General features: G+C 36.5%; 44 protein-coding genes, 1 tRNA gene and 2 rRNA genes. 28 read left to right on the top strand and 19 right to left on the bottom strand.

Annotated elements, in window-relative coordinates:
- From VIO64_RS06205 to VIO64_RS06255, 11 genes are all read left to right on the top strand, one after another.
- Positions 1-123 (top strand): 23S ribosomal RNA (locus VIO64_RS06205); the annotation flags it as partial.
- A 244-nt stretch (positions 124-367) separates the two neighbouring features.
- A 5S ribosomal RNA gene (gene rrf / locus VIO64_RS06210) occupies positions 368-484 on the top strand.
- Between the two features lie 6 nt (positions 485-490).
- Positions 491-563, top strand: a tRNA-Asn gene (locus VIO64_RS06215).
- 288 nt (positions 564-851) lie between these two features.
- Positions 852-2,108, top strand: coding sequence for a putative glycoside hydrolase (locus tag VIO64_RS06220; protein WP_331916256.1), 1,257 nt, complete (start codon positions 852-854; stop codon positions 2,106-2,108).
- Between the two features lie 295 nt (positions 2,109-2,403).
- Positions 2,404-3,609, top strand: coding sequence for an amidohydrolase (locus VIO64_RS06225; protein WP_331916258.1), 1,206 nt, complete (start codon positions 2,404-2,406; stop codon positions 3,607-3,609).
- A complete protein-coding gene (tsaE, locus tag VIO64_RS06230) occupies positions 3,596-4,051 on the top strand; it encodes a tRNA (adenosine(37)-N6)-threonylcarbamoyltransferase complex ATPase subunit type 1 TsaE (protein WP_331916260.1) in 456 nt (151 codons plus the stop codon). The genes VIO64_RS06225 and tsaE overlap by 14 nt, the downstream gene beginning before the upstream one ends.
- Before the next feature lie 61 nt (positions 4,052-4,112).
- Entirely contained in the window at positions 4,113-4,826 is a 714-nt protein-coding gene (gene tsaB / locus VIO64_RS06235; protein WP_331916262.1) for a tRNA (adenosine(37)-N6)-threonylcarbamoyltransferase complex dimerization subunit type 1 TsaB, read from the top strand.
- Complete coding sequence (rimI, locus tag VIO64_RS06240; RefSeq protein WP_331916264.1) at positions 4,819-5,283, top strand: ribosomal protein S18-alanine N-acetyltransferase; 465 nt, start codon at positions 4,819-4,821, stop codon at positions 5,281-5,283. The genes tsaB and rimI overlap by 8 nt, the downstream gene beginning before the upstream one ends.
- A gap of 186 nt (positions 5,284-5,469) precedes the next feature.
- Positions 5,470-7,935 (top strand): ATP-binding protein, encoded by a 2,466-nt coding sequence (locus VIO64_RS06245; RefSeq protein ID WP_331916266.1) that lies wholly within the window; start codon positions 5,470-5,472, stop codon positions 7,933-7,935.
- Positions 7,936-8,244: 309 nt separating this feature from the next.
- On the top strand, positions 8,245-9,078 hold the full coding sequence (locus tag VIO64_RS06250; protein ID WP_331916268.1) for a diguanylate cyclase: 834 nt from the start codon (positions 8,245-8,247) through the stop codon (positions 9,076-9,078).
- Between the two features lie 167 nt (positions 9,079-9,245).
- The gene (locus tag VIO64_RS06255) at positions 9,246-10,430 is read left to right on the top strand and encodes a flavodoxin domain-containing protein (RefSeq protein ID WP_331916270.1); all 1,185 of its coding nucleotides are present in this window, start codon (positions 9,246-9,248) and stop codon (positions 10,428-10,430) included.
- 156 nt (positions 10,431-10,586) lie between these two features.
- Here VIO64_RS06255 and VIO64_RS06260 read toward each other — a convergent pair whose 3' ends face one another.
- On the bottom strand, positions 10,587-10,976 hold the full coding sequence (locus VIO64_RS06260) for a hypothetical protein (RefSeq protein ID WP_331916272.1): 390 nt from the start codon (positions 10,974-10,976) through the stop codon (positions 10,587-10,589).
- Between the two features lie 127 nt (positions 10,977-11,103).
- Here VIO64_RS06260 and VIO64_RS06265 point away from each other — a divergent pair, with 127 nt between their 5' ends.
- The 4 genes from VIO64_RS06265 to proB all read left to right on the top strand — a co-directional run bounded on the left by VIO64_RS06265 (position 11,104) and on the right by proB (position 15,051).
- Positions 11,104-11,679 carry a TIGR00730 family Rossman fold protein gene (locus tag VIO64_RS06265; protein WP_331916274.1) on the top strand — a complete coding sequence of 192 codons (576 nt, stop codon included), beginning with the start codon at positions 11,104-11,106 and terminating at the stop codon, positions 11,677-11,679.
- A 110-nt stretch (positions 11,680-11,789) separates the two neighbouring features.
- Entirely contained in the window at positions 11,790-13,205 is a 1,416-nt protein-coding gene (locus VIO64_RS06270) for an MFS transporter (protein WP_331916276.1), read from the top strand.
- Between the two features lie 97 nt (positions 13,206-13,302).
- Positions 13,303-13,986, top strand: a complete 684-nt coding sequence (locus VIO64_RS06275) for a phosphatase PAP2 family protein (RefSeq protein WP_331916278.1) — start codon at positions 13,303-13,305, stop codon at positions 13,984-13,986.
- A gap of 240 nt (positions 13,987-14,226) precedes the next feature.
- Positions 14,227-15,051: a glutamate 5-kinase gene (gene proB / locus VIO64_RS06280; RefSeq protein WP_331916280.1), complete on the top strand. Its 825-nt coding sequence runs from the start codon at positions 14,227-14,229 to the stop codon at positions 15,049-15,051.
- Between the two features lie 126 nt (positions 15,052-15,177).
- On the opposite strand, the gene VIO64_RS06285 is transcribed toward proB, so the two are convergent.
- From VIO64_RS06285 to VIO64_RS06295, 3 genes are all read right to left on the bottom strand, one after another.
- Positions 15,178-17,655 (bottom strand): PBP1A family penicillin-binding protein, encoded by a 2,478-nt coding sequence (locus tag VIO64_RS06285; protein WP_331916282.1) that lies wholly within the window; start codon positions 17,653-17,655, stop codon positions 15,178-15,180.
- Positions 17,656-17,991: 336 nt separating this feature from the next.
- The gene (locus VIO64_RS06290) at positions 17,992-18,387 is read right to left on the bottom strand and encodes a DUF1573 domain-containing protein (RefSeq protein WP_331916284.1); all 396 of its coding nucleotides are present in this window, start codon (positions 18,385-18,387) and stop codon (positions 17,992-17,994) included.
- Positions 18,388-18,534: 147 nt separating this feature from the next.
- Positions 18,535-19,431, bottom strand: coding sequence for a radical SAM protein (locus VIO64_RS06295; RefSeq protein ID WP_331916286.1), 897 nt, complete (start codon positions 19,429-19,431; stop codon positions 18,535-18,537).
- Between the two features lie 203 nt (positions 19,432-19,634).
- Here VIO64_RS06295 and VIO64_RS06300 point away from each other — a divergent pair, with 203 nt between their 5' ends.
- Together VIO64_RS06300 and VIO64_RS06305 are read left to right on the top strand one after the other, a co-directional pair.
- Positions 19,635-20,591, top strand: coding sequence for an alpha/beta hydrolase (locus VIO64_RS06300; protein ID WP_331916288.1), 957 nt, complete (start codon positions 19,635-19,637; stop codon positions 20,589-20,591).
- Positions 20,578-21,174 (top strand): YdcF family protein, encoded by a 597-nt coding sequence (locus VIO64_RS06305; protein ID WP_331916290.1) that lies wholly within the window; start codon positions 20,578-20,580, stop codon positions 21,172-21,174. The genes VIO64_RS06300 and VIO64_RS06305 overlap by 14 nt, the downstream gene beginning before the upstream one ends.
- Here the strand turns inward: VIO64_RS06305 and VIO64_RS06310 are convergent, their stop codons facing one another.
- The 4 genes from VIO64_RS06310 to galE form a co-directional block, all read right to left on the bottom strand.
- Positions 21,175-22,560 carry a bifunctional diguanylate cyclase/phosphohydrolase gene (locus VIO64_RS06310; RefSeq protein WP_331916292.1) on the bottom strand — a complete coding sequence of 462 codons (1,386 nt, stop codon included), beginning with the start codon at positions 22,558-22,560 and terminating at the stop codon, positions 21,175-21,177.
- 229 nt (positions 22,561-22,789) lie between these two features.
- The gene (locus VIO64_RS06315; RefSeq protein WP_331916295.1) at positions 22,790-23,386 is read right to left on the bottom strand and encodes an XTP/dITP diphosphatase; all 597 of its coding nucleotides are present in this window, start codon (positions 23,384-23,386) and stop codon (positions 22,790-22,792) included.
- Positions 23,355-24,131 (bottom strand): ribonuclease PH, encoded by a 777-nt coding sequence (gene rph, locus VIO64_RS06320; protein ID WP_331916343.1) that lies wholly within the window; start codon positions 24,129-24,131, stop codon positions 23,355-23,357. The genes VIO64_RS06315 and rph overlap by 32 nt, the downstream gene beginning before the upstream one ends.
- A 50-nt stretch (positions 24,132-24,181) precedes the next feature.
- Positions 24,182-25,168, bottom strand: a complete 987-nt coding sequence (galE, locus tag VIO64_RS06325; RefSeq protein WP_331916297.1) for a UDP-glucose 4-epimerase GalE — start codon at positions 25,166-25,168, stop codon at positions 24,182-24,184.
- Positions 25,169-25,511: 343 nt separating this feature from the next.
- On the opposite strand from galE, the gene VIO64_RS06330 reads away from it, so the two are divergent.
- From VIO64_RS06330 to VIO64_RS06340, 3 genes are all read left to right on the top strand, one after another.
- A complete protein-coding gene (locus VIO64_RS06330) occupies positions 25,512-27,665 on the top strand; it encodes a Tex family protein (protein WP_331916299.1) in 2,154 nt (717 codons plus the stop codon).
- A 495-nt stretch (positions 27,666-28,160) separates the two neighbouring features.
- On the top strand, positions 28,161-29,516 hold the full coding sequence (locus VIO64_RS06335) for an LTA synthase family protein (protein WP_331916301.1): 1,356 nt from the start codon (positions 28,161-28,163) through the stop codon (positions 29,514-29,516).
- 96 nt (positions 29,517-29,612) lie between these two features.
- The gene (locus VIO64_RS06340; protein WP_331916303.1) at positions 29,613-30,506 is read left to right on the top strand and encodes a hypothetical protein; all 894 of its coding nucleotides are present in this window, start codon (positions 29,613-29,615) and stop codon (positions 30,504-30,506) included.
- Between the two features lie 93 nt (positions 30,507-30,599).
- Here the strand turns inward: VIO64_RS06340 and VIO64_RS06345 are convergent, their stop codons facing one another.
- From VIO64_RS06345 to VIO64_RS06360, 4 genes are all read right to left on the bottom strand, one after another.
- Positions 30,600-30,935, bottom strand: coding sequence for a hypothetical protein (locus tag VIO64_RS06345; protein ID WP_331916305.1), 336 nt, complete (start codon positions 30,933-30,935; stop codon positions 30,600-30,602).
- Positions 30,936-30,952: 17 nt separating this feature from the next.
- Entirely contained in the window at positions 30,953-31,345 is a 393-nt protein-coding gene (locus VIO64_RS06350; protein WP_331916307.1) for a hypothetical protein, read from the bottom strand.
- Positions 31,346-31,382: 37 nt separating this feature from the next.
- Positions 31,383-31,709 carry a membrane trafficking protein gene (locus VIO64_RS06355; protein WP_331916309.1) on the bottom strand — a complete coding sequence of 109 codons (327 nt, stop codon included), beginning with the start codon at positions 31,707-31,709 and terminating at the stop codon, positions 31,383-31,385.
- Between the two features lie 121 nt (positions 31,710-31,830).
- Positions 31,831-32,013, bottom strand: coding sequence for a hypothetical protein (locus tag VIO64_RS06360; RefSeq protein WP_331916311.1), 183 nt, complete (start codon positions 32,011-32,013; stop codon positions 31,831-31,833).
- A 233-nt stretch (positions 32,014-32,246) separates the two neighbouring features.
- On the opposite strand from VIO64_RS06360, the gene VIO64_RS06365 reads away from it, so the two are divergent.
- The 4 genes from VIO64_RS06365 (at position 32,247) to VIO64_RS06380 (ending at position 35,269) form a co-directional block, all read left to right on the top strand.
- Entirely contained in the window at positions 32,247-33,131 is an 885-nt protein-coding gene (locus VIO64_RS06365; protein ID WP_331916313.1) for an NAD(P)/FAD-dependent oxidoreductase, read from the top strand.
- Positions 33,132-33,261: 130 nt separating this feature from the next.
- Positions 33,262-33,555, top strand: coding sequence for a metalloregulator ArsR/SmtB family transcription factor (locus VIO64_RS06370; RefSeq protein WP_331916315.1), 294 nt, complete (start codon positions 33,262-33,264; stop codon positions 33,553-33,555).
- 42 nt (positions 33,556-33,597) lie between these two features.
- Positions 33,598-34,281 carry a deoxyribose-phosphate aldolase gene (deoC, locus tag VIO64_RS06375; protein ID WP_331916317.1) on the top strand — a complete coding sequence of 228 codons (684 nt, stop codon included), beginning with the start codon at positions 33,598-33,600 and terminating at the stop codon, positions 34,279-34,281.
- A 100-nt stretch (positions 34,282-34,381) separates the two neighbouring features.
- A complete protein-coding gene (locus VIO64_RS06380; protein WP_331916319.1) occupies positions 34,382-35,269 on the top strand; it encodes a GerMN domain-containing protein in 888 nt (295 codons plus the stop codon).
- Between the two features lie 85 nt (positions 35,270-35,354).
- Here the strand turns inward: VIO64_RS06380 and aat are convergent, their stop codons facing one another.
- The 6 genes from aat to dapF all read right to left on the bottom strand — a co-directional run bounded on the left by aat (position 35,355) and on the right by dapF (position 41,969).
- On the bottom strand, positions 35,355-36,026 hold the full coding sequence (gene aat, locus VIO64_RS06385) for a leucyl/phenylalanyl-tRNA--protein transferase (RefSeq protein WP_331916321.1): 672 nt from the start codon (positions 36,024-36,026) through the stop codon (positions 35,355-35,357).
- A gap of 11 nt (positions 36,027-36,037) precedes the next feature.
- Positions 36,038-38,296, bottom strand: coding sequence for an ATP-dependent Clp protease ATP-binding subunit ClpA (gene clpA, locus VIO64_RS06390; protein WP_331916323.1), 2,259 nt, complete (start codon positions 38,294-38,296; stop codon positions 36,038-36,040).
- Positions 38,297-38,332: 36 nt separating this feature from the next.
- Positions 38,333-38,632: an ATP-dependent Clp protease adaptor ClpS gene (locus VIO64_RS06395; protein ID WP_331916325.1), complete on the bottom strand. Its 300-nt coding sequence runs from the start codon at positions 38,630-38,632 to the stop codon at positions 38,333-38,335.
- Between the two features lie 64 nt (positions 38,633-38,696).
- The gene (locus VIO64_RS06400) at positions 38,697-39,638 is read right to left on the bottom strand and encodes a metal-dependent hydrolase (protein ID WP_331916327.1); all 942 of its coding nucleotides are present in this window, start codon (positions 39,636-39,638) and stop codon (positions 38,697-38,699) included.
- 201 nt (positions 39,639-39,839) lie between these two features.
- Positions 39,840-41,075 carry an LL-diaminopimelate aminotransferase gene (locus VIO64_RS06405; protein ID WP_331916329.1) on the bottom strand — a complete coding sequence of 412 codons (1,236 nt, stop codon included), beginning with the start codon at positions 41,073-41,075 and terminating at the stop codon, positions 39,840-39,842.
- Between the two features lie 60 nt (positions 41,076-41,135).
- Positions 41,136-41,969: a diaminopimelate epimerase gene (gene dapF, locus VIO64_RS06410; RefSeq protein WP_331916331.1), complete on the bottom strand. Its 834-nt coding sequence runs from the start codon at positions 41,967-41,969 to the stop codon at positions 41,136-41,138.
- A 253-nt stretch (positions 41,970-42,222) separates the two neighbouring features.
- Here dapF and corA point away from each other — a divergent pair, with 253 nt between their 5' ends.
- The 3 genes from corA to lon all read left to right on the top strand — a co-directional run bounded on the left by corA (position 42,223) and on the right by lon (position 46,696).
- The gene (gene corA, locus VIO64_RS06415) at positions 42,223-43,287 is read left to right on the top strand and encodes a magnesium/cobalt transporter CorA (RefSeq protein WP_331916333.1); all 1,065 of its coding nucleotides are present in this window, start codon (positions 42,223-42,225) and stop codon (positions 43,285-43,287) included.
- Positions 43,288-43,300: 13 nt separating this feature from the next.
- Positions 43,301-43,936 (top strand): class II aldolase/adducin family protein, encoded by a 636-nt coding sequence (locus VIO64_RS06420; protein ID WP_331916335.1) that lies wholly within the window; start codon positions 43,301-43,303, stop codon positions 43,934-43,936.
- A gap of 312 nt (positions 43,937-44,248) precedes the next feature.
- Complete coding sequence (lon, locus tag VIO64_RS06425) at positions 44,249-46,696, top strand: endopeptidase La (protein WP_331916337.1); 2,448 nt, start codon at positions 44,249-44,251, stop codon at positions 46,694-46,696.
- 86 nt (positions 46,697-46,782) lie between these two features.
- Here the strand turns inward: lon and VIO64_RS06430 are convergent, their stop codons facing one another.
- Positions 46,783-47,313, bottom strand: a complete 531-nt coding sequence (locus tag VIO64_RS06430) for a DUF6648 family protein (RefSeq protein ID WP_331916339.1) — start codon at positions 47,311-47,313, stop codon at positions 46,783-46,785.
- Between the two features lie 428 nt (positions 47,314-47,741).
- On the opposite strand from VIO64_RS06430, the gene VIO64_RS06435 reads away from it, so the two are divergent.
- Positions 47,742-48,643 (top strand): hypothetical protein (locus VIO64_RS06435; protein WP_331916341.1); only part of this gene is annotated, 902 nt, incomplete at its 3' end.

Consider the following 48,643-nt stretch of genomic DNA (forward strand, 5'->3'; position numbering starts at 1 on the left):
CTAAGATGAGATATCCCACCGTAAGGGTAAGACCCCATGTAGACTACATGGTTGATAGGTCAGGAGTGTAAGTGCAGTAATGTATTAAGCTGACTGATACTAATAGGTCGAGGGCTTGACCAATTAAAACAGGTATTTATAAAGAGAGTCTTTATCATAGTTAAATCATCAAATTCTTGTCAGTATTACTTCATTATATAGTTTTGAGGGTATATATGAAATCACTTAGACGCTACTTCCGGTTCAAGCGAGTGTTGACGAAATTAAGTCAACTTAGAGAGCGAGATTAACGGAAGTTAGGATAAGAGATTTCACCCGATAATTAAATAGTCAAAAGTTGATAGGCTAAGCCTTATCAATTAAATTTTCTGGTGATGATTACGAGAAGGTCACACCCGTTCCCATCCCGAACACGGCAGTTAAGCTTCTTAGTGCCGACGATACTTAGACGGTTGCGTCTTGGTAAAATAGGTAGTCGCCAGATCTATATTCCTCAATAGCTCAGTCGGTAGAGCATGCGGCTGTTAACCGCAGGGTCGTAGGTTCGAGTCCTACTTGAGGAGCTAAAACAAGAGAACCTATTAAAAGGTTCTCTTGTTTTTTAATGTTTAGGAAATTATAGTGTATTTTATGCCATACCACAACTTATTTTATTCAGGAAGTTTATGAATTTTTAGTGAAGAAACTGTTTTCCTGCAGCAATAAGTTATATAATTATATAAAAAGTGGTTATAGTAAGAATAAACGTAACTTATAATAGAAAATAATTATATTATAATGTTTTTTCTGGTATAATATTGAAGATGCATAAAATAAACACTGAAAAACTAAGAATGGAGCGGCTAAACGATATGTCAAAACTGATAAAATCTACATTGGTAATGTTAAGTGTTTCATTAATTATTTCTTTTATGAGTGGCTGTAGCTCATCTGGTACTGATAAAAACGGCGATACAGGAAAACAGACACAATATACAGGTGAACCTGTTGCCACTGGGGGTAAGACGGGACAGACTCCTGTGCAAAGCCCTACTCCAACACAAAATCCAACCCCTGTGAATTATTCCAAGAACATACCAAAACCGGACAAGCTTAGGGCGGTTTATTTCTCAGGTTGGACTGCTGGAAGTCCTGATAGAATCAAACAAGTTGTCGAGCTTGCAAAAACTACAGAATTAAATGCTGTAGTAATAGATGTAAAGGATGATAACGGAACAATCAGCTATAAATCAAATATAAAAGAGGTTGTCGACAACGGGGCAATTGAAGTTAAATATGACGTTAAGAAGGTAATCGAACAACTGCATGAGGGCAATGTCTTCGTTATAGCAAGACTTGTGTGCTTCAAGGATCCCATATTGCCTAAAAAGCATCCTGAGCTGGCATACAAGAAAAAGGATGGAAGCCTGTGGAGAGATAATAATGGTAAAGCATGGGTAAATCCTTTTAATAAGTCTGCCTGGGATTATAACATAAAAATTGCACTTGAGGCGATAGATAATGGATTTGATGCGATACAGTATGATTACGTCAGGTTTTGTAATGATGGTGATATAAAAAGCATATATTTTGGAGAAAATTTCGATCCCAACACCAAATCAGATGCAATAGCTGAATTTTTAAAGCAGTCATATGAGGAAATTCATACAAAAAGGGGCATAGAGTTATCCGCTGATGTTTTTGGAATATCTGCGGTTGCTACTGCCGACGATAAAATAATCGGTCAAAATTGGGAAAAGCTGGCTCAACATGTAGATTACCTTTCACCGATGGTTTATCCATCCCATTACGCAACAATACAGCAAAACGGAGTAGGACAGGAAATAAACGGTGTAAAATTTACAAAGCCGGACTTGGAGCCATATAATGTTATATACCAAACGCTTTTATCAGGTGAAAAGAGATTAAATCAAGCCAATATAAAAGTTAATGTCAGGCCATATTTGCAAGCCTTTACTGCACCATGGATCGGGAAAGGATATTATCAGAAATATGGAACCGAACAGATTAGAGCACAGATAAAGGCTGTATATGATGCGGGGTATACTGAATGGATATTATGGGATCCGGCAAATAAATATCCACTGGATGCATTTCAAAAGAAGTAGATATGTTGCGAAAAACAATTTTATTAGCAAAAGCAGTTGAAGCGACTTCATTTACATTATAGAAAATAAATAAATAATGACTGATAGAAAAGCAGACAGAAAATACAAACAGAAAACATATATTGATGACAAGGCTTGCTTCGATAAGGAGCAGGCCTTGTCATCAATATATAGTCATAATAAAGTTTTCGTTGTAATAACCATTTCTATATATTAAAATATTAGAGAAAAAACAGGATTATGTGTTTATATATAGAAATCACTAATTAATATTTATCATATTTTGGAGGTAAAAATGTTACTGATTAAAAATGCCAGAATTATAAGCATGGAAAGTACAGATTATGATAATGGCTATATCTTAGCTGATAAAGGAAAAATAGTAGATATCGGATCAATGGAGAGGTTTAGTGAAACACAGATTGAAAAGAAATATTCAATTAAAACTGTTATAGATGCAAATAATAATTATGTGTTACCCGGCTTTATAGATGCACACTGCCATGTAGGAATGTGGGAAGATTCTGTGGGATTTGAGGGTGATGACGGAAATGAGATGACCGATCCTGTAATGCCTCATTTGAGAGCAATCGACGGCGTATACCATATGGACAGAGCTTTTGTAGAAGCAAGGGAAGCAGGTGTAACGACAGTAGTTACAGGTCCGGGAAGTGCAAATGTTCTGGGAGGTCAGTTTGCAGCATTAAAGACATATGGAAGAAGCGTTGATGAGATGGTTTTAAAGGAGCCTGTAGCACTTAAGGCGGCTTTTGGAGAAAACCCAAAAACCGTTTACAATGAGAAAAGGCAGACTCCAATGACTAGAATGGCTACTGCGGCCCTGCTGCGTGAAAATTTAGCAAAAGCACAAGAATATAAAAAGATGCTGGATGATTATAATAATGATCCGGAGGAAAATGACAAACCTGAGTATGACATTAAAATGGATGCGTTACTTAAAATTATAAATAAAGAGGTTCCGTTAAAAGCTCATGCTCATAGAGCTGATGATATTTTGACAGCTCTAAGGATTGCTAAGGAATTTGATATTAAAGTTACTATAGAGCATTGTACAGAAGGATACATGATTAAGGACCTTCTGTTGGAGGAAGGTGTAGAGGCTTGTTTAGGTCCTTTGCTTACCGACAGATCAAAGATTGAACTTAGAAACCAAAGCATTAAATCTCCAGGGATTTTGTCAAATGCGGGAGTAAATGTGGCAATAACAACCGACCACCCATGTGTTCCTATTCAGCACTTAAGCCTGTCTGCTGCTATGGCAGTAAAAGAAGGCATGGATGAAAGGAAAGCACTCCAGTCGATAACTATAAATGCTGCAAAAATTACAGGTATTGACGACAGGGTTGGAAGTCTGGCTGTGGGTAAGGATGCTGATATTGTCATTTTTGATGGGAATCCATTAGAGTTAAAGACAAATGTGCAGAACACTATAATAAACGGCATTTTGGTTTATGAAAGGGAAAAGAATGAAAAGCTTTAAAACTGTTTCGCAGGATGAAACTGCGGCACTTGGAAGAAAACTTGGTGAACTGCTTAAAGCAGGGGATGTTGTTTGTCTTATAGGTGATCTTGGTACCGGTAAAACAGCTTTTACAAAAGGAATAGCTGAGGCTCTTGGGGTACAAGGTTATATAACAAGCCCCACTTTTACTTTTGTCAATGAGTATCAGGGAAGGATTCCAATGTTTCATTTCGATGTTTATAGAATAGGTGATCCGGAGGATTTGTTTGAAATAGGTTTTGAGGAATACCTTGAGAGAGACGGTATTGTTGTTATAGAATGGGCAAACATGATAAAGGAAATACTTCCTTCTGATTATATCTGGGTTGAAATCAGGAAGGATATTAATGCTGATTTTAATATGAGAATAATAGAGATAGAGTTTGTGGGGAACAATTATTGCAGTATTAAAGATATGTAATAATTCCCCCATGCCTCTTAGATATATTTTACTTATGCTGGTTTTGAAAGGAAGATACGATTTGAAAGTATTAGCTGTAGATACATCATCAACCATAGCAGCAGTAGCGATAATTGAAAATGAAGTGCTTTTAGGCGAATATTTTGTAAATAATAAAAAGACTCACTCTCAAAAGCTTATGCCAATGATTAAAGAGCTTACCGAAAGCTTGGGACTTAATCCTGCAGAAATTGATATTTTTGCGGCATCAGTAGGGCCAGGCTCTTTTACCGGTCTAAGGATTGGAGTTACCAGCATAAAGGCTATGGCTTATGCACTGGAAAAGCCTGTTGTAAGTATTCCTACATTGGATGCATTGGCATACAATTATCCAGCATCTAATGCAATAATATGTCCAATAATGGATGCAAGGAATAACCAGGTATATACTGCTTTCTACAGGTTTAAGGATCAGCCTCTCCGCGAGTCAGAATACATGGCGTTGCCCATTGCGAGCTTGATGCAGATTCTTATTGAGACCGAAGAAAATATATGTTTTGTGGGAGACGGTGTAGAAAGACACCGGGATTATTTATTAAATGAGCTTGGTCAAAAATGCAGTTTTGCACCGCACAACCTTATTTTAAATAGGGCATCTTCTGTTGCACAATTAGCTTTGGCAAGAGCTATCGATGGTAAAGTTGAAAGCCCTGTTGACATGATCCCGTTTTATTTGAGAAAATCTCAGGCAGAGCAGGAGTATGACAAGAGAAACGGAGAAAAGTCAAATGAGTGATTTTAAAGTTGTTCCAATGAATTTAGAGCATGTTAATGACATTATGATTGTTGAAAGTTTAAGTTTTTCTATTCCATGGTCAAAAAATGCTTTCATTGAGGAAATAACTAAAAATTCATTTGCATATTATTATGCGGGTATCTATAAGGGCAAGGCTGTGGGTTATGGCGGTATGTGGCAGGTCTTTGACGAGGGTCATGTTACAAACATTGCGGTACACCCCGAATTTAGAAAAATTGGTATAGCGAGCAGAATTTTAGAGTTTATGATTGGAGAATCAATTAATAAGGGTATACAAAGAATGACCCTTGAGGTCAGAAAAAGTAATGTATCTGCGATAAATTTATATCAAAAGTATGGCTTTATTAATGAAGGAATCAGGAAATCGTATTATGCTGACAATGGTGAAGACGCAGTAATTATGTGGAAGCATAAAATGGACATTAATGCTTCCTAATTTATATATCTATAAAACATCTATAAAACATCTATAAGCATATCCTAAAACCTAGCAAACAGGTGCCTTTTAGGTTTTCATTAAAAATCATTAAAAAAAAGGGTTTTTGTCTTAAGTAGTTGAATATATAGAATATTATAATAAATAGGCTTTTTGTGATAATACATTCGCAAAGGGGGCAATTAAATGTCAGGCTTTGAGAGGTTGTCTTATGATAAACTCAGAAATGAGTGCAATCCGAGACAGTTTGATTTTAATAGCACTGCAGAGCTTCAAACACTAGACGGTATAATAGGCCAGGAAAGAGCTGTTAAATCAATGGAATTCGGGCTCAACATCAGATTAAGAGGCTACAATATTTATATGTCAGGCCTGACCGGTACCGGTAAAACGAGCTTTGCATTGAATCAAATAAAAAAGATAGCACTTAAGGAAAAGGTACCTGATGACTGGTGTTATGTATATAACTTTAATAAATCCAACCAGCCGACGGCATTAAACTTACCAGCAGGTCTCGGCAAAGTGTTTCGCAAGGACATGGACGAGTTTATAAAAGCAATGAAAATAGAGATTGCAAAAACCTTTGAGAGCGATGATTATGAGAAAGAAAAAAATGATATTGTAAAAGATTATCAGGAACAAAGGGATTTACTGCTGGAAAAACTAAATAAGGATGCTGAAGCACAGGGGTTCAAGGTAAAGACAACCAATGCAGGTATATACTTTTTACCTATAGTTGAGGGAAAAACCATAAGCGAGCAGGAGTATGGGGATCTTGAAGAGGATGTAAAACATGAAATAAACGAAAAATCAAATGTTCTGCAAATAGAAACAATGGAGATAATCCGTAAGATAAAATTCATAGAAAAGGAAGCCGAAGAAAAAGTAAGTGAATGGGAGAACAAAATCGCCCTATTTGCAGTAGGAATGCATATTAATGATTTAAAGGATAAATATAGGGATTATAGCAAGATCAGTGCTTATTTGGATGAGGTGCAGGAGGATATATTAAAAAATTTGAATGACTTCAGGGAGGATGAGGTGCCTGAAGATCAGCAGCAGGTTCTTTTTCCATGGCCTAAAAGTATAGGGGCTTCCATAGATAAGTATAAAGTAAATCTGTTGGTTGATAACAGTGAACTAAGCGGTGCTCCTGTAATTAGTGAATTTAATCCTACCTACTATAATCTTTTGGGAAGAATTGAATACGAGAATGAATTTGGGACTATGACAACAGATTTTACCCTGATCAAGCCAGGTGTACTTCATCAGGCAAACGGCGGGTACTTGATTTTGCAGGCAAAGGATGTATTAAACAATGTTCAGTCATGGGAAGCCTTAAAAAGGGTTTTAAAAGAGAAAAAGATAACAATAGAGAATCTAAAGGAGCAGATGGGGTTGGTTGCCGTATCTGCTATTAAGCCTGAGGCCATTCCGTTGAATGTTAAAATCATACTGGTGGGAAGTGAACACCTTTATCAGGCTCTGTATGACTATGATGAGGATTTTAAAAAGCTTTTCAAGGTAAAAGTGGATTTTGATGATGTAATGGACAGAAATACGGAAAATATAACTAAGCTGGCCCAGTTTATTGCAGGATTTTGCGAAAGGGAAAATTCACTGCATTTTGACCCTACCGGGGTGGCAAAAGTAGTTGAGTATTGCTCCATGTTGGTGGAAGATCAAGTGAAGCTTACCACCAGGCTAAACGACATAATAGAGATTTTATGTGAGTCCTCCACCTGGGCTGCATTAGAAGGAAGCGAGTATGTGACATCAAAGCATGTTAAAAAGGCTTTTGAGGAAAAGGTATACAGGTCCAACAGGTACGATAAACGGCTTCTGGAAATGGTTAAAGACGGTACCATACTCATTGATACGAGCGGTGAGGTGGTAGGCCAGATTAACGGTCTGTCTATAATAGACGTTGGTGATTATTACTTTGGAAAGCCTTCCAGAATAACTGCCAATACATATATAGGTGAAAGAGGTATTGTTAATATTGAGCGTGAAGTGGAGATGAGCGGTACTTCCCATTCGAAGGGTGTTCTGATATTGGGTGCATATATAGGAGAAAAGTATGCACAGGAAATGCCCCTTTCTCTGACTGCAAGCTTGTGCTTTGAACAGCTTTACAGCGGTGTTGACGGTGATAGTGCATCGAGTGCTGAGCTTTATGCCATATTGTCAAGCCTGGCGGAAGTGCCTATAAACCAAGGAATAGCTGTTACAGGCTCTGTAAATCAAAAGGGCGAGATACAACCTATCGGTGGAGCTACGAGCAAAATTGAGGGCTTTTTTGAGATTTGCAAGGCACGAGGATTGTCAGGAAAGCAGGGAGTTATTATTCCTCATCAGAATGTAAGGAACCTGGTATTGAACGACGAGATAATTGAAGCGGTTAAAAACAATAAATTTCATATATATCCGGTAAAGTATATTGATGAGGGCATAGAAATTCTGACGGGCATAGGTGCAGGGAAAAAGAATAGCAGGGGTGAATACCCCAAGGGAACAATAAATTATCTTGTTTACAAAAAGCTGAAGCGGTATGCATTAAAGTCAAGTAACTTTGGAAAAGAGGACATTAAAAAAGCAAGTACATCAAAGAGATCAAAGGAAAAAGGCAGTCCACAATCCATAACATCCTAGACATGTACAAGATTGTTTTCAATTTTGCAGCCTTAAAGCAACCCCTTTGCTTGATTAAATTGAGCGGGGGTTTTTTTATGGCTTGAATATGCAGGTTAAGCAATAAATGGTTTGTAATTTATACATGATCGTGCTTGGTTAATTATTTGCAGCAATAAAAAGTGTAAAAAGCTAAAAAAAGATTAAGTTATGCAGCAATTTTGAATATTTATGTGTTAAAATATAGCTGAATCTTCTATGTAATGCTATAATAATTCCAAAGAGTTTTACCAGTAAGTGCAATTATAATTAATAATCGGAGTTTTCATTATGAGTATCAGAAAGATAACTGAAAATAAATTATTCCTTGGCATTGTTAACTTTATTCTTATTGCCGTAGTTGGATTATTTGATTTTATTACCGGGAATGAGGCTAATGTGACAATACTTTATCTTATACCTATATGCATTGTTACGTGGTATATTGGAGAAATATCGGGAATTGTAGCAGCGGATTTGAGTGCAGGTGCGTATCTGGCATCAGACCTTGTAAATAAAAAAGCTGGAACTTATGGCATAGTAGATATTTGGAATGCAGTAATGTTTTTAGCATTTTTTACTGTGGTAGTAATAATTTTGTCAAGGCTGAAGAAGACCCTTATTAGAGAAAAAAATATGGCAAGGATTGATTTTCTTACGGATATATATAATCTTAAGGGATTTTATGATTTTGGTGCAAGGGAAATAGATAAGTGCAGAAGATACCTAAGACCAATATCTGTTGCATATATTGATTGTGACAATTTTAAATACATTAATGACACCTACGGCCATCAGACAGGAGATGAACTTCTTAAGATGATTGCAGCCACTATTGTAGATAATGTAAGAGTAACAGACCTGGCTGCAAGACTGGGTGGAGATGAATTTGCCATAATGATATCGGAAACTGGACAAGAGGCTGTTAAGAATGTAATTGAAAGGGTAAGGAAAAGCCTCCAAACTATGGTTCAGACAAAGAACTGGCCCGTTACATTCAGTGTAGGGGTTGTGATTTTCAATAATGCACCTGAGACACTGGATGAGGCTGTAAAAAAGGCTGATGAGCTTATGTACAAGGTTAAGAAAAACGGTAAGAACAAAGTTATTTTTGATATTATATGAGGTTCATTTTGTTAGATTGTTTAATTGAATATGAAAATTGAATGTAATTGTTTATTTTTTAACGTGTTGGGTATAAAATATAAAAATAGATCAAAAATCAAGGTTGCAAAATCTAAAGCGATTTTGTTTAATTAAATAATATTGATGTTTATGGGAGGAGAATATACATGCAGGAGATTAAGAAGAATATATACTGGCTCGGTATAAAGGATTGGGAGCTTAGAGAATTCCATGGGCATGAGCTGTCTACTCATAGAGGTTCAACATATAACTCATATTTTATTAAGGATAAGAAAAATGTTCTGATAGATACGGTTTGGTATCCCCATAAGGAACAATTCGAAGAGATTCTGGAGAAAGAAGTGGGCGGCATAGAAAATATTGACATGATAGTTATAAACCATTCGGAACCTGATCATGCAGGCTGCCTTGGATATATCATGGCAAAGAAACCTGATATACCCATCTACTGTACCAAGCATGGTGTGGATATATTGAAGAAGCATTTTCACAAGGACTGGAACTTTAATATAGTTAAAACAGGTGATACTGTCAATATAGGAGAGTATGATCTTGTATTTGTTGAAATGAGAATGATCCATTGGCCTGACAGCATGATGACTTATGTTAAGGGAGCAAACCTTGTGTTCTCCAATGATGCATTTGGTCAGCATTATTCTGCAGCAGGACTTTTTAATGATGAAGTGGATACATGCGAGCTCTATCAAGAAGCCATCAAGTATTATGCAAATATACTTACACCAATGAGCGGACTTATTAGGAACAAGGTTGAGGAGGTTAAGGCATTAAACCTTCCTATCGATATAATTGCTCCAAGTCATGGGGTTTTATGGAGAGATAATCCTGTACAGATAATAGATAAGTACTATGAGTGGTCAAAGGAATACCATGAGAACTCAGTTGTGATAATATACGATACTATGTACGATGCGACAAAGAAGTTGGCAGAGGCTATAGGAGAAGGTCTTGGCAAAAACAACATAAAATACAAATTGTTCAATTCTGCTGTTTCGGACAGCAGTGATCTTATTACGGAAATATTTAAGGCAAAGGGTGTTATTGTGGGAAGTTGTACTGTAAACAACACTGTACTATCTTCCATCGCAGCAATGCTTGAAGAAATAAAGGCCCACAAATATAAAGGTAAAATAGGAGCAGGTTTCGGAAGCTATGGATGGAGCGGAGAATCACCTAAAATAATTACAAAGGCATTGGAAGATGCCGGGTTAAAGGTTGTGTTGGAGCCTATAAAGGTTGAATATCAACCAACATATGAGGATATACAAAAGGCAATTGAATTTGGAGAAAATTTTGTAAGTCACATGAAATAAGAAAAATATCAAAAGAATAAAAATATCAAAAGAATAAACATATCAAAAGAATAAACATATAAAAATAAATATTAAGGGATACAATAAGGAAGTTCAGCCTGCGTTATAAGAACGGCTTAAGATGAGAAGAGTGAACTTCCTTATTGATTTGAGATTTTATGAATAGATGATTTTGTATATTTGTTGGATTTTTTCTATCATCATTCTTTGATTGGTTGGGAGAATAGGTTTAACTATTTCCAACGTTTTTAATATTTCTCCGGTTTCGGGTGTCTTGTTTCTGTTGCTGTTTGCATGCTGCTTAAGTTTTCTATATGTACTTCTGTAGTTATTGCTAATTGCAATGGATCTATTTAGTACCCGTCTATATTTAGGAGGTGAGTAACTGGCAACTGTGTCTAGCATTTGATAAATGGTGTCAATTTGGTTGGGTTTTACTCTAGAGTTTAAATCTACATGCAAAGAAGCATTCTTTAGATCAAGTATCTTTTTTGCAGCATTCAAACCGTTAGATAAATTTTCTAATGATTTTCTTTTCCTATCCATAATTTATACCTCAAGTCAATAGAATAGCAAACAAGCATTGCCGTTTTACAATTCTAGATTCTACAGTGTTATTTTATGTTAAATAGTTATTTAATGTGATAAATGTGATACATTTTTGGAGGCAATAATGGGAAAAGTCATATGTGTATATAGTTCTTCAAGCGATTCCATAGATAGGGCATATTTTGATTGTGCTAAAATGTTGGGATACGCACTGGCAAAAAGAGGATGTACAATGATTTTCGGTGGAGGAATGACGGGTCTTATGGGGGAATGTGCAAGAACAGTTCATCAATACAATGGAAAAGTTGTAGGTATAATCCCCAAGTCATTGAATGTGACGGGCATTGTATATGAAAAGTGCGATGAGCTTATTGTTACTCAGGGTATGAGGGAGAGAAAAGGGTTGATGGATGAAAAGTCCGATGCATTTATAGCATTACCCGGCGGTTTTGGCACCCTGGAAGAGATTCTTGAAATAATAACATTAAAACAGCTTCAATATCATAACAAACCTATTGTAATATTAAATGCGTGCGGATTTTATGACAATCTGAAAAGCCAGTTCCAAACAATCATAGACAGGAAATTTGCAAAAGAGGAATGCAATGATTTATTTTATGTTACGGATTCTGTAGATGATGCATTGGAATATATAGCCAACTATGTACCCCATGTTTTTGGCTGCAGGTGGCTCACTTAAGGTTAAGATGTGTTAATATTCAAGGGAGAATGAAGATGAAGACTAATTTTGGGTTTATCGGGCAAAATAGGAATGAAGTATCAAATTGGATTTAAAAGGAAGTATGATTAATGAAGCTTACAAGATTAAGAAAATGGTTGATTTTAATTAATATATCAATATCAATATTTATGGCTACGTTGGATGGAAGCATAGTAAATATTGCCCTACCTACTATGGCCGAAAAGTTTTCAAGCAATATCAGTTCAATTCAATGGGTAGTAAATGCTTACCTGTTGGCTATATCTGTATTACTTCTGGTTTGGGGCAAGATGGCAGATATTTATGGTAAAAAGAGAATATTTATGATTGGTTTTATCATATTCACAGTTGGTTCAGGGCTTTGCGGAGTTTCAAACAGCTTGTTGATGTTGGTTATTTTCCGAGTGATTCAGGCTATTGGGGCTTCATCCATGATGGCACTCAGTCAAGGCATTGTTACATCAATTTTTGCTCCCGGAGAAAGGGGAAAAGCATTTGGAATTACCGGTTCATCTGTAGCTATCGGTAGTCTTGCTGGTCCTACATTGGGAGGTATACTGGTTGATTCGTTGGGGTGGCATTCAATTTTTCTTGTAAACATACCTATAGGGATAATTGGAATATTATGTACATATTTTATCATACCGGAGATCAAAGAAGAACCGGATAATAAGAGCTTTGATATTTTAGGGGCGTTGCTCTTTGCCGGATCGATACTGCTTCTGTTTATGGGGTTTTTATTTTTGCAGGATCAGAAGATATCAAACGTAGGCTTTGGACTTATGATTGTTGCATCATTGGTTTTAATGGCAAGTTTTATAATACACGAAAAAAGGATAAGCTATCCTTTGCTTGATTTCAGCCTATTTAAAATAAAGCTTTTTTTACTTGGTATAAGCACAGGTTTTCTATCATTCATTTCATTAAATGCGACGATATATTTTATACCGTTCTATTTTGAGTATGTTATGAAATTTAGCACATTGAAAGCGGGTATTCTTATGTCTGCATATCCTTTAATGACTTTCATAATATCGCCCATAAGCGGATGGCTGTCTGACAAAATAAGCTATAGGCCCCTCACTATTATAGGTCTTTCCATTAATGTAGCAGTTTTATTTACTATATCAACATTTGGCACTACCACATCAACATTTGTGATTGTTTTGCTTTTGGCTCTTTTAGGAACAGGTTCGGCTATATTCCAATCACCCAACAACAGCAGTGTTATGGGGAGCGTACCTAAGCATCAGCTTGGAACAGCAGGAGGAATAAATGCACTGTTCAGAAATCTGGGAATGGTGTCGGGAACTACAATTTCAGTGATTTTATTTTCATTTACTACACACGTTAACATAAATAAATTAACTGGAGAAAAAGCCGATTTTCAACCGGAGGTGTTTTTAAAGGGATTTAGCGTTGTTTTTGTTTTTTCGGCTTGTGCCTGCATTGCGGCACTTCTGTTAAGTGTAGTGAGAATTTCATTAAAGAGGAAAAAAGCATGAGAAAAACTTTAGTAATAATAATTTAAAATAGTTACACTTTTAAATTATTTGTAGTATAATGTTTATGTTTATACAATAAACTTTTATAGGTGATAAAATGATAAATAGTAGAATAGGCCCCATTTTTGTCAGGATATTATTTTTAGTTACCCTGCCGCTAATAAACATAATTCATACCGCATTGAACAACTACAGAGGCAACGTCAATATTTTAAGAACTTATATAGATAATATTATTCCATTTGAGAAAATCTTTATAGTACCCTATCTTTTATGGTTTTTTTACTTTGTATCTATATTGGTTTATTTCGCCATCGTGGATAAAAAGTACTACTTCAGGCTATTATTCAGCATTTTAGTGGGAAACCTTCTGTGCTTTGTAGTATACTATTTTTACCCTACAACAGTGCCCAGGCCCGATGTGATTGGAAATGATATACTTTCGTATTTAGTCAAGCTTACCTATAAGAGCGATAATCCTTTTAACTGTTTCCCAAGCGTACATGTTCTGAATGCTTTGCTTGCATCAATGTACCTGTTTAATTATAATAAGAAAATTGCAGTAAGGTCCTTTTCAGTTATTGCATTTGTTCTTATAACCCTATCCACACTATTTGTAAAGCAGCATTATATACTTGATGCAGTGGCATCATCAATAATAGGGGTCTCCATGTATGTGGTGTTTACATCCGACTATATATGGAGTACATTGTATATGAAAAGGATGCTTTACTTCTTTATACCGGGGTTGGCAAAAAAGGATTATGCAAAGGTTGATTAATTAAAATGTAATAAAATTGAATAATATTCATATTTTTGTACAAAATCTTACATAGAAACAAATTCATTCTAGGTGAGGTTTTTGTATGGGTAAATTATTATCTGTCAAGTGGCTGCTGCTATATACTTATGTTTTTTTAGCCGGTTTTGCGTTAGGTTACTGCTTTGTTGTTTTTGGTATATTTTGACTATAAAAATTCGGTTTTAATATATTACTTATATAGAAAAAGAAGGGGATAAAATGGAAGGAATACGTGAGAGTCTTAAACTTGCCAAGAGAGTTGTTGTCAAAGTTGGAACTTCAACTTTAACATACGATAATGGAAAAGTTAATTTTTCCAGGATAGACAAGCTGGTAAGAGTGATTTCTGACCTTATGAACCAGGAAAAAGAAATAATTCTGGTTACTTCGGGTGCAATTGGTGTTGGCGTTGGAAAACTAAAGCTTTCAGGTAAGCCCAAATCAATAAGGGAAAAACAGGCTGTTGCGGCAGTAGGGCAGAGTGAACTGATGCAGATTTACAGCCGTTTTTTTGCAGACTACAGCCACATTGCCGGGCAAATACTGCTTACTCGCGATGTTGTAGAAAATGAAGCTGGAAGAAAGAATGTTATCAATACCTTTGAGACATTGATTGAGATGGGAATAATACCTATTGTTAATGAAAATGATTCAGTTGCTATAGACGAAATAGAATCAGGAAAGCACAGGGTGTTTGGTGATAATGACACGCTGTCGGCCATTGTAGCAAAGCTCGTCAATGCTGACCTACTAATTATATTGTCTGATATAGATGGGTTTTACGACTCGGACCCTAAAAGGAATCCTAATTCAAAATTGATTTCGGTTATCGAGGAAATTAATGATGAAGTGGAAAAATGTGCAGGCGGAGCGGGGACAAGCAGAGGAACCGGAGGCATGGTTACAAAGCTTCAAGCTGCTAAAATTACTATGAATGCAGGTATAGATCTGATCATTATTAATGGACAGCATCCAGAGCTTATCATGGATGTTTTGGAAGGCACTGATGTAGGAACACTTTTTAAAGCTCCACACGCAATATAGATAATTATTGCAGCCTTAATTGTTGCCATGAGGAACTATAATGTAGAATAACTATAGTTTGCAGGAAATAAAAATACGCCCCGGAACTGGTTCAGTTTCCGGGGCTTTATAATGCCCGCTTGACATTTATTGCAGTGTTTGATCTTGAGTCCCTGTATCAGTGCCTAAATTATTGGTATCGATGTTGGTATCTGTGCTGTTATTTGTGGTATTTTCATTAGGATTTATTTCGGCATTAGTAATTTCAGTTGTATTATTGTTGGATGGAGGTCCTCCGTGTATCGTGCAGTAGCTTGAAGGAGCTTCATACTTCCAGTCACTAGGATACGGATCAGCAGCTTTTACTTTGTTGTAAGGAATTTTTCTCTTAACAAAAACACTTTCAATTAGAGAGGTTGCTGGACATCCAGGTCCAAATAAATTGTTCCTGCCATAACCGTCCTTATTGTCCTTACAAACCTGCACTGAAACATGAACGTCACAAATATCGCTGCTGCCTGGCTCTGTTCCGGGAAGGAAATACTCTTCGATGATCGCATTTCCTCTTGGATCTCTTGCACAAAGGTCAGATGGAGTTTTTCCTGAGTATTTGCATACCGTCTTCTTTATAACGCCTGCAGACTGATTAAATTCTTTCGGTTTAAGATTTGCATGAGCTTTTTCCATTACCTCATGCCAGATTATAAGAGCCTGATTGTATTCTTCCGGGGACAGCTTTGAATTTTTATCGTAGCCGTACCAGGTTGCACCCACATAATAAGGCGTATAGCCCACAAACCATTTATCTCTGTTGTCGCTTGTAGTTCCGGTCTTACCTGCGGTTGGCATTTTTCCTTTCTGTATAAGGCCCAACCCGCGGGTTGATGCAGTTCCAATTCTACATACATCCTGCATAATCTTAGTCATAATAAAAGCCGTACCTTCGTTATCAAAAACTACTGTGCTTTTGGACTTCTTCTCAAGAAGGATGTTTCCGTCCTTATCTAATACTTTGGTGTAGGTTATAGGTTCCTTGTACATGCCGTCATTAACAAACGGTACATATGAAGCTGCCATACTAAGAGGACTTACCCCATCATGCAATCCTCCCATTGCAATGGATAAGTTACCGTCGTTTTCAGGTTTTAAGTTTATGCCATTCCTTTTAAGATATTTTAGGGACAAGGATGGACCAAGTTTTAACCATGCCTTAGCGGCAACTACGTTTATGGACTGGTAAAGTGCTGTATGGATGTTCGTAAGCCCGGTATAGTACCCCTTTGTATAGTTTGTAGGATAGAGATTTTTACTTGCAGGGTTCAGGTAAGAAGGTGCATCGTCAAAAACCGAAGCCCCTGTTATTAATTTCATATCTATCGCTGGTGCATAGGCAGCAATAGGTTTGAATGTGGAGCCAGGCTGTCTTTGTATTTGTGTTGCCCTGTTTAATATAAGATCACCTGTCTTTTGACCATATCCGCCGTATAAGGCCTTTACCTGACCTGTGGCAGGATCTATTATAACCATGGCAGCTTGAGGATGCTGCAGGTTTCTTTTTATGATTGGGAAGTATTTGTCATTTGTAAACACCTCATCCATGCCCTTTTGGATATCAGGATCCATGGTTGAGTATATTTTGATACCGTTATTGTAAATGGTTTTGTCTGCCATCTGTGAGGACATGCCTGAAGCTATAAGGTCCTTCTTGACATCCATTATTACCTGATCGACAAAAAAGCTTTGGGTTTTTACTATTTTAGTTTTGTTTTTGTTTTTATCCAAGGCCACAAATCCCAAGTCTTCCTTTATTGCTTGCTGATACTGCTGCTCGGTTATATAACCGGATTTTTTCATTTCCAGCAGTATAGTCTGCTGACGCTCTATGTTGTTTTTAATATTTTTTTCAGAAACAGGTGCATAGATTCCGGGCAGATTTGTTATACCTGCAAGACTTGCACACTGTGCAAGGGTAAGGTCCTTGACGCTTTTTCCGAAGTATACCTTTGATGCAGTTTCCACACCGTAATAATTACCGCCCATATATATTAAATTCATATAAAGGTCAAGTATTTTATCCTTGGAAATGTGTTTTTCCAGTTGGATCGCCATGTATTGTTCCTGTACTTTTCGTTTTAAGGTTCTTCTGGTATCGCCTGTAATATTTCTTACAAGCTGCTGTGTGATTGTACTTCCGCCATGTATATTTCCACCTGGCCTCAAGAAGTTGAAAACTGCACTGGAGATTCGTACAAGGTCTATTCCCTTGTGCTCGTAGAAGCGTTTGTCCTCAATAGAAACAAAAGCGTGTCTCAAGTAATCAGGTATGTAATCATGTTCAACCTCTATTCTATTCTGCTCGCTTTTTAACTGTGTAATCTCGTTACCTTTTGAGTCGTATACGAAAGATGTACTATTTGTGGTCACAAGTTGTTCCGGTTTTATAGGAGTAGTGGTTTTAATATAACCATATACCAAACCTCCTACTATTCCGGCTGCTGCAAAGGATACCAGTAAAAAAGAAACCAATAGAATTTTTATTACTGTGATAATAAATATAAATAACTGGCTATGCCGTTTTTTAGTTCTTGTAGAAGAACTTGAAACGGCTTTTGTTTTCGGATTCATGTTACCCTCCTAAGTATTTTAAAACTAAAAATAATTTACGTGATAAATATTAAATGATCAAAAACATTTTAGTGTTTTTGATCCTAAATTATTATAACACAAAAAAAATACATTTGCTAAGGAATTAATGTACTGGTAAGATACATATATATTTTTACCAATTACTTCATAGTTTATTATATGTCTTGCAATAACATTTTCTTTTATTTTATTTTTATACATGTGGAAAAAACTTCAGCATCAGCCCATGCTAAACCTGCAGATTGAGATATGTCGTATAGAGCGGGAAACAATTCAGATGATATAAATACTGTCATGTTTACTGATTCAAGTTGATTATCTTAAATTATAGTTACCAAGGATTTTCAGCCTCTCAAGCTCTTTAATCATGACATCGTACAAATTCAGATCCAGGGTATTGCATATTGATGTCAGATAAAAAAGGTTTCTGCCAATTTCTTTTTCTATAAGGTCCCTGCAGTTATCGCACAATTTCCCTTCAGTATGGGATTTCATGAGTTTTTTTAGCTCTTCAATATCTCCTTCGGTTTTATGATTCTGTTTCTTGGCATGAATTTTAATACAACCGCATTGAGTAACAGACTTAACTATAGACCTGTTAATGCGTGCATTTGAGTCCTGGAATTTTGTTATTTGATCGATAATGCTTTTATTTCTAACAAGAAGATCTGAAACAGTATATTGAAACTGGTCAATTAACATGTCTTTCAATATATATCACTCCTTTGATAAGAATAGAGTTATGTTTTGTGGAATGTTTTGAATCTTAAAACAGGAAAATGCGATTACTTAAATTATAATTCTTATGTTAGGTCTTTGTCAATGAAAATGATAAGTGCGACAGAAGGCATGTAAGTGTTATATGCCTTCTAAATCAAAGTCAGGAACGTATTTGGAATCTGCTGAGTCTCTTTCTTGGAAGTAGCCATTTGCAAAGTCTAATTTCAGAAAATAGTTTAACACCTTTTCGTATTCCTTTCTAATTATTCTTCTGTCGATTTCTGGATATAAATAGGAATGGTAAAAGGGGGTATACTGGCTCATAATGCTTACAACAATATCATCAGAGGGAAGATTTGACTTAATAAATTCCAGTATTTTTATAGACTCCCCTGTCATTCCCGGAAGCACCAGATGCCTTATTATTAGACCCTTTTGCATAATCCCTTCTTCGTTAAATTGTGCCCTGCCGGTTTGGCGGTACATCTCCAGCACAGCAGCTGATGCAGTGTTAAAATAATCCTTTGCATCGGAATATTTAAGAGATGATTCGTTTTTAAAATATTTTATATCGGGTAGGTAAACGTTCACAAGGCCGTCAAGAAGCTTTAAACCTGATAGACTATCATAGCCGTTTGAATTGTAGACTACTGGAATCCTGAGGCTGCTGCCCAAATCCTTTAAGCATTCCATAATTGACATTGTGTAATGTGATGGACTTACAAAGTTTATGTTATGGGCACCCTTTTGTTGAAGATTTAGAATTATTTGTTGAAGCTCTTCATGGGATAGCTCCTTTCCGAAGTTATCCTGGCTTATCTTGTAGTTTTGACAAAAAACGCATTTAAGATTGCATCCGGAGAAAAAAATGGTTCCCGAGCCCTTTGTGCCGCTGATGCAAGGCTCTTCCCATTTATGAATAAACGCTTTTGCAATTCTTATTGCAGAACCCGCGTTGCATTTTCCAATTTTTTTGGTTCGGTCAATCATGCAGCTTCGTGGACATATGCTGCAGCATGAAAAATTGTATTCCATAAAACACCTGCTTTAATATATTTGAAAGTTAAAAACATACTTTACAATAATAGCAAATAAAATTATAATATGACTAAAGACAACGTGCGTCAAGTACGCAATTTTGGGATTTTTGTCTTATAACTGTATTTGTTACTGTTAAACACGTTCTTATCTGTGTTTTCGTGGGAATGTCTTCAATCATTCCTTAGAAGGAGCGAATTATGAATATAAGCGGTATTACTTATGCCAACAAGAGGAATGCAAAGCTTGGAAGGACTATAATGTTAACATTAATCATATTGATTCTGCTGGCTGTTACGGCAATCTTCGGTATTTCAGCATACGTGGGGTGGTCTTTGATACATCCCGAAAAGAGAAGTCTTCCTAAATTCTCATCCAATATAGTAATTGAATATGATGATATCCAATTTAAAGATATTTCAAAAGCAATACCCCTTAAGGGTTGGTATTTTAAAGCTAAGGGCAGCGACAAAACAATTATTATGGCACATGGCTATAAAAACAACAGGCTTCAGTTTGAAGAAAGAACTTTGGAAATGATTAGCGGATTGCAATCCAAAGGCTTCAACGTGTTAACCTTTGACTTCAGAAATTCCGGTATCTCGGGCGGGGATAAGACAACTATTGGCATTTATGAAACGGATGACTTGCTAGGTGCCATCAAGTATGCAAAATCCCTTGGAAATAAGCATATAGTGCTTATGGGGTTTTCCATGGGGGCTTCAACGTCCATTCATACGGCAGCACAAAGCCCTGATGTTGAGGCTGTAATTGCAGACTCACCGTTTGATGATCTGGATACATACCTTAAGGATAATTTGAGCGTATGGAGTAACCTACCCAAGTTTCCTTTTAACGAAACAATTCTCCTGACTGTAAAATTAATGGCGAATGTGGATCCAAAAAAGTTATCGCCTAAAGAAGATATAAAGAGCATAGCACCTAGGCCTGTGATGCTGATTCATGGCGAGGATGACAATTCCATTCCAATAAGGAACAGCGAAGAGCTCTATAATGCGTATTCAGGAAAAAACACTGAGAACATAACCTTCTGGAGGGTTGATGGGGCAAGGCATGTTGGAAGCTACGAAAAAGATACAAAAGAGTATATGAATAGGGTGTATGATTTTTTAGGAAAAGTATATGGGGACAAATAATTTTTCATTCCAGTGTATTAGTGATTTTATATTTGCCGAATCAAAGATTTACCCTTCAGACATTATTCTGGTTCCCGGAAGTGACTGTATGGAGCTTGCAGTAAGAGCTGCAAAGCTTTATGCTTCATGCATGGCACCTGTTATTCTAATATCAGGCGGAGCAAATCCTTTATTGCCGGAATATACTTCGGAGAGTGAGTTTTTAAAAAATATTGCAGTTTCTGAGGGAGTACAGCCTGAAGATATTATTATGGAGGACAGGGCCAGGAACACCTTCGAGAATGCGGTGCTTTCATGGAACATAATCCGGCAGAAGGGATTGAATCCATTAAGGTGCATAATGGTTTGTAAGGCTTATCATTCAAGGAGGGCTCTTTTGACATACCAGACCAGATTTCCTGCAGGTATAGAGTTTTTTGTTTCAACGGTTGAGGACTGGAAAAAAATAAACAGACAAAATTGGTTTCAGACTGATATCGGTATCGAAACGGTCATGGGGGAGATTGTAAAAATTGGGGAGTATTTCAAAGGAGAATTGAAGCCGCTTTATGAAAAGGAGAATGATTATTTCTCCAGAGTTTGATCAAGAGGCCTCTAGGGCTTCCAGTCTTTTTACAAACAGTGATACAAGGTTGGGATCAAATTGCGTACCGCTTTTCGATATTAACTCGGCTAAAGCCTCCTCGTGTGTTAATGTATCTCGGTATACTCTCTTAACTATCATAGCAGAAAATGAATCGGCAATCTGAACAATACGACCCTCAAGGGAAATGCCATCCCCTGACAGATTTCTCGGATAACCGGATCCATTCCATTGTTCATGATGATGTTTTACTCCGTTAATAATAGTTTCGGACAAGTCCAAATGTTTAAGAATGCTTATGCCATAATCAACATGGTTTTTCATTACCAAGTATTCCTTGTCTGTTAGCTTGCCGGACTTTCTTATAATATCACTTGATATAATGGTTTTTCCTATGTCGTGGAGCCATCCCGCTGTATATATATCGTCCACAAATTGGGAAGGAAGGTTCAGCTCTATAGCAAGCAATGAGGCATAGTATGCAGTATAACCTGAATGTACGAAGGTATACATATCCTTCTCTGCAAGAACATTTAAAAAATCATAGCCTGCATCGGTCAGAATCGGGGGCTCTTGCTTTGTATATATGCTTCCCCTTATATTCTTAAACTTATTTATGAACATATTCTTGTCTGCGTTATTTAAAAGTCTTTCAATACTGGTATTTTTGTCACCGTGTGAATGTGCCTCTCCAATTGCGAAAGAAAGCTTTATGGGATCAATCTCAGGATCAAGAATGAATAGCTTGTTTTTCAAAGTATTGTATAATCTGCGGCTAAGAAGGCCCGGGTGCATATTAGAGTCTTTGACAAGCACAATAAACTCATTTCCACCCATTCTTCCTATTATGCTGGTAAACTCACTTGTTTCATCTTTCAAGACTTGTGCCACCTGTATTAGCACATTGTTTCCAGCAGAGTATCCGTATGTATTGTTTATCTGCTTGAAGCGGTCGGTATCGATAATTAGCAATGTGACACTGCATCCCTCGTACAGCCACTTTTGACCTGTTTCAAGGGTATGGGACATAGTGGCGGTAGGTGTGAGGGAATCTCTGATACTGAGTAGGCGGAACTTATCCCTTTCTGAAATAAGATGACGAAAGAGCCTTGATATTACAGTGATTGATATGGAACTAAATAGAATTCCCTGTCTGATTCCTCCAACCTGATCTAAAGGACGGAAATCCTTCAGATAGTCTATTTGAAAATAAAGAACAAGACTTAGAAATATTACCGATACCATATCTGTAAAAAGTATTGAATAAATTAGACATAAGGCTGAAGAGTCGGTAATGACGCCTCTGAAGTAGTAAACATCAAACTCATGAACAGATATATTTATAACATAAACGGCGAAAGCCATATAGGCCAAAATGTATTTCAATAACTTGAATCTTTTGCAAAGTTTCCAATATTTGCTTAACAATATTAGTATGCTAAAAGGCAATGATAAACTAAGGAGCAGTATTTTTCCATTCCAAAAAATAGGTTTAATTACTATATATAATAGAAGAAAAATAAAAAATATATCTAGCTTGTATTTGTCGATAAGCAATAGCATTTTGGAATTTTGAATAATTCTATGCAAGATTAACTGCCTCCTGAACAATTAATTATTTAAATCTTGATTGCAGTTCATCCACCATTAGCCTTAATGCTTTACCGCGATGGCTTATTTCATGTTTCAGCTCTGATTTCATCTGTGCTGTTGTCATCTGGTATTGAGGAACATAAAATATCGGATCATAACCAAACCCGTTAATCCCTTTAGGTTCAAATGCAATATAACCCTCACAGGTTCCTTTTACTGTAAAGCTGTCTCCCCCGGGAAATACAACGGCAATCACGCATATAAACCGTGCTGTGCGGTTTTCAAAAGGGACATCATTTAAAAGATTTAACAGTTTAGTGTTTTTTTCTTCATCAGAAGCATTTTCTCCTGCAAATCTTGCAGAATAAATGCCCGGTGCACCGTTAAGATAATCTACCTCAAGGCCGGAATCGTCTGCCATGACGATTTCACCTGTAATACCGCAGATTTCTCTTGCTTTAATTAATGCATTTTCCTCAAAGGTTGAACCTGTTTCCTCAATATCGATGTTTATACCTACTGATTCCATTGATAAAACCTGGTAGGGAAAATTTGCTAATATTTCTGATATTTCTCGGATTTTTCCCTTATTCTTGGTTGCTGCTATGAACTTTTTCATCCTTTGTAACTCCCCCGATATAGTTGGTTAAGGGACCTAAAACATTCTTTTGAAGTTCTATGAGCTTTGATATTCCTGACTCGGATAACTTTAATAGCCTGTCAAGCTCGTTCCTGCTGAATGCAGCCTGTTCACCCGTTGCCTGAACCTCTATGAACTTTCCTGAACCCGTCATAATAACATTCATATCCACTATTGCCCTTGAATCTTCCTCATAGCACAAATCAAGCATCTCATGGCCGTACACAATACCTACACTTGTTGCAGCCACATAATCCATAATTGGTGTTTTATTGATTAACCCATTGTCTATCATATATTTGCATGCCTCAACTGTAGCTACAAACGCACCGGTAATGGAAGCAGTTCTTGTACCGCCATCAGCCTGTATAACGTCACAATCCAATGTTATTACTCTTTCTCCTAAAATATTAAAGTTTATTACCGATCTTAAAGCTCTGCCAATTAGTCTCTGAATTTCCTGGGTTCTTCCGTTTAGTTTGAGCTTGCTTATATCTCTGGAATTTCTAGTCTGAGTGGCTCTAGGCAGCATTGAGTATTCTGCAGTTAGCCAACCTTCACCTGAATTCTTTTTAAACGGAGGGACTTTATCGTCCACCGAAGCTGTGCAAATCACCTTTGTATTTCCCACTTCAATCAATACCGATCCCTCTGCATGCTTAATATAATTTCTGGTTATTTTAACAGGACGAAGCTGTCCGTCACTTCTACCGTCCAATCTCAATGATGTCACTACCTTTCTCAAGTTAATAAATTTTTTGCAAATTTTACGATTTATATATTATAGCCTTTAGGGTGGTTTTTATGCCAGTTCCAGGCTGTTTCAATTATTGTTTCAAGCTTGTTGTAGCGTGGAGACCATTTTAATTCTTCAATTATTTTATTTGATGAAGCTACAAGTATGGCAGGATCTCCCGTACGCTTTGGTGCAATAGTGGCTTTTATCGGATGACCTGTTACTTTACGGGCAATTTCAATTACTTCCTTTACTGAAAAGCCTTTACCATTACCAAGATTGTATATTTCACTCGTATTATCGTTTCTGAGTTTGTTAAGAGCAAGCACATGAGCATTGGCAAGGTCACTGACATGAATATAATCTCTTATGCATGTTCCGTCAGGTGTAGGGTAGTCAATACCGAACATCTTTATGTCGTCTCTTTTACCAAGGGCAACCTGTAATATAAGAGGTATCAGATGTGTTTCAGGGTTGTGATCCTCACCTATCCGGCCGTTAATATGAGCTCCTGAAGCATTAAAATACCTTAAAATGACATGTTTTATGCCTAGGCAGCTGTCTGCCCATTTTAATGCTTTTTCCACAGTGAGTTTAGTTTCACCATATGGATTTGTAGGCAATGTCTTATCTGTTTCCAGTATTGGAATATTTTCAGGTTCTCCATATGTCGCTGCAGTGGATGAGAATACAATTTTTTTAACACCGGCTTCATTCATGGCATTGAGAAGATTTAATGTGGACACAACGTTGTTGTTGTAAAACTTAAGAGGATCTACCGTGCTTTCTCCAACCTCTATATAGGCTGCAAAATGTATTACCGCTTCAATATTATTTTCTTTAAAAACACTTTTTATAAATTCCTTGTCACGAAGGTCTCCCACTATAAGCTTACCACCTAGTATTGCTTCCTTATGACCTCTTTCAAGGTTATCCAGTATAATAACATCTTCTTTTTGATCTAATAATTCTGCCACAGTGTGACTTCCTATATATCCTGCTCCGCCTGTTACCAGAATACCCAATTAGTTCACAACCCTTCATTTATAATATTTATATATTAAGACCAATTAATATCATTATATACAATAAAAGTACATTTCCCTTAATTTGTTTGTTTAAATTATAATAACATTATTTATATAAAAATTAAACTGATTTTTTAAATGTACAGAAAATTACTTTGGGTAATGATATACATTTTAAGTTAATCATTAATTGATTTATCACTTTTAATATTGATTAATATTTTAAAAAATATATAATATTATATTAAAAGTATTTACCAATATAAATTGGTTATATATTGACGTTGGTGTAATTTATGGTGTCAATTGAAATGCTAGATTTTATACAATGGAGGAACTTATGGCCGATATCATAGGACAACTTACGAAAGAGTTTAACTTAAAGCTGTTCCAGGTTCAAAATACCGTTAATCTGATTGATCAAGGTAATACAATACCATTTATAGCAAGGTACAGAAAGGAAGTTACAGGCGAGCTCAATGATCAAGTATTGAGGGAGCTCCATGAAAGGCTTGTTTACTTAAGGAACCTTGAGGCAAGAAGGGAAGAGGTAAAAAGGCTTATAGACGAACAGGGAAAACTGACGAATGAACTGGCAAATGCTATAGCCAAGGCAAATACCGTTCAGGAGATTGATGATATTTACAGGCCCTACAGGCCAAAGAGGAGGACAAGGGCTACTGTTGCCAAAGAAAAGGGACTGGAGCCTTTGGCAGATATAATTTTTGAACAAAAAGCCATGACAGGATCTATAGAAGAGTTGGTAAAGCCATTTATAAACCCTGAAAAGGAAGTTAATACGATAGAGGACGCATTAAATGGAGCTATGGACATTATCGCAGAAAATATTTCCGACAATGCGGCTTTCAGAAAGGCCATAAGGGATATTTTCTTTCAGTCGGGTATCATTGTTTCACAGTCAAAAAAAGAAGAAGAATCTGTATATAAAATGTATTATGATTTTAAGGAACCCGTGTCTAAAATTGCAAATCATAGGGTTTTAGCCGTTAACAGGGGAGAGAAGGATGAATTTTTACAGGTTAAGATTTCTGTGCCTGAAGAGCTTCCTGTTAATTACCTAAAAGCACATGCAGTTAAAAAAATAAAATCCCTAACATCTGTATATGTTGAAAAAGCAGCTGAAGACTCTTACAGCAGACTGATATTCCCCTCTATTGAGAGAGAGGTTAGGAATGAACTTACCGATCGTGCTGAAGAGGCAGCCATGAAGGTTTTTGCCGCTAATCTTAAAAATTTGCTGCTTCAGCCCCCTGTTAAAGGAAAGGTTGTTTTAGGGCTTGATCCGGCCTATAGAACAGGCTGTAAAATCTGCGTAGTTGATGACACAGGAAAGGTCTTAGCTACAACTGTTGTATATCCAACGCCGCCTCAAAACAAAACTGAAGAAGCGAAGAAGGTGCTAAAGCATCTTATAGAAGTCCATAATGTAGACATAATTTCCATAGGTAACGGAACTGCATCAAAAGAATCGGAGATATTTATAGCTGAGCTTTTAAAGGAACTTGACAAAAAAATATATTATATGGTGGTCAGCGAGGCGGGAGCCTCCGTTTATTCAGCATCAAAGCTCGGTGCGGAAGAATTCCCGGATTTTGACGTGGCATTAAGAAGTGCTGCTTCAATTGCCAGAAGGCTTCAGGATCCCCTTGCGGAGCTTGTTAAAATTGACCCCAAATCAATAGGGGTAGGGCAATATCAGCATGATATGAACCAGAAAAGGCTTGGGGAGTCTTTAGGAGGTGTGGTTGAAGATGCCGTTAACAGCGTAGGAGTTGACCTTAATACTGCATCGCCATCACTCCTCTCCTATGTATCGGGTATCAATGGTACTGTGGCAAAAAATATTGTTGAATACAGGGAGCAGAATGGGAAGTTTACTTCAAGGCAGGAGATAAAGAAGGTTAAAAAGCTGGGGGACAAAGCCTTTGAACAATGTGCAGGTTTTTTACGAATCCTAAGGGGTAAAAACATATTGGACAATACAGCGGTGCATCCCGAATCCTACGAGGCTGCATTAAAGCTCTTGAAGCTTACCGGCTTTACTTTAGAGGATGTTGCTGGCGGCAACATTAAGGGGCTAAAAGAGGCAGTAAATAAAAGAGGAATTTCAAGCATTGCGGAAGAAATAGGTGTGGGTGTGCCTACGCTTAGAGATATAATTGATGAACTCCTAAAACCTGGTCGTGACCCGAGAGACGAGCTTCCAAAGCCGGTTTTGCTGACCGATGTTTTGGATATTGAGGATTTGAAGCCGGGAATGATACTTACAGGGACAGTAAGGAATGTTGCAGACTTTGGTGCTTTTGTGGATATAGGAGTGCATCAGGATGGTCTTGTCCACATATCGGAACTATGCGACAGATATGTAAAGAGTCCTATGGAAGTTGTTGCGGTTGGGGATATTGTAAAGGTCAAAGTTTTATCTGTAGAAGTACAGAGAAAGAGGATATCCCTAAGCATGAAGGATATTTGATGAATATTGCCTTATGGGAAAAAATTCACTAGCAAAACCCTGCTTAATTGGGTTATGATTAAAGTACTCCTTTATATGGGGTACTTTGTTTATGTCTAGGTATTTCGTGGCAACAATTTAGATTTCAAAATCACTTGTTTAAAAGAGGGTGAAAAGTTGTTAGAAAAATTTATTAATGATCAAAAGGCAGTATTACATATCTTTAAGAGCAGGGCAGTATTTATATTAGTATCCCTGCTGGTTTTATTCCTTCTTCTAAATACACTAAAGGTTGCACTGTTTAATTACTATATTGTACCTAATCAAACTATGGATGCCTTTAAATACAAATTCATAATGTCTTTAGTTATGGTCTTTTTTTTATATACGGTTATTCTAAGTATTAGGTCGAAGAGCATTTTTATATTTGCCTATCTAATCCAGATTGCTTATATTTTAATCAATCTATCGTATTTTTTCTTTTATCAAAGCTATCTTAATATAGTGCAGTTTATTATGCTTTTCTCAGAGGGATTCAAGGCTGCTAAAAACTCATCGGCACCTTTGAATTTAAAAATGCTTATTGCTTTTATTGATTTACCCGTTTTCTTATTTATTGCCTATAACTATTTAAAAGTATATGAACTAAGAAAAAAATTTATTCTATACAGGGTGGCAGCTGTTTTTGCATCAATAGCTGTTGTTGTTTCTGTCCAAACGGCCTATTACTCTAACAATAACTTTATCACTACTATTTTGGAAGACAGATACAGGGGGGAGTCACCCATAGTACAATGGTATGGTACTCTTTTTAACAATGTAGCCAGCGTACTGCTAAAAGGCAACGAAAATGAACTGATAAGCAGTTTTAAATATGGTAGTGAAATGAGCCGTGACGGTAATTCAAGAGACAATCCCAATTTTATAATGATACAAGTAGAAGCCATGGATTCAAATATCATTAACAAAAAGTATAAGAATCAATTTGTTATGCCTTATCTAAAGTCGCTGTCCGATAAAAACATTTATTATCCTTATATGATGAGCTATCATAAGGGAGGAGGTACTTCAGACACTGAGTTTTCAATAATAAACAGCATTGAGCCCTTGGAAGGTTTTCCGTCTATAAAGCTGTCGAATTATAGCTATATGAACTCAATGCTTAGAAGGCTTTCTGATAATTTATATACAAATGTAGCATTTCACGGCAACTCAGATGTATTCTTTAACAGGGACACTGCCTTTCCCAAGATGGGATTTAACGAGTTGTATGATATTGATAAAATGGGTCTAAAGCATAAAGGGTGGGGAGCACCTGACAAGGATGTATTCAATTTTGCAATGAAGACCATTAAGGATTTGGAAGAACCGTATTTTGCCTATATAATAACAATGAGCAGCCATACACCATTTACAAATGTTAATAACTACTACAACAAAAGCACTTACGACGATATTAGTGCAAAACGGGTCAAGAATTATTTTAATTCAATGTCATATGTGGATGAATGTATTAAACAATTTATTGATGAAATAAGAGATGATAATACTTATATCATGATATACGGGGACCATACCCCAAATATTGAAGCAGATATTTATAAGCAGGCCTCTTTTTCAGAAGACGGCAATTATTTTGAATTCGTACCATTAATAATCATAACACCCGATAATAGAAAATATAAGGGTGCTAATGAAGTTGCATCTTTTCTGGATATATCCCCAACTGTTCTTGTCAATTCGGGTATTTCTTTTGATATAAAGTCTGACGGCAGGGACCTGATGGATACCGAAAGCGAAAGTAAAGATATTTCCTTTAAAGGAAGTAAGTATGACAGAGAGTATTTGCTGGAAAGAATTAAGCAACAGTAAAACCTTATAATGATAGGCTTTACTGTAATTTATCGGTATGATATAATTATTGAGTTGTTTTTCAAATGGGGCTATTAACGAAAGAAGGTATGTTTAATGAAGGTTATTGGGAAGGCTGTGCAATCCATAGTAAGACGGCCTTTTATATTGGTATATTTTGGGCTTATTGCTTTAATATACAGCATTATAGATTCAAGAAATCCTATAACAGCTATTTTAATGGGTTTTAACAGGTTAGGTAAGGGCGACTTTCTCGAAATGATTATTTATTCCATTCAGATACTTTTAAATATTATGCTGAATCCCCAAACAGCAATAAAAGCACTGATCGGCTTTATTCTGCTCTTATTGGTAGGATCATTCATTATCGGGCTTATTTTTAGTGGGTATTTCTATGTGGTAAATAATGCTGTAAGCAAAAAAGAAAAGCAAAAAGGCGAATTTTTCCAAGGTATAAGACGTTATTTTTTGAGAATAACATTTGTTTCTCTAAGAGCAGTGTTGATAAGCATTATCATCCTTATTGTCACTCTGGTTGCAACTGTACCTGCAGTTATAATAACTAAATCCTGGCTGTCAGGAAGGCAGGAACTGACAATGGTGGCAGCTTTTGTTGATGTAGTTACGTTAGGTATAATTTTTCTCATATTTATGTTTTTTAGTACATATATAAGCTTCTGGTTTCCGGCATCAATCAATAGCAGTAAAAGATGGTTTTTTACGGGGAAGGAAAATGCAGATAAGCTTTTCTGGAAGATATCTTTTAGATATGTAATGTTTTTTGCAGTTTTTATGGCTTGCCATTTTATCCTTGCAAAGATCAACGTGAACTCTGCAGAGGCAGGCTCCATATTGGATTTGAAAAAATTTGCAGGCTTTATGGCAAACTGGGTTTTCAACACAGTCTTCTTTTCACTTTTTATAACATATATATTCTCTGTTTATAAAATTGCAGAAAGTTATGTTCCGGAAGATGTGGATTATGAATAGACCGCACTAATTTCATACATTTAGGTGCGATCAAGCTTACACAAAAGGTATAAGTTTGATCGCACCTAAATGTATGAAATTAGTGCGATCCGTCTAATTTCTCTCAAATCCTGCCAATAATAAATATACCAGGATTATGAGGAGTATCTCATCCTCTATGGATTCTTCTACCAATAAAAATATGGTCCCTAACAGCAATATTTCTTCAATACCGATATTATTATGTAAAAAATGCAGTGGATTTATGCCAAAATGCCCTTTTCTGCCGGGGTTTTGACAAGGACTTTCCGAGTCCAGATTGGGAAGAGGGATGTTTTTTAGCTCTATCGGTAAATTTTCTTCATAAACTTTTGAGTTAGAAGTACTATTTTGTTTAAATCCGGGATATGTAAATCTTATATTGGTTGGGGGCTTTTTTCTATAAATCATTTTCTGTTTTCCTCCCCCTATATCAAGCTTTTCTCAGAATCATCCATAAGCTTTGACAAACTATACATTTGAAGGAGCTTAATACAAGTTCCGAGCTTTTTTTGCCTGCTGTTATTGAGAAAAGGCTTCATTGAGTAGAGGAGGTTAATTCTTGGGTCATCTCTGGTATTTAGCCTGTCAAATATTTTTTTGGCTCTGCTCAACATTTCTAGGTTTTCTTCCATTTCGGTGTTTCTGCTTTCACTGCGTACCGGCTCAGCAGGTAGTTCTTTAGGGGCTTCTCTTTCATTTGAATTATCCGATCCCGATCCTGCCAAAAGAGAAAGAAGCCCCTTTACGTTGTCAGGAATATTCTCTTGGCCTAATATATCTGTAATTTGCTTGATTTTCTTGTTAAGGTCGTCGTTCATTCAATGTTCCTCCTAAAGAGCTTTTGTATAAGTATATTCAGGATTTGTTTATTAATTCCTTAATTTTACTTATAATTTCATCTCCCCGGTCTCCAATTATTGCCGATAATTTGGAGAGATCTTGATCATTAAGCCTTTTTGTCAGTTCAGCTTTATCAAGGTTAAGGGATTTGAGTTTGGAGTCGTCAATTTCATTTATCTTACCAAGCAGCTCTTCCTTATCAACTTTATTAAGCCTTTTTGCCAACTCCTCCGCATTTCCATTCTGGAGCATATCCATAGCAGAATTGAGTTTTGCTTGCAAAACCTTATCGTCCATCTTGCTTAATAACTCGCTTAATTTTTTATTGAATGGATTATTCATAATCATCAGCCCTTTCATATAACTATACTTGTAATAAATGAAAAAAGATTCATTAATGTTACAATTTTATTATATTAGTGAATGACGAAAACAATTCTCATATGAAGTTTTTGTAATACCATCAATAAAACAGTAACAGGAATACCAGTATAAAGAACAATACTGTACTATCTTTTTCAGCTGACTTCAAGGAGCTTCCTTTTGAATAAGTTCTTAAGAAACTGTCATCGTAAAAGAGCAGTAAAAAGATGATTATAAAAAACAACAGCTCGGTATTTGAATCTTTTATTTTGTTTGCAGTCATTTAGAATCACTCCTTTATAGTGACTTTAGTCTATATATTTACATAATATTATGAAGGTTAAAAAATGTTACACTTTATTAATTATATTACTTTGATGTTTTTCATAGAAGGTGGTAAAATAACTATAGCTTTTCAATGTCTAGGAAATTATGGTGCATGCTGCACCGCAATTTCTCACGACAACAATTAAGGATGACAAAATCACTTCGTGATTTTGTTCTGGAGGATAGGACATGTTTGATGTAATAATAATCGGAAAGGGTCCGGCAGGCATATCGGCTTCCTTGTATACTATAAGAGCCAATCTTAAGACTCTTATTATAGGCATGAATGACAGTGCCCTTTACAAGACAGATAAAATTGAGAATTATTATGGTTTTTCTGAGCCTATAAGCGGATATTATTTATTGAAGCAGGGAGAAAACCAGGCTGTCAGGCTTGGGGGAGAAATTATACATGATGAAGTGATTGAAATTAAAAAAAGCGACAAATTTGAAATTACCACCGCTAAAGGGAAGTTTTATTCTAAAGCGGTTTTAATGGCAACAGGGCAAAAGCAAAAAAGAATAAACATTCAGAACCTAAAGGAGCTTGAAGGAAACGGGGTCAGTTACTGTTCAACCTGCGATGGTTTCTTCTATAACGATCTGAAGGTTGGTGTGCTGGGATTTAAAGATTATGCAGTACATGAAGCTGTGGAGCTTCTGGCATTTACCAAAGACATAACAATATACACAAATGGCTTTGAGCCTGAATTTTCACAAGGATTTATTGATGAATCGAAAAAGTTTAATATAAATAAAAAGCCCGTTGCAAGGCTTGAGGGTAAAGACTTTTTGCAGAGAATTGTATTTGAAGACGGTTCAAGAGAGAATATTGATGGGTTATTTGTTGCATACGAGAGTGCTTCAAGTACAGACTTTGCAAGAAAGCTGGGAGTACTTACTCAGGATAGCTCAATTCTTGTAAATTCAGATATGCAGACCAATATCGAAGGCATGTTTGCAGCAGGTGATTGCATAGGCGGCTTTAAACAAATAGCTACTGCGGTAGGACAAGGTGCTTTAGCTGGAAGAAAGGTTATTGAATATGTAAGGAATATGAAGAATGCGTTTTAAACAGTTTGGATACAGCGGGATATGCGACAGCCAAATGTAATAGATTTATCACTTTTAATATATGCTGATGACAAACGATATGGTATAATACTATCCGTTGGAATATAATTTCTAAACGGAGGTTAGAGTTGTGGAAGATGTAAAAAAGTATGAAGAAAAAGCTGAAAAGTTAAAAGTAATTTCTCATCCACAGAGGTTATGCATAGTAAAGGGATTGATCGGAAATGACTGCAACGTTACCAAGATTCAGGAATGCCTCGGTTTACCGCAATCCACTGTTTCACAGCACATAGCTAAATTGAGAACGGCTGGTATAATTGAAGGTAAAAGAAACGGTCTTGAAATTTGTTATAAAGTTGTTGATAAAGAAATAGTTGATATTATTAATGTTCTATTTAACCCCGCTGGAAATATATGTGATTAGTTATATTGATATAATGTTTGGTGTTTATTGGGAGGTTTGATTTTGGATAAAAATATAATAGCCAAGATGATTGATCATGCAGTTTTGAAGCCTGATGCAGCAGATTTGGACGTTGAGAGGGAATGCCAAATTGCATTGAGGCTTGATATAGCTTCTGTTTGTGTGAAGCCTTGCCATGTAAAGCTTGCTTACAGCATTCTGAAAGACTCCGATGTAATGGTCAGTACTGTTATTGGTTTTCCACATGGTGGCACTACGACGGCATGCAAGGTGGCAGAAGCCTGTGAAGCCATAGAAAATGGGGCTTCTGAGCTTGATATGGTTATAAATATAGGCAAGCTCCTGTCTGGAGATTATACCTATGTGAAAAATGATATAGAGGCAGTAGCAAAGGCTGCACATTCGAAAAACGCAGCTCTGAAGGTAATTATTGAAACAGCCTTACTGGATGATGAAAGAAAGAGAATTTCCAGCAGGCTTTCAGAAGAAGCCGGGGCTGATTTTGTAAAAACATCTACTGGTTTTAACGGCAGTGGTGCAGATCCCGATGACATCGTTCTTATAAAAAACTCAGTATCATCCAATATGAAAATTAAAGCTTCAGGTGGAATAAAGACATTGGATCAAGCCGTCAGGTTTATTGAATTAGGCTGCAAGAGGCTTGGCACAAGTTCTACAGAGCAGATATTGACAGGAAAACATAAAGAAGATAAAAGCTCCTACTAATATGTTTAATGATACATTATAAATATTTTATTCAATGAATATCACAAGAATGGACGGCATAGAAATATTCTATAAAGAATAATTTGTGAGGTGCCGGACAGTGCGAAAAACGTTTAGTATCATCATATGCTGTTTATTATTAGTATCAATGTTTACCGGGTGTGGTATTCTACAGAAGTTTGGAATTGGAGAAAATGAGTCTGAGGAGCTGCAGCCTGCAAGTAGCATCGTTATGGGAGAAGAAGAGGCACGATTGCTTTCGGATAAAGTGCCTATTCATCTGTATTTTGCCAACGAGGACGGTTCCAAGCTTAAACTGGAAGTAAGATATATTCCTGTTAGTGAAGCAAAAAAAAGTGTGAATAATCTGGCTGGTATTGTGGTTAACGAGCTTATTAAAGGACCCACCAAGAAAGGGCTAAAGGCTACTATACCGGAAGGTACAAAATTGGTGAAAAACAGTGTACCTATAAAAGACGGTGTAGCTACGGTGAATTTTTCAAAGGATTTTGTTGATAAGCATCCCGGCGGTAAGGATGCAGAAAGAATTACTATTTACTCTATAGTTAATTCACTTACAGACATAAAAGCCATTCAAGAGGTAAAGTTCTTAATAAATGGAAAAGTATGCGAGACATACAAAGGTAACTTTAAATTTGATGCTGCCTTCCCTAGAAATTTGTCAATTATAAGCAATGAGGTTGCTTTGCCCAGTCCGGGGGCCACAGAAAATGCAAGCGGCTTGAGCAAAACAGAGCCTGAGAAAGGCAATACTGCAGATAATGAAACTGTAAGCAAAGACAATGAATATAAAGACAACAAGGACAAAGACAATACAAGTAAGAATAACTCAGATAAAGATAATATTAAGAAAGACGACACTTCTAAAAAATCCGATTCCGGCATTGATATGGAAGAAACAGATCAAAGTGTTACAGGCAGTATGTCAAATATAACTGTGGATTCCGATGGAACGATTTTAGAATAGATATAACAAAATCCATAATTTACAAGACATAATAAAAGGCTGATGCAAAATATGCTTATCAACATTCTGCATCGGCCTTTATAGATCAAGATTCGCTTAGGTAGCTCCAACTGCCTGTTCTGATAGGGGCTTTAAGTCCCTGGTCAAGCAGTTCCAAAAACTCAGCTCTCGTTATATTAACTGCACCAAGGGATTCCAAGTGCTCTGAGTATACCTGACAATCAATTAAAGAAAAATCATTCTTTTCAATCAGCTTTATAAAGGCTGCTTTAGATGCATTATCCATAACTGAGAACATAGACTCACCGAAAAAGCAGCTTCCCATCGATAACCCGTATAGTCCTCCTACAAGCTTATCACCATACCATGTTTCAACAGAATGAGCGATACCGAGCTTGTGAAGCTTACAGTAGCTTTCTATCATATCATTGTCGATCCAGGTATCGTCCTTGCGTGTATAGCCGCAATTTGTAATGACATCTCTAAAACATGTATCGAAGGTGATCTTATAATACTCCTTTTTAAGGAACTTTCTCATGGACTTAGATATCCTCAAATCCTTAGGGAAAAGTACAAAACGTGGATCGGGAGACCACCACAATACAGGCTTTTCCGAATACCATGGGAATATGCCGTTTTCGTACGCAAGGCAAAGCCTTTCACATGACAAATCTCCTCCCACTGCCAACAAACCGTCTTCGTTTGATAATGAAGGGTGTGGGAATACTAGTTTATTTGTTAGTCGGTAAACTGGCATTTAAGATCTCCTTAGGTTTCACTGAACGTGATAAATACTTCATCATTTTTTACATCTATTATGGCGGTTCCGCCACTACTGAGCTTTCCAAAAAGCACTTCGTCAACCAGCAAAGTTTTCACCTTTTCCTGAACCACCCTTAGTATTTCCCTTGCACCGTAAATGGATGAAAGGCCTTTATTGGAAAGCCATTTATAGCATTCTTCGGTTACACTAAGGGTTATTTTTTTAGATTCCAGTTTTGCTTCAAAATCACGTATTGCCTTTCTTGCAATTAAGGCAGCCATTTCTTCATTGATATGGTTAAACACAACTACTTCATCAAGCCTGTTTCTGAATTCAGGTAAGAAAGTGCGTTCAACCTCTTTGGTAATGGAGCTTTTATCAACCTGCTTTTTGTCAAATCCGATCAATGCCTTGCCAACTTCCCTTGCTCCTGCATTTGAAGTCATTATTATAATAACATTTCTAAAATCGGCTTTCTTTCCGGTGTTGTCGGTTAAGGTAGCGTAATCCATGATTTGTAGGAGTACGTTATAAATGTCAGGATGTGCTTTTTCTATCTCATCAAGAAGCAGCACACAGTAAGGTGTTTTTCTTATGGAGTCGGTCAAAAGGCCGCCTTCTTCATAGCCTACATACCCAGGAGGTGCACCAATCAGCCTTGCCACAGTATGCTTTTCCTGGTACTCACTCATGTCGAACCGGATAAGAGGTATACCCATGGAGTTAGCAAGCTGCCTGGATATCTCTGTTTTACCTACACCGGTAGGACCAACAAAAAGAAGGGAGGCTACAGGTTTTTCACCCTCAAGAAAGCCTGCTCTGGACATTTTTATTGCCCTTACAATGGTTTCTATTGCATGATCCTGACCGTATATATTTGATTTAAGGTTTGATTCCAAGTCCTTAAGCTTGGATATTTCATTACCTGAAATGTTTTGCTCAGGTATTTTGGCGATCTGAGAAAGTGTTCTCTCAATATCCTTGCCTGTAATTAATATTTCTTCGGCCTCATCACCGTTTAGCCTTGCATAAGCCCCCGATTCGTCAATAAGATCAATTGCCTTGTCAGGAAGGTGCCTGTCATTCATATATTTTGCAGACAGCTCTGCGGCAAGGGTTATAGCTTCATCGGTATATCTGACCCTGTGATAACCCTCATATTTTTCTTTTAATCCATTTAGGATAAGCTTTGTTTCTTCAATGGAAGGTTCAGGAATCTCAATTTTTTGAAACCTTCTTGATAAAGCCCTGTCCTTATCAAAATACTTTTTATATTCCTCATAGGTTGTGGAGCCAATAAACCTCATTTTCCCAGAAGTAAGAAAGGGCTTTAATATGTTTGAGGCATCCATTGAGCCTGAAACAGATCCTGCTCCGACAACATTATGAATTTCGTCAATGTAGACTATGGCGTTGCCTTGTTCTTCTATTTCCTTCAAAACCTTTTTTAATCTTTCTTCAAAGTCTCCCCTGTATTTAGTACCTGCAAGCAGTGAGCCCATATCAATAGAGTAGATATTGCTGCCCGTAAGAACTTTTGGAACATCTCCATTATTTATCATACTGGCAAGACCTTCTGTAATGGCTGTTTTACCTACACCAGGGTCACCAACATGAACAGGGTTGTTTTTTATCCTTCTTGACAGCACCTGAACGGTCCTCTGGATGATGTCTTTTCTGCCAATAAGAGGATCAATGTCACCGTTCCGGGCTTTTTCTATCAGATTGACAGCGTACTTTTCAAGAAATTTTTGTTTTATGGGCGTTTCGCTCACTTCTGAATATTCCGTTTCCTCATCAGACTCATCAAGTATTTCCTCATCCTCGTATTCTTCATCTGCATCTGATTCACCATGTGATATATACCTTAGCACATTCAGTCTGGTAACTCCGTTTTTTTCGAGAATATAACGTGAAAAGGACTCTTCCAGATCTAAAATAGAGGCATAAATATCGCCTATTTTAATAAGATCCTTGCCGGAGGATACCATGTGGAACGCTGCATTATTGATAACAGAGTTAACACCATCAGAGGCAATAGGTTCAGCATTATCGATCATATCCATGTTGTCTTTAAAAAACTTGTCAAGGTCGCTTTTTATTCCATCGATATTTCCCCCGCAGTTTTGGATAATATCCTTTCCCTCATCAAAAAAAAGTGAAGAATAAAGTATATGCTCAGGAGTAAAATACTCGTGGTTTCTAAATTTTGCTTCATTATATGCCGCATAAATAATTTTATCGGCTATGTTGTCCAGGTTCATTTTAACCTCCTATTATCTGGATACTATAAATCCTAACTACTCTCTTTCCATTATAGATTTTAGCGGATAACCCGATTCTGCCGCCATTCTTTCAACCTGATTTATCTTGGTCAATGCAATATCATAGGTATATAATCCGACAATGCCTTTACCCTTTTTGTGGACATCAAGCATTATCAATGTAGCTTCCGTAATACTTTTATGGAAGACAACCATTAAGACATTTATAACAAACTCCATTGTAGTATAGTCATCATTCAAAAGGATAACTCGATACATGTTGGGTTCTTTTATTAAGTTTTTAATATCTTCTTTTGATATTACTTTATCAGACATAAAAACATCACCTTTTTATTTCACTTGTTATTATAATTATGCAATATACCATTTTTTGTTCGTGTCAAGGCTGAGGCAGCTCCGGTATATTGTGCTCTTTGTTCATTGTATAGGGCTTAAATGATGATTTAACTATTGAATTTCCCTTATCTATTTCAAGTACCCCATGATGGTAGAAGTTATTTCTGAAATAATATCTCAAATCAGTAAACGTATAACGTTTTATATCTCCATCCGATTCGGCCGATACATGAAAAACAGGCGTAAAATCCATAAAAAACTTGCCTAATGTGGAATTTAGGGCACTCTTTATTTTATTATAATGAAGTTTAGGGAATTTTTCTATAATGTTTATTTTTCCATTTAATATATTCTTTTCACCTACAAGTATAAACTTATCATCCTCCAGCACGAAATGCCATCTGAATATGGCAAGCATTGAAGGTATGATCGCCGAAATTTTCATAGACGTATAAGCTTTTTTCAATTCTGTTTTTATCAATAATTTATATATCAATCTCAGGAGTACATACAATCCTAATACCAGTATTGATATTATACCTGTTCTGCTGTTACCGAAAATATACCCGAGAAGGAAAAGTATTACCAAGGGGTCAATTATTACTATAAGGTTCAAGGCCATCTTTCTTTTATAAAAAGGCCATAGAAATTTTGCACCATAGGAGTTGAGTATATCTGAAATGGTGTGGGACAGGCATCCTGCCATTGTACATAGGAAAACACCAAAAAAGTTTGAGCCTGGATACAGTAGTTTCAGAGCAATAGAAATAATAATGGATGATATTAGGAGTCCTATTATTGAATGGGTGGCTGCTCTGTGGTTTTTCAAGTAGACATAATTTCCCCATTTCTTTAATACAATGTCTATATCGGGAAAAATGGAGCCAACTACCAGTCCGATGTTTTCAGGAGTAGAAAAATTAATACCGTAACCCGCTGCTTTTGATAATGCAGTACCGATGACAGCGTGTGAAAATGGATCCATTACATTACCTCCATAATGTGTGTTGTTTTGATTAAGTGAATAGTCATATTTAATCTATAAATTATATCGGCATAACCTTTGGATAATGACAGTTATAAATAACTAACGCCAATAAACTTTTAATATATCATAATACATATAAGTGACTTGAATCAAGCTTCAAGTCACTTATATGTTAGGAGTTTATTAAATTCACAGGTCTTATATTTTAAGTCTTGACTTAAACCTTTCAATTGCTTTTTCAGTGTTTTCCTTGCTGCCGAAGGCTGTAAGCCTGAAATATCCCTGACCGCTAGGACCAAAACCAACTCCTGGGGTTCCTACGATATTTGCTTCAGTGAGGAGTTTATCAAAGAAAGACCATGAATCCATACCGTTTGGAGTCTTAAGCCATATATATGGTGCGTTGACACCGCCAAACACTTCCAAGCCTACTGACTTGATGCCTTCTCTTATTATTGCTGCATTGGTCATGTAATAATCGATTAAAGCCTTGATTTGCTTCTGACCTTCCGGAGTATAAACTGCTGCGGCTCCTTTTTGGATAATATAGGGGACACCGTTAAACTTTGTAGTCTGCCTTCTGTTCCATAGTTTGTTTAGTTGTATTGCTTCGCCGTCCTTGGTGTATGCCAAAACTTCTTTTGGTACCACTGTATAAGCACATCTTGTGCCAGTAAAACCTGCATTTTTTGAAAAGCTGCGAAATTCGATAGCTACTTCCTTTGCACCATCAATCTCGTAAATGCTGTGAGGTATGTCAGACTCCTGAATATAAGCTTCATAAGCACCGTCGTAGAGAATTATAGCCTTATTTGCTTTTGCATAATCAACCCATTTCTTCAATTCGCTCTTTGGAATTGTCATACCTGTTGGGTTGTTGGGGAAGCATAAATATATAATATCTACTTTGTTCTTAGGCAGCTCAGGTATGAATTTGTTTTCTGATGTACAAGGTATATAGGTGATCCTGTCGTATTTTCCGTCTGGTCCAAGTATGCCTGCTCTTCCAGCCATAACATTGCTATCAACGTAAACAGGATAAACGGGATCTGTAACGGCGATTATATTATCTAATCCGAATATTTCCTGGATATTACCGGTGTCACACTTTGAGCCGTCGCTTATAAATACCTCGTCGTTATCCAATTTGATGCCCCTAGGAGTATAATCGTACTCAATTACCTTTTGTATGAGAAAATCATAACCCTGCTCAGGGCCATAACCCTTAAACGTTTTTTCATCTGCCATTTCATCAACAGACTTATGAAGACTATCTATTATTGCAGGGGGTAGTGCTCTTGTAACATCCCCTATTCCTAAGCGGATAACATCCGCGTCGGGATTATCATTTTTAAATTTGGCTACTCTTCTGCCTATTTCTGCAAATAAGTAACTTCCAGGTAGTTTTAAATAATTTTCGTTTACTAAAGCCATAACTATCTCCTTCCGATCATTTCAATTGTAATATAATTGATTATTAATTATTAAAAAATATTATATTTCTACTTCACCGTCAAATACTTTAGTGGCAGGACCTGTCATATAAACATGATTATCATCTTCATTCCATTCAATGATCAAATCGCCGCCAAGTAGCTGTATAACAGCCTTTCTCTCGCACAATCCATTAAGGCAGGAAGCAACAAGAACAGCACAAGCACCTGTTCCGCAAGCCAGGGTTTCACCGGCACCCCTTTCCCAAACACGCATTTTTAGTGTGTTTCTGTCAATAACCTGAACAAATTCTGCATTAACCTTTTTTGGGAATATATCAAGTGTTTCCATTTTAGGTCCCACTGTCTCCAAGGGGAAGTTTGCAACATCATCTACATATGTTACCGCATGAGGATTTCCCATTGATACACATGTTATATTATATGTATCGGAGCCTATGTGTACCGGTTGGGATATAACCATATCATTGCTGATTTTAACGGGTATTTTTTCAGGTGATAATATGGGCTCGCCCATGTCAACCTTTACAAGGGATACTTTATTATCTGTTACCTGCATATGGAGGATTTTTATGCCGGCAAGTGTTTCGATTGATATAGTAGTTTTATCAGTCAATTTGTTATCATACACAAATTTCCCAACACACCTTATGGCATTACCGCACATTTCGGACTCTGAACCGTCCGAATTAAACATTCTCATAGTAAAATCTGCTTTCTGGGAAGGTAATATCAAAACCAGACCGTCGGAACCAATACCGAAGTGCCTGTCGCTCAGCTTTTTCGAAACTTCCGATGGATTATCGATAGCCTGATCCAAACAGTTGACATAAATATAATCATTACCAATACCATGCATTTTTGTAAACTTCATACTATACCTCCGAGTCGTTATATTTATGAATTATATATATTTTCAAATATTTTTGACTTAAGCTCTAATATTTGCCTCATAAGTACCTATATTATAGCATAGACACTGAAAATAGCAAAAGAAATTTGAATTTAAATTAAGGTTATAAAAGGTTATTTACTGAACAAACTATACAGATCTTTGGTGATTATGGTGTTGAAGTGTAAAATAATATGGTATACTATATCAAAGTTTTATAAAACAGGGTGATGCCATGCCAAAGAAAATAAGGAAGATATCCCAGAAAGTCGGGCTACCGCCTGGGACACTTGTGCATACAGGTGAGATAAGAAATCAATTTCCAACTGTTACTGTTGTAGATTATGACGATAAGAATTTTTCAGTAGAAAATTCCCTAGTCATAAAAGATGCTCTTTGTATGAAGAATCATGCTAAATACAGGTGGATTAATTTGGACGGTATTCATGACACCAATATTATAAACAGCATAGGAAGTTTTTACGGTATTCATCCGCTTGTCCTTGAGGATATCCAGAATACAGGGCAAAGACCTAAAGTGGAAGAGTATGACGGATACTTGTATATTGTAATCAGGATGATATATTATGATAATAAATTAAGCGAGATTACAACAGAGCAGGTTAGCATCATATTAGGCCGGGATTATTTGCTTACATTTCAGGAAAACAAGGATAATTTCTTTATACCTCTTGTAGACAGAATAGCAAAAGGTATCAGCAATATCAGAAAAATGGGAATGGATTATCTATTGTATGCGATAATGGATCTAATTGTAGACAGCTATTTTTTGGTTCTTGAAAAGACAGGGGAAGAGATTGAATTGTCAGAGGATTCGATGGTGGCGACACCTGGACAGGAGATGCTCAGAAAAGTACATGGTTTAAAAAGGGAAATGTTGTATATGCACAAGGCTGTCTGGCCGCTGCGGGAAGTCGTTGGAGGGCTCCAAAGACGGGAGTGTCATTTGATATCAGATACAACCAGCATTTACCTTAGGGATGTGTATGATCACATTATCCAGATGATGGATACAATTGAAACGTATAGAGATATATTATCAGGTATCGTTGATTTATATCTGTCGGTTGCAAGTAATAAAATGAATGAGGTTATGAAGTTTTTAACAGTATTTTCTGTTCTTTTTATGCCTCTAACATTTATTGCCGGTGTATATGGAATGAACTTTGAAAACATGCCGGAACTCAAATTTAAATACGGCTATTTTTTAGTTTTGGCAGCAATGTCCATATGTTTTGTGAGCATGATTTTGTTTTTTAGAAAGAAAAAATGGTTATAGGGGGCACATTGAGATGCTAGAGCAGGTTAAAACACAATTAATTGAGGTTACAAGAATGGCATACGATAAGGGTATGGTGAATACATATGAAGGGAACATCTCCATCAGAAACGGTAATTATATCTGCATAACGCCTAGTTGCTTTCCCAAATGTCTTTTAAGTGAAGAGACCATACCTGTAATAGACCTTGACGGAAATGTTATTGAAGGAAGTTTAAAGCCTTCTTCAGAATGGAAACTCCATACTTTATCCTACATTGAAAGATCTGATGTCAATGGAATTATTCATTCTCATTCGCCTTATACCACTGCTTATGCCGTAGCAAATAAGCCGATTGAGACTAAGGCATATCCGGAAATGATTGTTCTTTTTGACAGAATACCTCTCGCTGCTTATGGGACTCAGTCAACCGATGCCATATTTACAGGGGTAGGGGAATATATAAAAGACTATGATGTTATTCTCCTTGCAAATCATGGAGTTTTGTCGCTGGGTAAGGATGTATATAATGCATTTTATAAGCTGGAGGCAGCTGAAAGTACTGCCAGGGTTCTTATATTGTCGGAAATACTTGGAGGAGGAAAGGCATTGCCTGAGGAAAAACTTGATGAACTTTACAAAATCAGAAAAAGGAATTCTAAAGTGTGAGAACTTTATATCCTAAAATTTAGATATAATTAATTAGTTTATTATGACGATAATACTATATATAAATTAATCATTCCATTGATTCCAGATTAAGATAATTGAAATAAAATGTTTAAAAGTTTATAATAGTAGCAATGTCTTATAAATATTTTATTCTGTTTCTTTTATTCGCAGTATGAGCTTAAAACATTTTTGTTTAATTAAATTGTTTCAGTAAATATAAAATTGAACCATTCAAGATTATGTAATCTGGAGTAATAGTAGTAGTGGAAATATGCACCGTTTAAATTTTGGTAAGCGGAGGGGTGTCGAATGTACGAATCAAAGAAAGTAATAAAGAAGCATGTTTTGCCCTTATTGCCATTGAGAGGTCTTACGGTATTTCCGTATATGATTTTGCATTTTGATGTGGGTAGGGTAAAATCAATTAAAGCATTAGAAGAAGCAATGATTAACAATCAACTTATATTTCTGGTCACACAAAAAGAAGCAAAAAATGATTCTCCAGGCGAAGAAGATGTTTATAATGTAGGGACAATATCCAAAGTAAAACAGCTGCTAAAGCTTCCGGGAGATACAATCAGAGTTCTGGTGGAGGGTGTAAGCAGGGCTGAAATAAACGAATTTACCCAGAACGAGCCGTTTTTTGCGGCAGAAGTAGTTGAACAGATATATATGGATGATGAACAGCAAAGTGTTGAGATTGAGGCTTTAAAAAGAAGGGTTTTATCAGCATTTGAGGATTATGTGGGTTTAAGTAACAAGATATCTCCCGAGACGGTGCTATCAATTACAACAATTGAAGATCCGGGACAGTTATCCGATATGGTTGCGTCCAATATATTTTTAAAGGTTGAGCAAAAGCAGGAGATTTTAAACGAGTTTGACCCAAAAATAAGATTGGAAAAAATCCTGGAAATTCTTTTAAAGGAAATGGAAATTCTTGAGATTGAGAAGAATATAAATACCAAAGTTCGCAAGCAGATAGACAAGATGCAGAAGGAATACTATCTGAGAGAGCAGTTAAAAGCTATTCAGAGCGAGCTCGGTGATAAGGAAGGCGTAACAGGCGAGGTTGAAGAATATAAGGAAAAGCTCAAAAAGGCAGAATTCCCTGAGGAAGTCGAAAAAAAGGTCCTTAAGGAGTTAGATCGTCTTTTAAAGATGCAGTCAGGTTCTGCTGAGGGTTCTGTAATAAGAACATATCTGGATTGGGTTTTTGATTTGCCTTGGAATAAAGAGACAGAGGAAATAATTGATTTGAAAAAGGCTGAAGAAATACTTGATGAAGATCACTACGGCCTTGAAAAGGTAAAGGAAAGAATAATTGAATATTTAGCTGTAAGAAAGCTTAAGAACAACCTGAAGGGGCCGATACTTTGTCTGGTTGGTCCTCCAGGGGTTGGTAAAACTTCTATTGCAAAGTCCATCGCACGTGCACTTAACAGGAATTATGTTAGGATGTCTCTAGGCGGTGTCAAGGATGAGGCGGAGATCAGAGGGCACAGACGTACTTATGTTGGTGCAATGCCCGGCAGAATTATTGCTTCACTGAAGCAAGCCGGTACAAAAAACCCATTGATATTGCTTGATGAAATAGACAAGATGAGCAGTGATTTCAGGGGAGACCCTGCTTCTGCTATGCTTGAGGTATTGGACGGTGAGCAGAATTTTACCTTCCGCGACCATTATTTGGAGCTGCCATTTGATCTGTCAAACGTAATGTTTTTGACTACAGCAAACAGTCTTGAGACTATTCCGAGACCATTGCTGGACAGAATGGAAGTTATTCAGATTTCCAGTTACACTGAAGAGGAAAAGGTAAACATTGCTTTAAAATATTTAATACCTAAGCAGGTTGAAGCCCATGGACTGGATAAAAAGAGCATCGATATAGATGAAAAAACCGCAAGAGATGTTATAAATTATTACACCAGAGAAGCAGGTGTAAGAAATCTTGAAAGGGAATTTGCAAATCTTTGCAGGAAAGCTGCAAGGACTATTGTTTCATCAAGAAGCAAGACCGTTAAGATAACCTCCGAAAAGCTTGAAAAATATCTGGGAGCTAAGAAATTCAGGTATGACAAGGCAAATGAGAAGGATGAAACAGGTATAGCGACTGGCCTGGCTTGGACGCCTGTGGGAGGGGATACTTTATCCATTGAGGTTTCATTGATGGATGGAAGTGGAAAGCTTGAACTCACAGGACACCTTGGAGATATTATGAAGGAATCGGCTAGAGCTGCTATGAGTTTTATAAGATCAAAAGCGGACCAACTGCATATAGACAAGAATTTTTACAATAAATTCGATATTCATATACATGTGCCGGAGGGAGCTATTCCAAAGGATGGACCTTCAGCCGGAATTACTTTGGCTACAGCTATGATATCCGCATTGACGGGGCTGCCTGTAAAGAAGAATGTTGCAATGACTGGTGAAATAACCTTAAGAGGAAGAGTACTCCCTATAGGAGGACTCAAGGAAAAGGTTCTCGCTGCCCACAGGGCTGGAATAAATACAGTTATTGTACCTATGGATAATAAAAAGGATATTGATGATATCCCTGATAATGTAAGAAAGAAGATAAAATTTGTGCTGGCATCGGAAATGGAAACAGTTATAAATACAGCTCTCGCCAAAACTAACTTCAAAAGATTGAAGAATAAAATGGCGGAAAAGATATCCGATGAGATTATTGCAGAGGACCAAGCGGCAGTTACCAGCATGGAAAAGGGTATTATCAATATAGAACAGTAAAATAAAAATGTAAGGTATAAAATAAAGCCATTACTCGTAAAGATATTCAACTCAATATCATGAGAAATGGCTTTTTATTTTTATAATCAGTACCTCTGGTTAATATAATCATCTACAAGAGACGTTCTGACCTCGTTTATAAACACGCTTTCTCTTATCAGAATGTTTAGCAGGGTTTCGTTTTTTGAATGCAAAATGAGGCTTTCATGGTCCTTTAAAACTATCTCAAAAAGTTTTCTTTTCAAAGCAGGGGATTTAACTCTTACATAATAAGCCTCCACTCCTTGAAAATCCAGTAGCTCCAAAAGTTTTAACGTAACATGGTCTTTTTTGGAGTAAAAATAATTAGCCTGCTCGAAAAAATCGCTTCGTGCCCCGTGTTTTGAATTGAGCTCATGAGCACGCTTTTGATAGTACTTGGCAAGGACATTGTAATACTGATAATTAAATATGGCCTTTTTGACATTATCCAGCTTTTTGAAAGGGACAAGATCCGTAGAGTTAATGTAAGCATAGTTTGCTTCAATAAATTCATCCTTCGTCATATCACCCTTTGTGTACTGTTCAATCAAGCTTTGTCTGTGTATGAGAAATTTATCAAATTTGCTTAAAATCATATATAACCTGCTTTCAATGAAAAATGTCTAATTTTGCTATAAGTTTTATGAGAATTTTGTCCGAAAATATAATAAAATAAAAAATTTTGCTTGTAAAAATGTTAATATTATATTAATTTATATATATATAAATGTAAAGCGGTAAAGATTATAATTCATTGGTGATTTTTATAAGCTACTCGATTTATATAAAGAGTGATTTATCTTGTACACTTTAATTTATTTCATTTCATGGGGATATTATTATTGTCAGTTTCCAGGAAAGTTTATAATTGAAATATAATAAACGTTCCTGTTAGAGTATCAAATGGTCTTACTTAGGCATAATCAAAAACGACTTCCGTTATAAATTTCGCTTTCGTGTTGACTTAACTTGTCAACACACGCTTAAACGTGTAAGAAACTATAAAATTTGTAAGGGGGCTTTTATGTACCAGTATTTTGTAGTTACGATAACATTGGCTGTTATATCATCAATTTTGTTTGCACAGTTTCTAGATAGGAAATGCATTTCAAAAAAGCACAAGGTTATGGCAGTTGCACTATGTACTATATCGGTCGCCCTATTAAGCAGTCTCTTTCCGGTGATTTCAGGGCTAGTTATGAACATAACTAGCAGAATTAATGAAATACTACATATTAGTTTGTGGACAGGCTTTTCATTTACCGTTATATTTATTGTTTACCTAGGAGGTATTTTAATAATTTCTGTATATTTATCAACTATAGTAATCGCAGCGAATGAAGAAGAGGGTGAAGTTAAGACTGCATCACTCTTGGCACTGATAAACAAGTTGTTTCCCAGGAGGGTTGGCATGGTTTTAAAGCCTGCTATAAATGAGTCTTCGCCATTAGAAAACAATTGTGTAAGCAATTACCATGCCGCTGTTTTGCAAGGGCCACTTGAGGTTGAACAAAATATATTGCAAAAACCTGTTGACAGTGAGAAAAATATTGATACAATTGGTATAGGTGCTAATGATATTAATGGGGAAGCTTTTGACATTTCTCAAGAGATATCATTGAAAGAAGATATGAGTCTAGAGTATCTTATAGAAGAGGATTTCTTCATTGAGAGCGAGCTACCTGAAGTTGAGGAAGTAATAAATATTGAAGAAGAAATCAGCATAGAGGAAGTAGTAGAAGCAATAGAGTCGGATATTGAAGTAAGCGAAATAGAAATTGAAGAAGAGCCAATAGAGGCTGCATCCGAAGAGGAAATACAAGAGCCTGAAGTTGAGGAAGTAATAAATATTGAAAAAGAAATTAGCGTAGAGGAAGTAGTAGAAGCAATAGAGTCGGATATTGAAGTAAGCGAAATAGAAATTGA

The sequence above is a fragment of the Pseudobacteroides sp. genome (genome assembly GCF_036567765.1).
Lineage (GTDB): Bacteria > Bacillota > Clostridia > Acetivibrionales > DSM-2933 > Pseudobacteroides.

Coding starts and splice junctions, on each gene's coding strand:
- VIO64_RS06220 (WP_331916256.1), top strand. CDS start 852: ATGTCAAAACTGATAAAATCTACATTGGTAATGTTAAGTGTTTCATTA.
- VIO64_RS06225 (WP_331916258.1), top strand. CDS start 2,404: ATGTTACTGATTAAAAATGCCAGAATTATAAGCATGGAAAGTACAGAT.
- tsaE (WP_331916260.1), top strand. CDS start 3,596: ATGAAAAGCTTTAAAACTGTTTCGCAGGATGAAACTGCGGCACTTGGA.
- rimI (WP_331916264.1), top strand. CDS start 4,819: ATGAGTGATTTTAAAGTTGTTCCAATGAATTTAGAGCATGTTAATGAC.
- VIO64_RS06245 (WP_331916266.1), top strand. CDS start 5,470: ATGTCAGGCTTTGAGAGGTTGTCTTATGATAAACTCAGAAATGAGTGC.
- VIO64_RS06250 (WP_331916268.1), top strand. CDS start 8,245: ATGAGTATCAGAAAGATAACTGAAAATAAATTATTCCTTGGCATTGTT.
- VIO64_RS06255 (WP_331916270.1), top strand. CDS start 9,246: ATGCAGGAGATTAAGAAGAATATATACTGGCTCGGTATAAAGGATTGG.
- VIO64_RS06260 (WP_331916272.1), bottom strand. CDS start 10,976: ATGGATAGGAAAAGAAAATCATTAGAAAATTTATCTAACGGTTTGAAT.
- VIO64_RS06265 (WP_331916274.1), top strand. CDS start 11,104: ATGGGAAAAGTCATATGTGTATATAGTTCTTCAAGCGATTCCATAGAT.
- VIO64_RS06270 (WP_331916276.1), top strand. CDS start 11,790: ATGAAGCTTACAAGATTAAGAAAATGGTTGATTTTAATTAATATATCA.
- VIO64_RS06275 (WP_331916278.1), top strand. CDS start 13,303: ATGATAAATAGTAGAATAGGCCCCATTTTTGTCAGGATATTATTTTTA.
- proB (WP_331916280.1), top strand. CDS start 14,227: ATGGAAGGAATACGTGAGAGTCTTAAACTTGCCAAGAGAGTTGTTGTC.
- VIO64_RS06285 (WP_331916282.1), bottom strand. CDS start 17,655: ATGAATCCGAAAACAAAAGCCGTTTCAAGTTCTTCTACAAGAACTAAA.
- VIO64_RS06295 (WP_331916286.1), bottom strand. CDS start 19,431: ATGGAATACAATTTTTCATGCTGCAGCATATGTCCACGAAGCTGCATG.
- VIO64_RS06300 (WP_331916288.1), top strand. CDS start 19,635: ATGAATATAAGCGGTATTACTTATGCCAACAAGAGGAATGCAAAGCTT.
- VIO64_RS06305 (WP_331916290.1), top strand. CDS start 20,578: ATGGGGACAAATAATTTTTCATTCCAGTGTATTAGTGATTTTATATTT.
- VIO64_RS06315 (WP_331916295.1), bottom strand. CDS start 23,386: ATGAAAAAGTTCATAGCAGCAACCAAGAATAAGGGAAAAATCCGAGAA.
- VIO64_RS06330 (WP_331916299.1), top strand. CDS start 25,512: ATGGCCGATATCATAGGACAACTTACGAAAGAGTTTAACTTAAAGCTG.
- VIO64_RS06335 (WP_331916301.1), top strand. CDS start 28,161: ATGCTTTTCTCAGAGGGATTCAAGGCTGCTAAAAACTCATCGGCACCT.
- VIO64_RS06340 (WP_331916303.1), top strand. CDS start 29,613: ATGAAGGTTATTGGGAAGGCTGTGCAATCCATAGTAAGACGGCCTTTT.
- VIO64_RS06345 (WP_331916305.1), bottom strand. CDS start 30,935: ATGATTTATAGAAAAAAGCCCCCAACCAATATAAGATTTACATATCCC.
- VIO64_RS06350 (WP_331916307.1), bottom strand. CDS start 31,345: ATGAACGACGACCTTAACAAGAAAATCAAGCAAATTACAGATATATTA.
- VIO64_RS06355 (WP_331916309.1), bottom strand. CDS start 31,709: ATGAATAATCCATTCAATAAAAAATTAAGCGAGTTATTAAGCAAGATG.
- VIO64_RS06360 (WP_331916311.1), bottom strand. CDS start 32,013: ATGACTGCAAACAAAATAAAAGATTCAAATACCGAGCTGTTGTTTTTT.
- VIO64_RS06365 (WP_331916313.1), top strand. CDS start 32,247: ATGTTTGATGTAATAATAATCGGAAAGGGTCCGGCAGGCATATCGGCT.
- aat (WP_331916321.1), bottom strand. CDS start 36,026: ATGCCAGTTTACCGACTAACAAATAAACTAGTATTCCCACACCCTTCA.
- clpA (WP_331916323.1), bottom strand. CDS start 38,296: ATGAACCTGGACAACATAGCCGATAAAATTATTTATGCGGCATATAAT.
- VIO64_RS06395 (WP_331916325.1), bottom strand. CDS start 38,632: ATGTCTGATAAAGTAATATCAAAAGAAGATATTAAAAACTTAATAAAA.
- VIO64_RS06400 (WP_331916327.1), bottom strand. CDS start 39,638: ATGGATCCATTTTCACACGCTGTCATCGGTACTGCATTATCAAAAGCA.
- VIO64_RS06405 (WP_331916329.1), bottom strand. CDS start 41,075: ATGGCTTTAGTAAACGAAAATTATTTAAAACTACCTGGAAGTTACTTA.
- dapF (WP_331916331.1), bottom strand. CDS start 41,969: ATGAAGTTTACAAAAATGCATGGTATTGGTAATGATTATATTTATGTC.
- corA (WP_331916333.1), top strand. CDS start 42,223: ATGCCAAAGAAAATAAGGAAGATATCCCAGAAAGTCGGGCTACCGCCT.
- VIO64_RS06420 (WP_331916335.1), top strand. CDS start 43,301: ATGCTAGAGCAGGTTAAAACACAATTAATTGAGGTTACAAGAATGGCA.
- lon (WP_331916337.1), top strand. CDS start 44,249: ATGTACGAATCAAAGAAAGTAATAAAGAAGCATGTTTTGCCCTTATTG.
- VIO64_RS06430 (WP_331916339.1), bottom strand. CDS start 47,313: ATGATTTTAAGCAAATTTGATAAATTTCTCATACACAGACAAAGCTTG.